This window comes from Streptomyces sp. NPDC047042 (genome assembly GCF_040644035.1).
In the GTDB taxonomy this organism is placed as follows: Bacteria; Actinomycetota; Actinomycetes; order Streptomycetales; family Streptomycetaceae; genus Streptomyces.
Window position 1 is genome coordinate 281,435 of the sequence record NZ_JBEYVP010000002.1, and the last position, 55,702, is coordinate 337,136.

General features: G+C 69.2%; 56 protein-coding genes and 4 tRNA genes (2 of these 60 cut by a window edge). 38 read left to right on the top strand and 22 right to left on the bottom strand.

The genetic code is table 11. The features are described from left to right. The 4 genes from ABZ855_RS03145 to ABZ855_RS03160 all read right to left on the bottom strand — a co-directional run. Positions 1-26, bottom strand: partial view of a 2-oxoacid:acceptor oxidoreductase subunit alpha gene (locus ABZ855_RS03145; RefSeq protein ID WP_360799999.1) — the beginning only. It extends 1,927 nt beyond the left edge of the window; 26 of the gene's 1,953 nt are visible here — the first part of the coding sequence; it begins with the start codon at positions 24-26; the stop codon falls past the left edge of the window. A gap of 184 nt (positions 27-210) precedes the next feature. Next, positions 211-870: a response regulator transcription factor gene (locus ABZ855_RS03150; protein ID WP_360800288.1), complete on the bottom strand. Its 660-nt coding sequence runs from the start codon at positions 868-870 to the stop codon at positions 211-213. 192 nt (positions 871-1,062) lie between these two features. Continuing rightward, positions 1,063-2,436, bottom strand: coding sequence for a sensor domain-containing protein (locus ABZ855_RS03155; RefSeq protein WP_360800002.1), 1,374 nt, complete (start codon positions 2,434-2,436; stop codon positions 1,063-1,065). Positions 2,437-2,599: 163 nt separating this feature from the next. After that, complete coding sequence (locus ABZ855_RS03160; RefSeq protein ID WP_360800005.1) at positions 2,600-3,811, bottom strand: sensor domain-containing protein; 1,212 nt, start codon at positions 3,809-3,811, stop codon at positions 2,600-2,602. Between the two features lie 198 nt (positions 3,812-4,009). Here ABZ855_RS03160 and ABZ855_RS03165 point away from each other — a divergent pair, with 198 nt between their 5' ends. From ABZ855_RS03165 to ABZ855_RS03225, 13 genes are all read left to right on the top strand, one after another. Next, positions 4,010-4,441, top strand: a complete 432-nt coding sequence (locus ABZ855_RS03165) for an NADH-quinone oxidoreductase subunit A (RefSeq protein WP_319206536.1) — start codon at positions 4,010-4,012, stop codon at positions 4,439-4,441. Then, positions 4,432-5,103 (top strand): NADH-quinone oxidoreductase subunit B family protein, encoded by a 672-nt coding sequence (locus ABZ855_RS03170; RefSeq protein ID WP_360800009.1) that lies wholly within the window; start codon positions 4,432-4,434, stop codon positions 5,101-5,103. The genes ABZ855_RS03165 and ABZ855_RS03170 overlap by 10 nt, the downstream gene beginning before the upstream one ends. Further along, the gene (locus tag ABZ855_RS03175; protein ID WP_360800012.1) at positions 5,100-6,164 is read left to right on the top strand and encodes an NADH-quinone oxidoreductase subunit C; all 1,065 of its coding nucleotides are present in this window, start codon (positions 5,100-5,102) and stop codon (positions 6,162-6,164) included. The genes ABZ855_RS03170 and ABZ855_RS03175 overlap by 4 nt, the downstream gene beginning before the upstream one ends. Beyond that, complete coding sequence (locus ABZ855_RS03180; protein ID WP_360800015.1) at positions 6,161-7,129, top strand: complex I subunit 1 family protein; 969 nt, start codon at positions 6,161-6,163, stop codon at positions 7,127-7,129. Before ABZ855_RS03175 ends, ABZ855_RS03180 begins: the two co-directional genes overlap by 4 nt. A gap of 2 nt (positions 7,130-7,131) precedes the next feature. After that, a complete protein-coding gene (locus ABZ855_RS03185; protein WP_360800017.1) occupies positions 7,132-7,746 on the top strand; it encodes an NADH-quinone oxidoreductase subunit I in 615 nt (204 codons plus the stop codon). After that, on the top strand, positions 7,743-8,435 hold the full coding sequence (locus ABZ855_RS03190; protein ID WP_360800020.1) for an NADH-quinone oxidoreductase subunit J: 693 nt from the start codon (positions 7,743-7,745) through the stop codon (positions 8,433-8,435). The genes ABZ855_RS03185 and ABZ855_RS03190 overlap by 4 nt, the downstream gene beginning before the upstream one ends. Continuing rightward, positions 8,435-8,809 (top strand): NADH-quinone oxidoreductase subunit NuoK, encoded by a 375-nt coding sequence (nuoK, locus tag ABZ855_RS03195; RefSeq protein WP_360800023.1) that lies wholly within the window; start codon positions 8,435-8,437, stop codon positions 8,807-8,809. Before ABZ855_RS03190 ends, nuoK begins: the two co-directional genes overlap by 1 nt. Further along, positions 8,806-10,800, top strand: coding sequence for an NADH-quinone oxidoreductase subunit L (locus tag ABZ855_RS03200; protein WP_360800026.1), 1,995 nt, complete (start codon positions 8,806-8,808; stop codon positions 10,798-10,800). Before nuoK ends, ABZ855_RS03200 begins: the two co-directional genes overlap by 4 nt. A 6-nt stretch (positions 10,801-10,806) precedes the next feature. Further along, on the top strand, positions 10,807-12,384 hold the full coding sequence (locus tag ABZ855_RS03205; protein WP_360800029.1) for an NADH-quinone oxidoreductase subunit M: 1,578 nt from the start codon (positions 10,807-10,809) through the stop codon (positions 12,382-12,384). Further along, the gene (locus ABZ855_RS03210; protein WP_360800032.1) at positions 12,381-13,904 is read left to right on the top strand and encodes an NADH-quinone oxidoreductase subunit N; all 1,524 of its coding nucleotides are present in this window, start codon (positions 12,381-12,383) and stop codon (positions 13,902-13,904) included. The genes ABZ855_RS03205 and ABZ855_RS03210 overlap by 4 nt, the downstream gene beginning before the upstream one ends. Before the next feature lie 162 nt (positions 13,905-14,066). Then, positions 14,067-14,930: a zinc metalloprotease HtpX gene (gene htpX / locus ABZ855_RS03215; protein WP_360800035.1), complete on the top strand. Its 864-nt coding sequence runs from the start codon at positions 14,067-14,069 to the stop codon at positions 14,928-14,930. Then, positions 14,927-15,322, top strand: coding sequence for a YccF domain-containing protein (locus tag ABZ855_RS03220; RefSeq protein WP_360800038.1), 396 nt, complete (start codon positions 14,927-14,929; stop codon positions 15,320-15,322). The genes htpX and ABZ855_RS03220 overlap by 4 nt, the downstream gene beginning before the upstream one ends. Positions 15,323-15,451: 129 nt before the next feature. Beyond that, positions 15,452-16,030, top strand: coding sequence for an SMI1/KNR4 family protein (locus ABZ855_RS03225; protein ID WP_360800041.1), 579 nt, complete (start codon positions 15,452-15,454; stop codon positions 16,028-16,030). A gap of 15 nt (positions 16,031-16,045) precedes the next feature. Here the strand turns inward: ABZ855_RS03225 and ABZ855_RS03230 are convergent, their stop codons facing one another. Then, positions 16,046-17,326 carry an APC family permease gene (locus tag ABZ855_RS03230; protein WP_360800044.1) on the bottom strand — a complete coding sequence of 427 codons (1,281 nt, stop codon included), beginning with the start codon at positions 17,324-17,326 and terminating at the stop codon, positions 16,046-16,048. Between the two features lie 155 nt (positions 17,327-17,481). Here ABZ855_RS03230 and ABZ855_RS03235 point away from each other — a divergent pair, with 155 nt between their 5' ends. Beyond that, positions 17,482-17,748 (top strand): GlsB/YeaQ/YmgE family stress response membrane protein, encoded by a 267-nt coding sequence (locus tag ABZ855_RS03235; RefSeq protein ID WP_360800047.1) that lies wholly within the window; start codon positions 17,482-17,484, stop codon positions 17,746-17,748. Positions 17,749-17,838: 90 nt separating this feature from the next. On the opposite strand, the gene ABZ855_RS03240 is transcribed toward ABZ855_RS03235, so the two are convergent. Continuing rightward, on the bottom strand, positions 17,839-18,327 hold the full coding sequence (locus ABZ855_RS03240) for a YajQ family cyclic di-GMP-binding protein (RefSeq protein ID WP_360800050.1): 489 nt from the start codon (positions 18,325-18,327) through the stop codon (positions 17,839-17,841). A gap of 236 nt (positions 18,328-18,563) precedes the next feature. On the opposite strand from ABZ855_RS03240, the gene ABZ855_RS03245 reads away from it, so the two are divergent. Both ABZ855_RS03245 and ABZ855_RS03250 read left to right on the top strand, forming a co-directional pair. Then, positions 18,564-18,645, top strand: a tRNA-Tyr gene (locus ABZ855_RS03245). A gap of 96 nt (positions 18,646-18,741) precedes the next feature. Further along, positions 18,742-18,984 carry a hypothetical protein gene (locus ABZ855_RS03250; protein ID WP_360800053.1) on the top strand — a complete coding sequence of 81 codons (243 nt, stop codon included), beginning with the start codon at positions 18,742-18,744 and terminating at the stop codon, positions 18,982-18,984. 26 nt (positions 18,985-19,010) lie between these two features. On the opposite strand, the gene ABZ855_RS03255 is transcribed toward ABZ855_RS03250, so the two are convergent. Both ABZ855_RS03255 and ABZ855_RS03260 read right to left on the bottom strand, forming a co-directional pair. Next, positions 19,011-19,667: an NAD(P)H-binding protein gene (locus ABZ855_RS03255; RefSeq protein ID WP_360800056.1), complete on the bottom strand. Its 657-nt coding sequence runs from the start codon at positions 19,665-19,667 to the stop codon at positions 19,011-19,013. Positions 19,668-19,756: 89 nt separating this feature from the next. Then, positions 19,757-21,007 carry an amidohydrolase family protein gene (locus ABZ855_RS03260; protein ID WP_360800059.1) on the bottom strand — a complete coding sequence of 417 codons (1,251 nt, stop codon included), beginning with the start codon at positions 21,005-21,007 and terminating at the stop codon, positions 19,757-19,759. Positions 21,008-21,353: 346 nt separating this feature from the next. Here ABZ855_RS03260 and ABZ855_RS03265 point away from each other — a divergent pair. The 8 genes from ABZ855_RS03265 to ABZ855_RS03300 all read left to right on the top strand — a co-directional run bounded on the left by ABZ855_RS03265 (position 21,354) and on the right by ABZ855_RS03300 (position 26,201). Next, positions 21,354-21,426, top strand: a tRNA-Thr gene (locus ABZ855_RS03265). Between the two features lie 46 nt (positions 21,427-21,472). Next, positions 21,473-21,545, top strand: a tRNA-Met gene (locus ABZ855_RS03270). Positions 21,546-21,633: 88 nt separating this feature from the next. Continuing rightward, the gene (gene rpmG / locus ABZ855_RS03275) at positions 21,634-21,798 is read left to right on the top strand and encodes a 50S ribosomal protein L33 (protein WP_003948671.1); all 165 of its coding nucleotides are present in this window, start codon (positions 21,634-21,636) and stop codon (positions 21,796-21,798) included. Between the two features lie 78 nt (positions 21,799-21,876). Next, the gene (locus tag ABZ855_RS03280) at positions 21,877-22,329 is read left to right on the top strand and encodes a MaoC family dehydratase N-terminal domain-containing protein (RefSeq protein ID WP_360800064.1); all 453 of its coding nucleotides are present in this window, start codon (positions 21,877-21,879) and stop codon (positions 22,327-22,329) included. A gap of 3 nt (positions 22,330-22,332) precedes the next feature. Continuing rightward, on the top strand, positions 22,333-22,794 hold the full coding sequence (locus tag ABZ855_RS03285) for a MaoC family dehydratase (RefSeq protein WP_360800067.1): 462 nt from the start codon (positions 22,333-22,335) through the stop codon (positions 22,792-22,794). Positions 22,795-22,917: 123 nt separating this feature from the next. Continuing rightward, complete coding sequence (locus ABZ855_RS03290) at positions 22,918-23,487, top strand: TetR/AcrR family transcriptional regulator (protein ID WP_360800070.1); 570 nt, start codon at positions 22,918-22,920, stop codon at positions 23,485-23,487. Positions 23,488-23,562: 75 nt separating this feature from the next. Beyond that, a complete protein-coding gene (locus ABZ855_RS03295; protein WP_360800073.1) occupies positions 23,563-25,029 on the top strand; it encodes an MFS transporter in 1,467 nt (488 codons plus the stop codon). Positions 25,030-25,145: 116 nt separating this feature from the next. Then, the gene (locus ABZ855_RS03300; RefSeq protein ID WP_360800076.1) at positions 25,146-26,201 is read left to right on the top strand and encodes a UDP-N-acetylmuramate dehydrogenase; all 1,056 of its coding nucleotides are present in this window, start codon (positions 25,146-25,148) and stop codon (positions 26,199-26,201) included. Positions 26,202-26,216: 15 nt separating this feature from the next. On the opposite strand, the gene ABZ855_RS03305 is transcribed toward ABZ855_RS03300, so the two are convergent. Both ABZ855_RS03305 and ABZ855_RS03310 read right to left on the bottom strand, forming a co-directional pair. Next, a complete protein-coding gene (locus tag ABZ855_RS03305; protein WP_360800079.1) occupies positions 26,217-27,248 on the bottom strand; it encodes an adenosine deaminase in 1,032 nt (343 codons plus the stop codon). Between the two features lie 135 nt (positions 27,249-27,383). Then, positions 27,384-28,610, bottom strand: coding sequence for a pyridoxal phosphate-dependent aminotransferase (locus tag ABZ855_RS03310; RefSeq protein ID WP_360800082.1), 1,227 nt, complete (start codon positions 28,608-28,610; stop codon positions 27,384-27,386). A 294-nt stretch (positions 28,611-28,904) separates the two neighbouring features. Here ABZ855_RS03310 and ABZ855_RS03315 point away from each other — a divergent pair. The 11 genes from ABZ855_RS03315 to ABZ855_RS03365 all read left to right on the top strand — a co-directional run bounded on the left by ABZ855_RS03315 (position 28,905) and on the right by ABZ855_RS03365 (position 43,203). After that, positions 28,905-28,977, top strand: a tRNA-Trp gene (locus ABZ855_RS03315). Positions 28,978-29,086: 109 nt separating this feature from the next. Then, entirely contained in the window at positions 29,087-29,374 is a 288-nt protein-coding gene (gene secE, locus ABZ855_RS03320; protein ID WP_006383475.1) for a preprotein translocase subunit SecE, read from the top strand. A gap of 77 nt (positions 29,375-29,451) precedes the next feature. Beyond that, positions 29,452-30,333 carry a transcription termination/antitermination protein NusG gene (gene nusG / locus ABZ855_RS03325; protein WP_360800085.1) on the top strand — a complete coding sequence of 294 codons (882 nt, stop codon included), beginning with the start codon at positions 29,452-29,454 and terminating at the stop codon, positions 30,331-30,333. A gap of 166 nt (positions 30,334-30,499) precedes the next feature. Then, positions 30,500-30,934, top strand: coding sequence for a 50S ribosomal protein L11 (gene rplK, locus ABZ855_RS03330; protein WP_319206586.1), 435 nt, complete (start codon positions 30,500-30,502; stop codon positions 30,932-30,934). Positions 30,935-31,016: 82 nt separating this feature from the next. Continuing rightward, positions 31,017-31,742, top strand: coding sequence for a 50S ribosomal protein L1 (rplA, locus tag ABZ855_RS03335; RefSeq protein WP_360800089.1), 726 nt, complete (start codon positions 31,017-31,019; stop codon positions 31,740-31,742). A gap of 229 nt (positions 31,743-31,971) precedes the next feature. Next, positions 31,972-32,790, top strand: coding sequence for a hypothetical protein (locus ABZ855_RS03340; protein WP_360800291.1), 819 nt, complete (start codon positions 31,972-31,974; stop codon positions 32,788-32,790). 86 nt (positions 32,791-32,876) lie between these two features. Next, on the top strand, positions 32,877-33,707 hold the full coding sequence (locus ABZ855_RS03345; protein WP_360800092.1) for a DUF1396 domain-containing protein: 831 nt from the start codon (positions 32,877-32,879) through the stop codon (positions 33,705-33,707). A 379-nt stretch (positions 33,708-34,086) separates the two neighbouring features. Further along, positions 34,087-34,617 carry a 50S ribosomal protein L10 gene (gene rplJ, locus ABZ855_RS03350; protein ID WP_360800095.1) on the top strand — a complete coding sequence of 177 codons (531 nt, stop codon included), beginning with the start codon at positions 34,087-34,089 and terminating at the stop codon, positions 34,615-34,617. Positions 34,618-34,727: 110 nt separating this feature from the next. Beyond that, positions 34,728-35,114 (top strand): 50S ribosomal protein L7/L12, encoded by a 387-nt coding sequence (gene rplL, locus ABZ855_RS03355; RefSeq protein ID WP_355705248.1) that lies wholly within the window; start codon positions 34,728-34,730, stop codon positions 35,112-35,114. Positions 35,115-35,708: 594 nt separating this feature from the next. Continuing rightward, positions 35,709-39,191 (top strand): DNA-directed RNA polymerase subunit beta, encoded by a 3,483-nt coding sequence (gene rpoB / locus ABZ855_RS03360; RefSeq protein WP_360800098.1) that lies wholly within the window; start codon positions 35,709-35,711, stop codon positions 39,189-39,191. Positions 39,192-39,303: 112 nt separating this feature from the next. Next, entirely contained in the window at positions 39,304-43,203 is a 3,900-nt protein-coding gene (locus ABZ855_RS03365; protein WP_360800102.1) for a DNA-directed RNA polymerase subunit beta', read from the top strand. A gap of 65 nt (positions 43,204-43,268) precedes the next feature. Here the strand turns inward: ABZ855_RS03365 and ABZ855_RS03370 are convergent, their stop codons facing one another. The 6 genes from ABZ855_RS03370 to ABZ855_RS03395 all read right to left on the bottom strand — a co-directional run bounded on the left by ABZ855_RS03370 (position 43,269) and on the right by ABZ855_RS03395 (position 50,114). Then, a complete protein-coding gene (locus tag ABZ855_RS03370) occupies positions 43,269-43,835 on the bottom strand; it encodes a hypothetical protein (RefSeq protein WP_360800105.1) in 567 nt (188 codons plus the stop codon). Further along, entirely contained in the window at positions 43,835-44,941 is a 1,107-nt protein-coding gene (locus tag ABZ855_RS03375) for a hypothetical protein (RefSeq protein WP_360800108.1), read from the bottom strand. The genes ABZ855_RS03370 and ABZ855_RS03375 overlap by 1 nt, the downstream gene beginning before the upstream one ends. A gap of 41 nt (positions 44,942-44,982) precedes the next feature. After that, positions 44,983-46,203 carry a hypothetical protein gene (locus ABZ855_RS03380; RefSeq protein WP_360800111.1) on the bottom strand — a complete coding sequence of 407 codons (1,221 nt, stop codon included), beginning with the start codon at positions 46,201-46,203 and terminating at the stop codon, positions 44,983-44,985. Positions 46,204-46,288: 85 nt separating this feature from the next. Next, positions 46,289-47,239 (bottom strand): phage tail protein, encoded by a 951-nt coding sequence (locus ABZ855_RS03385; RefSeq protein WP_360800114.1) that lies wholly within the window; start codon positions 47,237-47,239, stop codon positions 46,289-46,291. A gap of 425 nt (positions 47,240-47,664) precedes the next feature. Next, entirely contained in the window at positions 47,665-48,951 is a 1,287-nt protein-coding gene (locus ABZ855_RS03390) for a tape-measure protein (RefSeq protein WP_360800117.1), read from the bottom strand. Then, the gene (locus tag ABZ855_RS03395) at positions 48,948-50,114 is read right to left on the bottom strand and encodes a phage tail protein (RefSeq protein ID WP_360800294.1); all 1,167 of its coding nucleotides are present in this window, start codon (positions 50,112-50,114) and stop codon (positions 48,948-48,950) included. Before ABZ855_RS03395 ends, ABZ855_RS03390 begins: the two co-directional genes overlap by 4 nt. 676 nt (positions 50,115-50,790) lie before the next feature. On the opposite strand from ABZ855_RS03395, the gene ABZ855_RS03400 reads away from it, so the two are divergent. Further along, the gene (locus tag ABZ855_RS03400; RefSeq protein WP_360800120.1) at positions 50,791-51,450 is read left to right on the top strand and encodes a hypothetical protein; all 660 of its coding nucleotides are present in this window, start codon (positions 50,791-50,793) and stop codon (positions 51,448-51,450) included. A 57-nt stretch (positions 51,451-51,507) separates the two neighbouring features. On the opposite strand, the gene ABZ855_RS03405 is transcribed toward ABZ855_RS03400, so the two are convergent. From ABZ855_RS03405 to ABZ855_RS03425, 5 genes are all read right to left on the bottom strand, one after another. Then, the gene (locus ABZ855_RS03405) at positions 51,508-51,915 is read right to left on the bottom strand and encodes a hypothetical protein (protein WP_360800298.1); all 408 of its coding nucleotides are present in this window, start codon (positions 51,913-51,915) and stop codon (positions 51,508-51,510) included. Between the two features lie 65 nt (positions 51,916-51,980). Beyond that, positions 51,981-52,271 carry a hypothetical protein gene (locus tag ABZ855_RS03410; RefSeq protein WP_319206612.1) on the bottom strand — a complete coding sequence of 97 codons (291 nt, stop codon included), beginning with the start codon at positions 52,269-52,271 and terminating at the stop codon, positions 51,981-51,983. 207 nt (positions 52,272-52,478) lie between these two features. After that, positions 52,479-53,087: a phage tail protein gene (locus tag ABZ855_RS03415; protein ID WP_360800124.1), complete on the bottom strand. Its 609-nt coding sequence runs from the start codon at positions 53,085-53,087 to the stop codon at positions 52,479-52,481. 55 nt (positions 53,088-53,142) lie between these two features. Next, positions 53,143-53,559: a hypothetical protein gene (locus ABZ855_RS03420; protein ID WP_319206616.1), complete on the bottom strand. Its 417-nt coding sequence runs from the start codon at positions 53,557-53,559 to the stop codon at positions 53,143-53,145. Positions 53,560-53,716: 157 nt separating this feature from the next. Further along, positions 53,717-54,154: a helix-turn-helix transcriptional regulator gene (locus tag ABZ855_RS03425; RefSeq protein ID WP_360800127.1), complete on the bottom strand. Its 438-nt coding sequence runs from the start codon at positions 54,152-54,154 to the stop codon at positions 53,717-53,719. A 216-nt stretch (positions 54,155-54,370) separates the two neighbouring features. Here ABZ855_RS03425 and ABZ855_RS03430 point away from each other — a divergent pair, with 216 nt between their 5' ends. Next, entirely contained in the window at positions 54,371-55,063 is a 693-nt protein-coding gene (locus ABZ855_RS03430; RefSeq protein WP_360800130.1) for a hypothetical protein, read from the top strand. Positions 55,064-55,149: 86 nt separating this feature from the next. Next, a complete protein-coding gene (locus ABZ855_RS03435) occupies positions 55,150-55,335 on the top strand; it encodes a hypothetical protein (protein ID WP_360800301.1) in 186 nt (61 codons plus the stop codon). Between the two features lie 137 nt (positions 55,336-55,472). Here ABZ855_RS03435 and ABZ855_RS03440 read toward each other — a convergent pair whose 3' ends face one another. After that, a protein-coding gene (locus tag ABZ855_RS03440; RefSeq protein WP_360800133.1) for a M48 family metalloprotease crosses the window boundary here: on the bottom strand, positions 55,473-55,702 show its 3' end. It continues 1,321 nt past the right edge of the window; only the last 230 of its 1,551 coding nucleotides appear in the window; its start codon lies beyond the right edge, outside the window; the stop codon is at positions 55,473-55,475.

Genomic DNA, 55,702 nt, shown 5'->3' on the forward strand with positions numbered 1-55,702 from the left:
GCTGGACTGCTGACCTGGCTGGTCACTGAACTGGACCTCCTTCGAGGCGGCGGCCTGGGAGCGGTCCTCCCGCGGACCCTCCCAGGATCAACAGTACGTCGGTAAGGGCGACCTTCCCTTGACGATCGCATGATGGACGCCTGTTTGAGACGGTTGGGCGCCCCGAGTTGTCATGAATTGCCGCCCCGACGCTGACACGGTGTCAGGTGATCACGAGTTGAGGTAGGTCAGAACGGCCAGAACACGCCGGTGATCGCCGTCGCTCGGGGACAGCCCCAGCTTCAGGAAGATGTTGCTGACGTGCTTCTCGACGGCACCGTCACTGACGACGAGCTGCCGTGCGACGGCCGAATTGGTCCGGCCCTCGGCCATGAGCCCCAGCACCTCACGCTCCCGGGGGGTGAGCCCGGCGAGTACGTCCTGCTTACGGCTGCGGCCCAGCAGCTGGGCCACGACCTCCGGATCGAGCGCGGTACCCCCCTGGGCGACCCGCACCACCGCGTCCACGAACTCCCGCACCTCGGCGACCCGGTCCTTCAGCAGATACCCCACGCCCCGGCTGGACCCGGCGAGCAGCTCGGTCGCGTACCGCTCCTCCACGTACTGCGACAGCACGAGCACACCGAGCTCCGGATGCGATTTCCGCAGCTGTACGGCGGCCCGGACCCCTTCGTCCGTATGGGTGGGCGGCATCCGCACATCCGCCACGACCACGTCCGGGAGCTCGTCCTGCGCGGCGAGCTCGGTGATGGTCTTGATCAGCGCGCCCCCGTCACCCACCCCGGCGACGACGTCATGTCCGCGGTCGGTCAACAACCTGGTCAGGCCCTCCCTGAGCAGCACCGAATCCTCGGCGATGACCACCCGCACCCTGTCCTCCACGATCCCGGCCCCCCATGCCCCGTCCGAACACCAGGGACCAGCATCGCACTGCCGACCTGTCCGGCGTCCGGCGTTCGAGAACGAGCGCGTTCAGCGCGAAGGGGCGTCTTGGGGTGATCCCTCAGGAACTGGCTCATCCAGGCACTGGCGCATCCAGGAACTGGCTCATCCAGGAACTGGTCACCCCCTCCACGGCAGCTCCGCCGTAACCCGGGTGGGCCCACCCACCGGCGAATCCACCACCAGAATCCCGTCCACCGCGTCGAGGCGCCCCGCCAGCCCAGCCAACCCGGACCCGCCGGAGGCATCCGCGCCCCCCACCCCGTCATCCACCACCTGCAGCATCAGCCGGTTCTCCACCCGCCACACATCCACCGACGCACCCGACGCCCGCGCGTGCTTGCTCACGTTCTGCAGCAGCTCCGACACCGTGAAGTACGCGATCCCCTCGATCGCCGCCGCCGGCCGCTCCGCCAGATCCACTTCCACCCGCACCGGCACCGCACACCGGGAAGCCACCGCGGACAGCGCCGCATCCAGCCCACGGTCGGTCAGCACCGCCGGATGGATCCCGCGCGCCAGATCCCGCAGCTCCTGCAACGCCGTCTTCACCTCGCCGTGCGCCTCGTCCACCATGCGCGCCGCGGCTCGCGGATCCTCCGTGAGCTTCTCCTTCGCGAGGCCCAGATCCATTGCCAGGGCCACCAGCCGGGCCTGCGCCCCGTCGTGCAGATCCCGCTCGATACGCCGAAGATCAGCGGCGGCGGTGTCGACGACGACCCCCCGGTCGGACTCCAGCTCGACGACCCGCTTCGCCAGCCGCGACGGCCCGAGCAGCCCCTGCACCATCAGCCGGTCCACGAGGGTCAGCGCCCGCACGATCCAGGGCGTGGCCATGGTGAACAGCAGCCCGACCAGCGCGGTCACCGTGATCTCGAACGGGTTGTCGAGGTAGATGTTGTGGGTCTCGTCGCCGTACAGCTGGAGACCGTCCTGTCCGCCGTACATCGGGAACAGCCAGAACCACAGCGGGTAGGTGAGCAGCGCCCAGCCGTACACCCAGAACGTCACCGCGACCATGAACGAGAACATCGCCCACGGCAGATGCAGCACCGAGAACAGCAGATGCCGCCACGAGGTACCGCTCTTCAGCACGGCCCCCATCCAGCCCGTCGCCCCGGACTTGCGCGCACGCACCGGCTCCGGTTCCGGCATCTCGAGCCCGAGCAGCCCGCGCGCCATCTTCCGCTCCAGCACGCCGAATCCCCGGCACCCGGCCAGACCCAGGGCCAGCACCGGAATCCCGAGGAAGGTGATGAGGAGAATCGAACCGGTGAGCGCAAAGGTGAAGGCGTAGGAGAACATCAGCACGCTGACCGGCAGGCTCAGGAGCACATAGCCGAGCTCCCGCCAACTCCGCGCCTCGACGGGCGCCCGCAGGGCGGCCGGCAACCGGGGCCGCCGCCCCTGCCCGGCGCCCCCGTCGGCCGCCCCGTGGAATCCGGCCCCGGGGCCGCCCCGCTGCCCGTACCCCTGCCCGTACTCCATGGTCATGGTCCCCGTCCGTTCCACTGGTCGTCTGGTCGTCTGGTCAGATGTCAGATGTCTGATCGCCTGATCGGCTCGTCTGCCATCAGCCTGCTCGCACCGAGCCCCACGGACCATGGAGCACGTAGGCGTCTTCCCCCGGGGGTTTTCCCTACCTACGCCCGGACACCTACGCCTCGACCCGTTCCCGCCACGGCAGTTCGGCCGTGACCGTCGTGGGCCCGCCCTCGGGCGACTCGATGACGAACAGCCCGTCCACCGCGCCCAGCCGCTCCGCCAGCCCCGCCATCCCCGTACCGCCGTCCAGCCGAGCCCCGCCGCGCCCGTCGTCCCAGACCTGGATCAGCAGCCGGTCGTCGGTACGCCAGACGTCGACAGACGCGTTCCGCGCACCGCTGTGCTTGCTGATGTTCTGGAGCAGCTCGGAGACCGTGAAATAGGCGATCCCCTCGATGGCGGCGGCCGGCCTGGCCGGCAGATCGGCGGTCACCTGCACCGGCACGGTGCACCGCGAGGCCACCGAGGACAGCGCCGCGTCCAGCCCGCGGTCGGTCAGTACGGCCGGATGGATCCCGCGCGCCAGATCCCGCAGCTCCTGCAGCGCGAGCTTCACCTCGCCGTGCGCCTCCTCGACCATCGCGGCCACGTGTTCGTCGGCCTGCCCCTCGAGCAGCTTCTCCTTGGCCAGCCCGAGCCCCATCGCGAGGTTCACGAGCCGGGCCTGCGCCCCGTCGTGCAGATCGCGTTCGATACGCCGAAGATCAGCGGCGGCGGTGTCGACGACGACCCCCCGGTCGGACTCCAGTTCGGCGATACGGCGTTCCAGCTCGTCGGAGGGGGACAACAGCCCGCGCACCATCGCCCGGTCCACGTTCGTGAGCCCCCGGGCCAGGAACGGCAGCACCGGCCACAGCACGAAAAGCGACACGAGCACGAGGGAGAAGGTGAAGACGCCCCACGGCAGCCGGACGAAGTCGTACAGCATGGTGCGCCAGCCGACCGGGTCCTTCAGCGCCAGCATCATCCGCCCGAAGAACCCGAGCTTCCGGCCTCGGCCACCCCGCCCGCCCCCCAGCGGCAGCGGACTCGGCTCGTCCACCTGAACCCCGAGCAACGCCCTGGCCCGCGCCCGCTCGAACCGGCCCAGCACACGTGCGCCCAGCAGCCCGGCGGCGAGCATCGGAAGACCGATCACCGTGAGGGTGAGGAAGGAACCCACACTCACGACGGTCACCACGTACACAAACCCGAACAACGCCATCGGCAGGTTGGCCAGGAGGTGAACGATCTCCTTCCACGTGCGCGGGTCGAGGGCGAAACGGACAGGGGGCAGTCGTTCGCCCTCGGTTTCCGCGCTGGTGGCGGTCATACGTGCGGTCATGCCCGCCAGCCTGCCCGCCGCCGCGTGACGGCGCCATGAGGCGGGCCGCCCCGCGACCCGGGGGAAAACCCCACCTTGTACGCGATCTCGGGCATGGCCATGTGTGACGGGCTGCTTACGGTCTCTTTAGCAGGCCCTAGACTCCCGTCCGTACGGATCTCCGACAGATCTCACGAGGCCAGGGAGCGAGGGACGGACATGCCGGTACCGACCGCCGCAGCCACGACGGGGTACACGGAGTACCCGGAACACATCGCAGCGTCGGAGTACTTCCACTCCTACTCCGTCGTAGGACTGCTCGCCGCCGTCGGCGTGCTCTTCGTCGCGGTCGCCTTCGGGGCGGGCCGACTGCTGCGCCCCGTGGTCCCGACCCCCGAGAAACTCCTCACGTACGAGTGCGGTGTCGACCCCGTCGGCGAGGGCTGGGCCCACACCCAGGTCCGCTACTACGTCTACGCCTTCCTCTACGTCATCTTCGCCGTCGACTCGATCTTCCTGTTCCCCTGGGCGACCGTCTTCGCGGCCCCCGGCTACGGCGCGGCCACCCTCGTCGAGATGTTCGTCTTCCTCGGCTTCCTGGCCGTTGGCCTGCTCTACGCATACAAGAAGGGCGTCCTGACATGGACGTGACGCCAGAAACGAACCCGCTGGAGCCCGCCGCGCCCGCGCCGGTCCCGGCCTCCGAGCCGGCGCCCACGCCTGTGTCCGCGCCCGTGCTGCTGCCGGAGCCGAAGCGCCTGGGCGCCCTGGCCCGCCTGGCCCCCGAGCCCATGAAGGTGGTCCTGAACTGGGGCCGCCGCTATTCGCTCTGGGTCTTCAACTTCGGCCTCGCCTGCTGCGCGATCGAGTTCATCGCCGCGTCCATGGCCCGTCACGACTTCATCCGCCTCGGCGTGATCCCCTTCGCCCCCGGACCGCGCCAGGCCGACCTGATGGTGGTCTCCGGCACGGTCACGGACAAGATGGCCCCAGCGGTACGGCGCCTGTACGAACAGATGCCCGAACCCAAATACGTCATCTCCTTCGGTGCGTGCAGCAACTGCGGCGGCCCGTACTGGGACTCCTACTCCGTGACGAAGGGCGTCGACCAGATCATCCCGGTCGACGTGTACGTCCCCGGCTGCCCGCCCCGCCCCGAGGCGCTGCTCCAGGGCATCCTCAAACTCCAGGAGAAGATCGCCCGCGAGTCCCTGGGTGAGCGGTACGCGTCCGGACAGGCGGCGCGCCCGTCCCCGGCCGCGCTCCAGAGCCCCCTGGTGAAGCCGCCGGCTGCGGGGGAGGCCGGCAGATGACGACCACCGGCTGGCTGCCCGCCCCCACCGAGGAACTCTTCGGTACGGAGTCCACGGCCGAGGAGTCCTACGACGTCCTGACCGTCGACGTCCCCCCGGCATCCTGGACCTCGGCCCTGCTGACAGCACGCGACCTCCTCTCCTGCACCTACTTCGACTGGCTCAGCGCGGTCGACGAACCGGGCACCGGCTTCCGCGTCGCCGCCCACGTCGTCGCCCTCACCCCGGTCCGCCGACTCCTCGTACGGACGACAGTCCCGCACGAGTCCCCTGTGCTCCCCTCCCTCGTGAACGTCTACGCGGGCGCCGCCTGGCACGAACGCGAGACCCACGAGATGTTCGGCGTACGTTTCGAGGGCCACCCCGGCCTGGACCACCTCCTCCTCCCCGAGAACTTCGAGGGCCACCCCCTCCGCAAGGACTTCGTCCTCGCGGCCCGCGTCGCGAAGGCCTGGCCGGGCGCGAAGGAACCGGGGGAGTCGGAACACGGTGGGCCCAAGCGCCGCCAGATGCTCCCGCCCGGCGTCCCCGACCCCAACGAGTGGGGCCCCCTGAAGGGCCAGCTCCCCCCGGCCCCGACCCGCCCGGCCCGCGCCGCCACCGCCCGAGCCACAGGCGACCGCCCGGTACGCCGCACCCGAACAGCCTCGGACGGCTCGGCAAGCCAGACCCCGACAAGCCAGACCCCGACAGCCCAGCCCCAGGAAGCCCGGCCCCCGGCGACCGAGGGTGCACCCGCGGGGGGTGCATCTGAGGAGGGCACGCCCACGACGGGCACGCCCACGACGGGCACGCCCACGACGGGCACGCCCACCGCACCCCGTCGAGCGCGCAGCGCGAGCCAGGGATCGGCTTCCCAGCGCCCACGGCCACCGGCGACCGAGGCTCCCGAGACACCACCCACGGCCGACGCCCCTTGGCACCACGCCCGCCCCGCCTTCGACGAACCCACCCCGAAGGCCACGGACCCGGCCGAACCCCCCGCCCCTGAAGAGGCCACCCCCGAGAACCCCACCCCCGAGAACCCCACCCCCGAGAACCCCTCAGGAGGCTCGCAGTGAACGACGCGCTCGACGTCGCCCTGCGACTCCTGATCGTCTTCGTCGTCTTCCTCACCTTCCCCCTGATCGTCGGTCAGACCGAACACAAGGTGATGGCCCACATGCAGGGCCGCCTCGGCCCGATGTACGCCGGCGGCTTCCACGGCTGGGCCCAACTCGTCGCGGACGGCGTCAAGTTCGCGCAGAAGGAAGATGTCGTCCCGGCCGACGCCGACCGCCGAGTCTTCCAGCTCGCCCCCGCCGTCGCCCTCCTTCCGTACCTTCTCGTCCTCCTCGCCATCCCGATCGGCCCGGGCGACGGCGCCGTGGGCGAGGTCGTCGACGCGGGCATCTTCTTCGTCCTCGCCGTCATGGGCGTCGGCGTCCTCGGCTCGCTCATGGCCGGCTGGGCGTCGGCCAACAAGTTCTCCCTCCTGGGCGGCCTGCGCACCGCCGCCCAACTCCTCGCCTACGAACTCCCGATGCTGCTCACCGCGGCCTCGGTCGCGATGGCCGCCGGAACCGTCTCGATCCCCGGCATCCTCGACGCCTTCCAGTGGTGGTGGCTGCCCTGGCAGATCGTCGGCGCGATCGTCTTCTTCGTGGCCGGCCTCGCCGAACTCCAGCGGCCCCCCTTCGACATGCCGGTGGCCGACTCGGAGATCATCTTCGGCGCCTACACCGAGTACACCGGCCTCCGCTTCGCTCTCTTCCTCCTCGCCGAATACGCCGGAATCGTCGTCCTGTGCGGCCTGACCACCGTCCTCTTCCTGGGCGGCTGGCACGGTCCCTGGGCCGCCGACGGCCTGGGCTGGGTCTGGACCCTCCTGAAGACGGCAGTGCTGGCCTTCGTCGTGATCTGGCTGCGCGTCACCTACCCCCGCCTGCGCGAGGACCAGCTGCAAAAGCTCTCCTGGACCCTCCTCGTCCCCCTCTCCCTAGCCCAGATCGCCCTCACCGGCATCGTGAAGGTGGTGATCTCGTAACCATGGCTGAACCTCTCCCGCCCGCCGGGTCCCGCATCCCCGGCCTCGGCCTGGCCAAGGGCCTGGCCGTCACCCTCCGCACGATGACGAAGAAGACCGTCACCGCGCAGTACCCGGACGCCCAGCCCGACCTCCCGCCCCGCTCACGCGGAGTCATCGGCCTCTTCGAGGAGAACTGCACAGTCTGCATGCTGTGCGCCCGCGAGTGCCCCGACTGGTGCATCTACATCGACTCCCACAAGGAGACGGTCCCGGCCGCCGCCCCCGGTGGCCGCGAGCGCAGCCGTAACGTCCTCGACCGTTTCGCCATCGACTTCTCCCTCTGCATGTACTGCGGTATCTGCATCGAGGTGTGTCCCTTCGACGCCCTCTTCTGGTCCCCGGAGTTCGAGTACGCCGAGACCGACATCCACGAACTCACCCACGAACGCGACAAGCTCCGCGAGTGGATGTGGACGGTCCCGGCCCCACCCGCCCTCGACCCCGCCGCCGAGGAACCGAAGGAGATCGCCGCAGCCCGCAAGACCGCGGAGAAGCTGGCCGCCGCGACGCAGGCCCAGACTGCCGAGCCCACCGAGTCGACCGAGCCCGCCGATCCCCAGGGAGGAGACTCGTGACCCTCACCGCAGCCACCACCGCGGCGCACGCCACGACCGCCACCTCCGAAACCCACGGCTTCCTCTCCCCGACCGGCGTCGAGATCGCCTTCCTCCTCGTCGGCCTCGTCACCTTCGGCGCCGCCCTCGTCACCGTCACCACCCGGCAGCTGGTGCACGCCGCCCTGTGGCTGGTGGTGGCCCTCGGCGGCCTCGCCGTCGAATACCTCCTCCTCACGGCCGAGTTCATCGCCTGGGTACAGGTCCTCATCTACGTCGGATCCATCGTCGTTCTCCTCCTCTTCGGTCTGATGCTCACCAAGGCCCCCATCGGCCGCTCCCCGGACGCCGACTCCGGCAACAGGTGGGCCGCCCTCGCCGTGGCCGTCGCCTCCGCCGCCGCACTGGTCTGGGTGGTCGTCGACGCCTTCCGCACGACGTGGATCGACCTGGACGGCGCCCCCGCCGGCTCCACCGCCGTCACCGGCGCGAGCCTCTTCCAGAACTGGGTCCTCCCCTTCGAGGCCCTCTCCGTCCTTCTCCTCGCGGCCCTGGTCGGGGCGATCGTCCTGTCCCGCAAGTCGAAGGCGGAGTCGAGCTCTCCCCCTGTGAACTCCCGGGCCGCGACCGATGGTTCCCCATCTGTCCCGGATTCCCGGAATCACCCGATCGAGCGAACCGACCCGGCCGAGCAGGAAGGCGCCCGCTGATGCACCTCGCCTATCCCGCCGTACTCTCCGCCCTCCTCTTCTGCACCGGCCTCTACGGCGTTCTGGCCCGCCGCAACGCGATCCTGGTCCTGATGTCCGTCGAGCTGATGCTCAACGCCGTCAACCTCAACCTCGTCGCCTTCGACGTCTGGCTCAGCAGGACCGCCCGGGAGACCCTGCACTCCGGGCAGGCCCTCACCCTGTTCACCATCGCCATCGCCGCCGCCGAGATCGGCATCGGCCTGGCGATCGTCCTCGCCGTCCACCGGGGCCGCGGCACCGCGGACATCGACAAGCTCCGCGACACCGCCGAGCCGCACGGCCCCGACGAAGCCGCCCTCACGGAAGACGAGAAGGCTGAGGCCACCGCGTGACCACGACCACCCTCGCCGTCCTCGTCCCCCTCCTCCCGTTCCTGGGCGCCGCGGCCGGCCTGCTCCTGGGCCGCACCGCCCCCGGCTTCGTACGCCCCCTCGCCGTACTGCCGCCCCTCACGGCACTCGCCTTCGCCGTGATCGTCGCCGCACGCCAGGGCGGCGACCGGGCCGTCGACGCCACCACCGAACTCACCCCCACCGGCTCGGTCCCCGTCGAACTCGCCCTGCACATCGACGGCTTCGCCGCCCTCGTCGCCGTCCTGGTCGCCCTCGTCGCGACCTGCGTGCAGATCTACTCGACGGGCTACCTGCGCGACGACCCGCGCTACCCCTCGTACGCCGCTCTCGTCTCCCTCTTCACCTCCGCGATGCTGCTCGTCGTCTACTCCGGCGACCTGATGGTGCTGCTGGTCGGCTGGGAGATCATGGGCATCTGCTCCTACTTCCTGGTCGGCCACTACTGGGAGACGCCGGAAGCCCGCGCCGCCTCCCTCAAAGCCTTCCTCGTCACCAAACTCGGTGATGTCCCCTTCCTGATCGGCCTGTTCGCGCTGGCCACCGACGCCGGGTCCTTCCGGATCACGAAGATCCTCGCCACCGTCGCGACCGGTGGACTCGACCACCCGACGCTGGTCGCCCTGCTGCTCCTGGCCGGCGTGGCGGGCAAGTCGGCGCAGTTCCCGCTGCACACCTGGCTCCCCGACGCGATGGCGGGCCCCACTCCCGTCTCCGCGCTGATCCACGCCGCGACGATGGTCGCCGCCGGTGTCTACTTCATCGCCCGCCTCCTCCCGGTCTTCGCGGCCTCCGCGGCCGCACTGGTCGTCCTCGCCGTCATGGCCGCCGTCACGATGGCCGGCTCCGCCCTCGCCGCCCTCGCCCAGGACGACATCAAGCGCGTCCTCGCCTACTCGACGATCGGCCAGCTCGGCTACATGACCGGCGCCCTCGCCGTCGGCGACCGCGGTGCCGCCGTCTTCCACCTCCTCACCCACGGCGCCTTCAAGGCGCTGCTCTTCCTCGCCGCCGGCGTGATCATCCACGCCGCCGGCACCAACTCGCTGGCCGCCATGTCCCGCATGGGCCACCTGCGCGACCGCGTCCCCGACGCCTACTGGACGATGACCGTGGCGCTCCTGGCCCTCGCCGCGATCCCGCCCTTCAGCGGCTTCTTCTCCAAGGAGTCCGTCCTCGGCGCCGCCGAACACGTCACCGCCGGCCAGGGCGAGGGCATCCCCGAGGCCGCCGGCTGGATCGTCCTCATCTCCGGCCTGGTCTCGGCCCTGCTCACCGCGGCCTACGCCACCCGCCTGTGGCTGCTCGCCTTCCGTGGCCGCGGCCCCGACGCCCCCGACCACGGCAGGCAGCCCGTCGCGATGACCGCGGTGCTCTGGGTGCTCGCGGTCCCGTCCCTCGCCCTGGGCGGGTTCGCCTACGGCAGGCTGCCCGACTGGTTCGACGGCCACGACCTGAACCCGACCCTCACCACTTCCGTCCTCGGCACGGGAGTGGCCCTGGTCGGCGGCATCGTCACCTACGGAGCCTGGCGCCACACCACCGCGACGGCGGCCCGAGTCCCCCTGGGCGCGGTCGCCGCCCACCCGGACGCCGACGGCGGCCTGGTCGAGGCCGAGGCCATCGCCACCCACACCCCCGCCTACGGAGACATGGCCGGCGCACCCGACCCGGCGGACCCCGGCCGCCTCCTGCTCGGCCCGTTGCACCGCCACGCGGCCGTCGGCTTCCACCTGGACGCGCTGTACACGGCGCTGTTCGTCCGCCCGGTCCAGGCCGGCGCGACCCTCGTCCGGTTCCTCGACCGTGAGGTCGTCGACACCTACGTACGCGGTGCCAGTGCCGTGCCCCGCCTGCTGGGTACCGCCGTACGGCGCGCCCAGACCGGCAACGTCCAGACCTATGTGAGCGCGCTGCTCGCCGGCACCGTCGTCCTGGTGGTCGCCGTCCTCCTCGTCGCCACGGGAGCGTGAGCAGGCGTGATCGATATCAACGAGTCAGTGATGCAGTTCCTTCTGGCATTCCTCGTCGTGGGCCCGCTGATCGGAGCCGTCGCCGCTCTCCTGCCGGCCCCGCCCGGGCTGAAGGGGAAGTCGCCGGAACAGGCCGTGCTGCGGCACGGCGTGACCGTCACCGGCGTGGTGCTCGTCGCCGCGATCGCCCTGGCGCTCGGCTTCAACCACGACCACCCGTCGAAGATGCAGGCCACGACCGACATCAGCTGGATCCCCGCACTCGACGTGCGGATCCACCTCGGCGTCGACGGCATTTCCCTCCCCCTTCTTGTCCTGAGCGCGCTCCTCACCTTCCTCTGCGCGCTCTACTCCTACTTCAAGCTGCCCTCCGGCCCCTCCCCGAAGGCCTTCGTCGCACTCCTCCTCGTCCTGGAGTCCGGCACCCTCGCCACCTTCGCCGTCCTCGACCTGCTGCTGTTCTTCCTTGCCTTCGAGATGGTGCTCATCCCGATGTACTTCCTGATCGCCCGCTGGGGCGGTGAGCAACGGACCCGGGCGGCCTGGAAGTTCATCCTCTACACCCTGCTCGGATCCGTGGTCATGCTGTTGGGCCTGCTCCTGATCGGGACCAGAGCGGGCACGTTCGACATCATGGCACTCGCCACTGACAACGGCTCGGGCCTGAGTACAACAGTGCAGGTCACCGCCGTTTTGGCGATCGGGATCGGGCTCGCGGTCAAGACCCCGATGTGGCCGCTGCACAGCTGGCTGCCGGACGCCCACACCGCCGCCCCGACCGTCGGCTCGGTCCTGCTGGCGGGAGTCCTGCTGAAGATGGGCACGTACGGGTTCGTGCGCATCCTGCTGCCGGTCGCGCCCGACGGATTCCGGACCTTCGCGCCCTACCTCGCCGCCTTCGCTGTCGTCGGGATCATCTACGGTTCCCTGGCCTGCCTGGCCCTCGCCCGAAGGGGTGCGAAGGGCGACCTCAAACGGCTCATCGCCTACTCCTCCGTCGGCCACATGGGCTTCGTCCTGCTCGGCATCGCCACCATGACCCCGACCGGCGTGAACGGCGCGCTCTTCGCCAACATCGCCCACGGCCTCATCACCGGCCTCCTCTTCTTCCTGGTCGGCGCGCTGAAGGACCGCACGGGCACCACCGACCTCGACACCCTCGCCGACCGCACCGGCGCCGCCCTCTACGGCCGTGCCCCGCGCCTCGGCGGCCTTCTGGCCTTCGCCGCCGTCGCCTCGCTCGGACTGCCCGGCCTCGCCGGGTTCTGGGGCGAGATGCTCGCCCTGTTCGGCGCCTTCAACCCCGCCGACGACCTCAGCCGCCCCGCCTTTCTCACCTTCACGGCGATCGCCGCGTTCGGGACCCTCCTCACCGCCGCGTACATGCTCGTCGTCGTACGCCGCGTCTGCATGGGCGCGGCCCCGGAGCCGGACGCCCCCCGGCTCGCCGACGTGCAGACGTACGAATTCGCAGCCTGGACCCCGCTCGTCGCCCTCACCGTCGTCGCCGGACTGTGGCCGAAGGCCCTCCTCGGCCTGACCGACCCGGCCGTCCAGCAGCTCCTCTCAGGAGGCCCCCGATGAGCTCCCTGGCCCAGTCCGCGGCTCAGTCCGTCGTCCAGTCCGTCGACTGGCTCGCCATCGCACCGCCCACCGTCGCCGCCCTCGTGGGACTCGCCGTGCTGGTCATGGACCTGTTCCTCGGCGACAGCAGAAAGGCACTCCTCGGGTGGACCTCGGTCGCCGGCCTGGCTGCCTCCGCCCTCCTGCTGCTGCCGCTGCTGGACGGCGACCGCTCCACCTTCTGCCTCACCGGCGGCACGGACGTGTGCAGCTACACGGCCGACCGCTTCACCCTCGTCATCCAGTTCCTGGTGCTCGGCGGCGCACTGCTCGCCGCGCTCCTCTCGGTCACCGCCCTCAAGGACGCCGACCGAGTACTCCCCGAAGGGGAGTTCTGGTTCCTGCTGCTGTCCTCCGCGGCCGGAGCGGCCCTGCTGCCCGCCTCGCGCGACCTCGCGACGCTGATCGTCGCCCTGGAGGTCGCCTCCCTGCCCGCCTTCGCCCTCGTCGGCATCCGGCACGGCGACCGGAAGTCCTCCGAAGCGGCCCTGAAGTTCTTCCTGTCGTCCGTGACGGCGACCGCGGTCAGCCTCCTGGGCATCAGCTTCGTGTACGCGTCCACCGGCACCCTCTACCTCACCGAGATCGCCGACCGGATCCAGCACGTCGACCCGCAGCTTCACACCCTCGCCCAGGCAGGCGTCGTCCTCACCCTCATCGGCTTCGCCTTCAAAACGGCCGCCGTGCCCTTCCACTTCTGGGTCCCCGACACGTACGTGGGGGCGCCCCTGCCGATCGCCGCCTATCTGTCCGTCGTCGGCAAGGCCGTCGGCTTCTCCGGCCTGATCCTCGTCACCGTCGTCGCCTTTCCGTCGTACGCCGATGTCTGGGGCCCGGCACTGGCAGCCCTCGCCGCGCTCACCATGACCGTCGGCAACGTCGGCGCGCTGCGCCAGCAGTCCACGCGCGCGTACAGCGCCGTACGCCTGCTCGCCTGGTCCTCCGTAGGCCAGGCCGGCTACCTCCTGGTCCCGATCGCCGCCGCCGCGTACTCCGACGACGCCCAGAAGTCGATCGGCTCCACCGTCGCGTACGCCCTCATGTACGCCGCCGTGAACCTCGGCGCCTTCGCGGTGGCGGCCCTGGTGGCCCGTACGAAGCCCCTGAACCGCGTCAACGACTACCGAGGCCTGTACGCCACCCGCCCCCTGCCGGCGCTCGTCCTGGGGTTCTTCCTGCTGTGCCTCGCCGGACTGCCGCCGGGCATCATCGGCCTCTTCGCGAAGGTCACCGTCTTCTCCGCGGCCGTCGACGCCGGACTCGGCTGGCTGGCCGTCATCATGGCCGTCAACGTGGTGATCGCCCTCTTCTACTACCTCCAGTGGACGGCCCTGCTCTTCCGCGCCCCCGAAGGAGACGAGGAACACCACCGCGCCCCGGCTCCCCTCACAGCGGCGATCGCCCTGACCGCCGTTCTCGGCATCGCCCTCTCCGGCGCCCCCCAACTGGTACTGCGGTTCGCCGATACCGGCCTCTTCTGACCCCCGCGGCCCGCACGCGCGCGTGGACCTCACCCGAACGGGCCACGCGCGCCCGGGCGCGCGCAAGGGAACTGCGCATCCCCGCCTGGCGTTGACCAGTACAGAAGGGTCCACTGGACCTGACACCAGGGTTCCCCTGCCGCACTACTTGGAGGGCGTACCGTGCACCGCCGGCACAACGGGCTCAGGACAGCCCTTCTCCTCGGGGGACTGTCCGCACTCATCATCGTCATCGGCAGCTTCTTCGGCCGTACAGGCCTGGTGATCGCACTCTTCGTCGCGATCGGCACGAACGCGTACGCGTACTGGAACAGCGACAAACTGGCTCTACGCGCGATGCGCGCCCGCCCGGTGAGCGAATTCGAGGCCCCGGCCCTGTACCGCATGGTCCGGGACCTCTCCACGCAGGCCCGCCAGCCCATGCCGCGCCTGTACATCTCACCGACCGAAGCACCCAACGCGTTCGCGACGGGACGCAATCCGCGCAACGCGGCCGTCTGCTGCACCGACGGCATCCTGCACATCCTGGACGAGCGCGAGCTGCGCGGCGTCATCGGCCACGAGCTGAGCCATGTCTACAACCGCGACATCCTCATCTCGTCGGTCGCCGGCGCACTGGCCTCCGTGATCATGTTCCTGGTCAACTTCGCCTGGCTGATCCCGATCGGCCGCTCGAACGACGAGGACGGTCCCGGCATCCTCGGCATGCTGATGATCATGATCCTGGGCCCACTCGCGGCCAGCCTCATCCAACTGGCCATCAGCCGCTCCAGGGAGTACGAGGCCGACGCGTCGGGCGCCCAGCTCACCGGCGACCCCCTGGCCCTCGCCAGCGCCCTGCGCAAGCTGGAAGCGGGCACGAAGCAACTCCCGCTGCCGCCCGAGCCGCGCCTCGAGACCGCGAGCCACATGATGATCGCGAACCCCTTCCGCCCGGGCCAGGGACTCTCCAAGATGTTCTCTACGCACCCGCCGATGGCGGAGCGCATCGCCCGGCTCGAAAAGATGGCAGGTCGCCACCAGTGAAGACAATCCTCAACGTCATTTGGCTCGTCCTGAGCGGCTTCTGGCTGTTCCTCGCCTATCTCGGCGCCGGCGTGCTGCTGTGCATCACCGTGATCGGCATTCCGTTCGGCATCGCCTCTTTCCGTATCGGTGCGTACGCCCTGTGGCCCTTCGGCCGTACGACGGTCGAGCGCCGTGACGCGGGCGCCCCCTCCTGCGTCGGCAACGTCCTGTGGCTGGTCCTCGCCGGCTGGTGGCTGGCCCTGGCCCACGTCGTCACCGGCGTTCTCCTGTGCGTCACGATCATCGGCATCCCGTTCGGCATCGCCAACTTCAAGCTCATCCCCGTCTCACTGCTGCCGCTGGGCCGCGAAATCGTGCCGACGGACCAGCCGTTCAGCTCCCGCTGGTAGCACGGCCGGGCGGGGCGCCACTGTCCCCGCCCGACCACTTGTCCACAGCCGGGCGAGGGGATCGCATCCCCGCCCGCGGGTTATCCACAGGCCGGCTCGATTGTCAGTGGCGGCCTGCATGATGAATCCATGACCGAGATCGAGCAGTTGCTGACACGGGTGGCGGCCGAGGCCCGCAACACCCGTCCGTGGGGGTGGCCTTCACTCCCCGCCCCCGTGGACCCGGCCACGCTCGACCGTGCCGAGGCCGCCCTCGGCTTCTCCCTGCCGCCGCTCCTCGCCGCGCTCTACCTCCGGATAGGAGACGGCGGATTCGGCCCGTCCTACGGTCTGTTGCCCCTGCTGGACAGCCCGCCCGCGGGTGAGCCGCCTGCCGTCGCCCAGTACCTCGCCAACCGCCAGGAGGCCCGCAAGGACCCGGAGTGGCCCTGGCCCGAGGGCATCCTGCCGATATCCCACTGGGGCTGCGGGATGTACGCCTGCGTGGACTGCAGCACTCCACAGGGCACGGTCCTGCTCTTCGAGCCGAACGCCGACGACGCCGACCACGCCTGGTACACCGACGCCCCGGGCCTCGCGGAATGGCTGCACACCTGGCTCGACGGCACCGGCTGGTACGAGGAGTCCAACGACGACACGGACCTGGAGCCCTGGCCCGAATTCCGCATACGTACGGCTACCGCGACGCCGCCGTCCGAGTCGCAGTAGCCGACGCAAGTTCCGTCAGCGCCGAGGGCCGGCCGACGACCGCGACGCCGACCACCACCGTCGTACGCCGTACGCGGCAGCCCCCAGCCCCAGCACGCCCGCGCCCACGACCACCGAGACCCACGGAAGCGCGAAAGCCAGCGTCACACAGCCGACGAGCCCCACCGCCGGCACCACCCGGGACATCGCAGCCGAACTCAGCGTCCAGGCGGAGGCGTTGGCCACCGCGTAGTACGCCAGAACCCCGAAGGAGGAGAAGCCGATAGCACCCCGGACATCCACCGTCGCGGCCAGCACCGCGACCACCGCGCCCACGGCCAGTTCGGCCCGGTGCGGCACCTGGAAGCGCGGATGCACGGCGGCCAGGACACCGGGCAGATGACGGTCACGTGCCATGGCCAGCGTCGTTCGTGAGACGCCCAGGATCAGGGCGAGCAGCGAGCCGAGCGCGGCGACGGCCGCACCGACCCGGACGACCGGCACCAGCCCGGGCACGCCCGCAGCCCGGACCGCGTCGACCAGCGGGGCGGTCGCGTGCCCGAGCCCGTCCGACCCCAGCACGGAGAGGACGGCCACGGCCACCGCCGCGTACACCCCCAGAGCGATGCCCAGGGCTGAGGGGATCGCGCGCGGAATGGTGCGCGCGGGATCCCGTACCTCTTCACCGAGGGTCGCGATCCGGGCGTACCCGGCGAAGGCGAAGAACAGCAGACCGGCCGCCTGAAGGACACCGCCGACACCCTCGGAGGCGCCGATCTCCAGCCGTCCGGCGTCAGCGGCGTCGGAGCCCAGGGACACCACCACCACGGAAGCGAGGACAGCCAGGACCACTGCCACGATCGCCCGCGTCAGCCAGGCGGACTTCTGGACACCGCCGTAGTTCACCGCGGTCAGCGCCACCACGGCCGCGACCGCCACCGCGTGCGCCTGCCCAGGCCAGAGGTAGGTGCCGACGGTGAGCGCCATCGCCGCACAGGAGGCCGTTTTCCCGACGACGAACGACCAGCCCGCCAGATATCCCCAGAAGTCGCCGAGGCGCTCACGCCCGTACACGTAGGTGCCGCCGGAAGCGGGATAGAGGGCGGCCAGCCGGGCGGACGACATGGCGTTGCAGTAGGCGACCACGGCCGCCACACCGAGCCCGAGCAGCAGCCCGGACCCGGCCACGCGTGCCGCGGGTCCCAGGGCTGCGAAGACGCCGGCGCCGACCATCGAACCGAGTCCGATGACCACGGCGTCCCCAACGCCAAGGGTGCGTCGCAGTTCAGCGGAGGAATCCACTCCGGGCTGTGTCATGCGCCGCACCCTACTGACCGTTGCAACCGCCGGGTGCAGCGCAGACGTCGTACACGGCAACACAACGGGAACAACGCACCAACCAGAACGGACCGACGCCGCACGTCACAGGGCCGGGACTGTTCGAGCACAGCACAGAGGGGCAGGTTCAGGGCATGAGCATCATCGGCTGGATCATCCTGGGGCTGTTGGCCGGAGCCATCGCCAAGTTCCTGCTGCCGGGACGCGACCCGGGCGGCTTCATCGGCACGACGGTCATCGGCGTCGCGGGGGCGTTCATCGGCGGCTGGATCTCGGCGCGTTTCTTCGACCACCCCGTCAGCAAACAGTTCTACGACGGCACCACCTGGGCGGCGGCGATCGGCGGCTCGCTGGTGTTGCTGATCGCGTACCGCATTCTCTTCGGCAACTCGCGCGACTGAGCCCGCACCTGCTCCGCACCGACGGAAGGCCGTGGGGTGGGCACCGCAGGGTGCCCACCCATCTCCGGCCACGCCTGAACCGCTCTTGGACTACCGGTAGTTCACGAACTGCAGTGCGAAGTCGAAGTCCTTGCCCTTGAGGAGGGCGATGACGGCCTGAAGGTCGTCCCGGTTCTTCGAGCTGACACGCAGCTCCTCGCCCTGGACCTGGGCCTTCACGCCCTTCGGGCCCTCGTCACGGATGATCTTCGCGACCTTCTTCGCGTTCTCCTGGGAGATGCCCTCCTCGATCGAGGCGAAGAGCTTGTACTCCTTGCCGGAGAGCTGGGGCTCACCGGCGTCCAGGGACTTCAGCGAGATACCGCGCTTGATCAACTTGGTCTCGAACACATCGAGGACCGCCTTGACGCGTTCCTCGGAGTTCGCCTCCATGAGGATCTTCTCGCCGGACCACGAGATCGAGGCACCCACGCCCTTGAAGTCGTAGCGCTGGGAGATCTCCTTGGCGGTCTGGTTGAGGGCGTTGTCGACCTCCTGCCGCTCGACCTTCGAGACGATGTCGAAACTGGAGTCGGCCATGTCCTGTGGCTCCTTGTATCGGGTGCTTATCGGGGTCTGCGGGGTGCGTACCGGCATGCGTGGCGGCAGCAGCCGAGCCCGGCGTACGTCCGGGGCCGCATCCGCATAAGCCTAGCCACCCCCTTCCCTCCGAGCGCCGCTCAATCGGGTGGCGAAGCACCCCTGTGCATCGGGTATCGTTTACGTCGTTGCCAAGGAGCACCGCCGAAAAGCGGTTCGAAAGGGCAGCAAACCCTGGCGGTGTGCCCGAGCGGCCAAAGGGAGCAGACTGTAAATCTGCCGGCTTCGCCTTCCGTGGTTCGAATCCACGCGCCGCCACATTGGGGAGACCCTCCTTGTCTCTGCGAGTACGCAGAGACAAGGAGGGTCTTTTCGTTGTGGGCGCCTGCTGACGTCATGAGGGAGAGTGACCCCATGTCATCGATCTCACGACCGTCGTTCGCGTCGTCGGCCCGTCGCCGGAGCTGTCCCGAGTGCCGGCGGGAGATCGCTGTCGTCGCCGGGAGGTTCGCGCGGCACGATCCGGCGGGGGCCCGGGGGAGTGGTGAGCTCGTATCTTGTCCGGGGTCTCGGCGGCAGGCGGAACTCGGGGCGGCCCAGCCTTCGTTGGACGGGTACGTCCAACCTGAATTCCCTGGCCAGCTGCCCCTCTTCTAGCTCCGGCCCGGGACGGCCGCCCGTCCTCAGTTCCCCGCCACCGACTTCACCGCCACCGAGATCGGTGTCGATCCGCCGATCAGCTCCAGCGTCAGGCCCGCCGTCGCCGGAGTGTCCAGCAGTTCCGTGATGACGGCGGCCACGTCGTCGCGCGGGACCGCGCCGCGCCCCGTGTGGGCCTCCAGGCGGACTCGGCCCGTGCCCGCGTCGTTCGTCAGGGCGCCGGGGCGCAGGATCGTCCAGTCGAGCGCGTCCAGGCCGCTGACGTACGCGTCCGCCTCGCCCTTCGCGCGCTGGTAGACGTCGAAGACGTCGTCGCCCCGGTGGGCCGGATCCGCGCCCATCGAGGACACGACCAGGTGCCTGCGCACCCCCGCCAGGACCGCCGCGTCAGCGAACAGGACCGCCGCGCCCCGGTCCACGGTGTCCTTGCGGGCCGTCCCGCTGCCCGGGCCCGCGCCCGCCGCGAAGACCGCCGCGTCGGCGCCCCGCAGCAGCGCCGCGACATCCTCGACCGAAGCCGATTCCAGGTCGCACACAACCGGTTCCGCGCCGGCGGCCCGCAGATCGTCGCCCTGTTCGGGGCGGCGGATGATGCCCGCTGCCTCGTCACCGCGCGCGGCGAGCAGACGCTCCAGCCGCAGCGCGATCTGACCATGTCCTCCAGCGATGACAATGCGCATGCCTTCGACCGTACGCCCCGACGAACCCGTCCGCCGCACGGCCCTTACGACATCCGCCCACCCTGCCGAAGCCTCACACTCTCCTCACCTCACGACGGCTCCGTACGCCCCTGCCGCGGCAGGTCCAGCGCCGCCACCACAGGTGTGTTGCAGTACTCCCGTACCGCGCTCGTGCGTGCCACAACGCGCCCCCGGTGCACCACGATCCGGCTGTAGGCGAGGGACAGCGCGCCGGCCAGGCGGTCGCCGCGTACCGCCAGCAGTTCCGCCGGGAATCCCGCCTCCACGCGCACGTCGGGCAGACCGAGCGCGGCCCGCGCCGACGCGCTCACGGCGTCGTACGCCTCCTCCGGGCGCAGGCCGTGCCGGGAGGCGAGCAGATAAGCCGCCTCCAGGGGGTCTCCGCGGCCCACTGGGTTCGACACGTCGCGCAGCGCGCCGCTGCCCGCCGCCACCCGCACCCCGGCCGCCCGCAACAGCCGTACCGGAGCCGTGGCGCGGCGTTCCGCGCCTCCGCAGCCGCCCTGCGGGAGGCACACCACCGTCACGCCCGCCGCGGCGAGTTGGTCCGCGGCCCGCGAGGCCGCCTCGGCGGGCAGCCGGCCCAGGCCGCCGCAGGGGCCGATGGTCACACCGGGGCGCAGGCCGCCCGCCATCGCCGCGAGGCGGGCCAGCCGGGCCGGATCGTCGCCGTCCGTGTGCAGGTCGACCGGGCAGCCGTGCTCCGAGGCTAGCTCCAGGACCGCCTCCACATAGCCCGTCGGATCGGGGTCGCGGTCGGGGCAGCCGCCCACCACCGACGCGCCCATCTTCACCGCGTCCCGCAGCATCGCCAGACCGTCCGCGCCGGCGGCGCCGGTCAGCACGCGCGGCATCGCCACCGCCGTCAGCTCTGTGAGGCCGCTCAGTGCCCGCCGCGCCCGCAGTACGGCGGCCAGGGCCCCCAGCCCCGATACGTCGCCGATACGGACGTGTGAGCGCAACGCGGTCGCCCCGTGGCCGAGTTGGAGCAGAGCGGCCTCCGTGGCCCGGCGCTGGACGTCCTGCGGGTCGTAGGAGACCGGGCCGTCGGCGTCGGCGGACAGGGCCGTGTCGCCATGGGCGTGCGGTTCGGCGGGGGCCGGCAGGAGGAGGTAGCCGCTGAGGTCCACGCGCGTGGCGTACGCCCGGAGGCTTCCGACCGTGCCGACCGCCTCGATGCGACCGCCACCCAGCCGTACGTCCACGGTCCGGCCGTCGGTGAGCCGCGCCCCGCACAGCAGGAGGGCGGCCGGGTCCCCGGAGGGGGCGGGGGACGAGGAGGACGAGGAGTGGTGCGGCTGCGGCTGGCTGTCGGGCATCGCGCTCCTGTGCTCGGGGGGCGGCTGCGCAACCTGGGACACAAGATCACGCAGAGTGAGTCGAGCCTAGGGCGGGCATCCGCCCCTGTTGCGGAGGAGCGCAATAGTCGTACCGGTGTGGTCCGAAGGACGGGAGAGATACCTGGCGAGGGGGTGTGGGACGGGGTTGCGGGAGGGGGCTCCGGGGCTGTTGGGGGAGGGGGTTTTCGGGTCAGCGGAGAAGTGCCCGAGGAGCGCGGAAGGAGGGGGCGGCGGAGCGCGGAACCGGGGCCTGAACAGGGCAGGGCGGGTGCCGCGAAACGGATTTGGGTGAACGGCAGCCGAGCGTGTAATGTCTTCATCGCTCGCCCCAATAGCTCAGTCGGTAGAGCGTCTCCATGGTAAGGAGAAGGTCTGCGGTTCGATTCCGCATTGGGGCTCTGGTGTGAAAGGTCCCCGTCGCAAGACGGGGTCCGATCGCATCACAGCGGTGTAGCTCAGTCGGTAGAGCAAGCGGCTCATAATCGCTGTGTCACCGGTTCAAGTCCGGTCACCGCTACTGACAGTAGCCGATTGCGGGGTCGGTCCTTCGATCGGCTACTCTTTTATGCGTTCATCGTCCCATCCGTTCGTCAAGGAGCACTCCTGTGGCTGCCACCGACGTCCGCCCGAAGATCACGCTGGCCTGCGTGGAGTGCAAGGAGCGGAACTACATCACCAAGAAGAACCGGCGTAACAACCCGGACCGACTGGAGATGAAGAAGCACTGCCCGCGTTGCAACGCGCACACCGCGCACCGCGAAACGCGATAAATCAGGCTCGTACGTCGAGGCCGTCCCCTGTTCGTTGGGGGGCGGCCTCGCGTCGTTACATCAGGAGGTGCCGAGTCCATGGCGCTCGACCAGTCCTTCGTGGGGCGGTCCTATCCGCCCACCGAGCCCTATGAGGTCGGCCGGGAGAAGATCCGCGAGTTCGCCGAGGCCGTGGGGGACAGCAATCCCGCGTACACGGACCCCGAGGCCGCCAAGGCCCTCGGTCACGCCGATGTGATCGCCCCGCCGACGTTTGTGTTCGCGATCACATTCAAGGCGGCGGGAGACGTCGTGGCGGACCCGCGGCTCGGCCTGGACTACAGCCGGGTGGTGCACGGCGACCAGAAGTTCGCGTACGTCCGTCCCGTCCGCGCGGGCGACCGGCTCACGGTCACCTCGACCATCGAGACCATCAAGTCCATGGCGGGCAACGAGATCATCGACATCCGCGGCGAGGTCCACGACGAGGCGGGCGAGCATGTCGTGACCGCCTGGACCAAGCTCGTCGCCCGCGCGGCCGAGAAGGGCTGACCCATGACGGCCAATTCCGCGCACGGCTTCGCGCACGACTCCGCGAGGGTCTCCTACGCCGACGTAGAGGTCGGCACCGAGCTGCCCGCCCAGACGTTTCCCGTGACCCGCGCCACCCTCGTCCAGTACGCGGGCGCCTCCGGGGACTTCAACCCCATCCACTGGAACGAGAAGTTCGCGGTCGAGGTCGGTCTGCCCGACGTCATCGCGCACGGCATGTTCACGATGGCCGAGGCGATCCGCGTCGTCACCGACTGGGTCGGTGACCCGGGAGCGGTCGTCGAGTACGGCGTCCGCTTCACCAAGCCGGTCGTCGTCCCCAACGACGACCAGGGCGCCACCATCGAGGTCAGCGCCAAGGTCGGCGCCAAGCTCGACGACAACAAGGTCCGCGTCGACCTCGTCGCCATGTGCGCCGGCCAGAAGGTGCTGGGCATGTCGCGGGCCGTCGTACGGCTGGGCTGAGTACGGCGGTTCGAGGGTTCCGGGCTTCGGTAAGGGGCGTTCGCCATTGGCGGGCGCCCCTTACTCGTTCGTCTCGCCGCATCGCCCTTGACGTAGTTAGTGATTGAGTACTAACTTACTCGCATGGTCAGGATGAGCGCGGAAGAGCGACGTGAGAGCGTCATTCGCGCGGCGATCGCCGAGTTCGCCCAGAAGGGCTTCTACGGCACCTCCACCGAAGTGATCGCCAAGCGGGTGGGTGTCTCACAGCCGTATCTCTTCCGGCTCTTCCCGGACAAGAAAGCCATCTTCGCCGCCGCCTCACGGCAGTGTCTGAACGATGTGTGCCGGGTGTTCGCGGAGGCCGCCGAGGGGCTGGAGGGCGAAGAGGCCCTGCACTCCATGGCGAACGCGTACACGCGCATGATCACTGAACACCCCGAGCGGCTGCAGATGCAGATGCAGGTACACGTCACCGTCGCCGCCGCCGAGGCCGAGGGTGACCATGAGTTCGGCGAGGCCGTGCGGGACGGCTGGATGAAGCTCTGGGACATCGTCCAGGTACCCCTCGGGGACGAGACGACGACGTTCATGGCGTACGGAATGCTCGTGAACACCCTCGCGGCCATGAGGTTTCCGCCCGGACACCGGGTCTGGCAGGACATGTATCCCTCGGCGCGGATCAAGGGGCAGGTTGGCCAGGTCGAAAGCTGAACGGCGTGTGCACGGGCGCGGTGTGTTTTTTTGCCCGCCGAAGTTAGTGATCAATAACTACTCACAGGGGGAACGATGTCACCACAGGAGAGCAAGCAACGCGAACAGAGCAGGACCGACGCACCACGCGGCGGGGTCGTCTGGGCCCTCGTCATCACCTCCGTCGCCGGGTTCATGGCGGCCCTCGACAACCTCGTCGTCACCACCGCACTTCCCTCCATCCGCAAGGACCTCGGGGGAGCGCTGGACGACCTGGAATGGACCGTGAGCGCCTACACGCTCACCTTCGCCGTGCTGCTGATGTTCGGCGCCGCCCTCGGCGACCGCTTCGGCCGACGCCGGCTCTTCCTCGCCGGGATCACCGTCTTCACCGGCGCCTCCGCCGCAGCGGCCATGGCACCCGGTATCGACTCGCTGATCGCCGCCCGCGCCGTCCAGGGCGTCGGAGCGGCCGTCATGATGCCGTTGACGCTGACCCTGCTCACCGCGGCCGTGCCGGCCGCCAAACGCGGGATGGCGTTCGGCATCTGGGGTGCCGTGAACGGGCTCGCGGTGGCCTCCGGGCCCCTCATCGGAGGCAGCCTCACCGAGCACATCTCCTGGCACTGGATCTTCTGGTTGAACGTTCCGCTGGGCCTCGCCCTGCTGCCGCTCGCCCGGCTGCGGCTCACCGAGTCGCACGGCACCGGCGCCCCGCTCGACGTCATCGGCACCCTGCTCGCCAGCGGCGGCCTCTTCGGCATCGTCTACGGCCTGGTACGCGGCCCGGCCGACGGCTGGACCAGCTCCTACGTCCTGACCGGACTGGTCGCCGGCGGCGCGCTCCTGGTCGTCTTCGTCGTCCACGGCGTCCGCGCGAAGAACCCGATGCTGCCCATGCGGCTCTTCCGCTCCCGCGCCTTCGCCGGAATCAACGCGGCCTCCCTGCTGATGTTCCTCGGCATGTTCGGGTCGATCTTCCTGCTCAGCCAGTACATGCAGGGCGTGCTCGGCTACTCGCCCACCGAGGCGGGCCTGCGGATGCTGCCCTGGACCGGCATGCCGATGCTCGTCGCCCCGATCGCCGGCATCCTCTCCGACCGGATAGGCGGCCGACCGGTCGTCGCCACCGGCCTCTTCCTCCAGGCCGTCGGCCTCGGATACATGGCCACGGTGGTCACCGCGGACGCCTCCTACGCCATCCAACTGCCCGGCCTGATCATCAGCGGTGTCGGCATGGCCCTGTTCTTCGCCCCGGCCGCCAACCTGGTGATGTCCAGCGTCCGACCGAGCGAGCAGGGCATCGCCTCCGGGGCCAACAACGCCCTGCGGGAGGTGGGCGGCGCCCTCGGCATCGCCGTCATGGGCTCGATCTTCGCGGCCCAGGGCGGCTACGAGACCGGCCAGACCTTCGTCGACGGACTCCGGCCCGCCCTGGTGGTCGGGTCGGCGGTGGTCGCCCTCGCGGGTGTCGCGGCCCTGCTCATCCCGGCCGCCCGCCGCGCCGCACCGGCGAAGGACTCCGCCGAACCGGCTCCGGTGCTGGAGACCACCGCCCACTGAACGAACGCAGGACCGCGGCACGCGCGCGTACGGCCCCGAAGCTCATCGGCGGGGCCGTACGCGCGCGTGGGTGCTTGTCGGCCGGGGCTGTCAGTGCTGTCTCGTAGTCTTGGCGGGTGCAGGAAATCCACGACGCGCCCCTCGCCCCGCTGACCACCTTCCGGCTCGGCGGTCCCGCGGACCGGCTGATCACGGCGACGACCGACGCCGAGGTGATCGCCGCCGTCCGCGCGGCCGACGACGCCGGGACCCCGCTGCTGGTCATCGGCGGCGGCTCGAACCTGGTCATCGGCGACAAGGGCTTCGCGGGGACGGCTCTGCGGATCGCCACGACCGGCGTCGACCTCGACGGCACCCGCCTGGAACTGGCCGCGGGCGAGGTGTGGACCGACGCCGTCGCACGCACCGTCGAGGCCGGCCTCGCCGGGATCGAGTGCCTCGCCGGGATCCCTGGTTCCGCCGGCGCGACGCCCATCCAGAACGTGGGTGCGTACGGGCAGGAGGTGTCCTCGACGATCACCGAGGTCGTCGCCTACGACCGGGTCACCCGCGAGACCGTCACCCTCTCGGGCGCCGACTGCGACTTCTCGTACCGCCACAGCCGCTTCAAGGCCGACCCCGAGCGCCATGTCGTGCTGCGCGTCCGCCTCGCCCTGGAGGACGCGGACGGGCTGTCGGCGCCCCTGAGGTACGCCGAGACGGCCCGCGCCCTCGGCGTCGAGCCCGGCGAGCGGGTGCCGCTGGAGGCGGCCCGCGAGACGGTCCTCAAGCTGCGCGCGGGCAAGGGCATGGTGCTTGACCCCGAGGACCACGACACCTGGTCCGCCGGGTCCTTCTTCACCAACCCGATCCTTGCCGACGCCGAGTTCGCCGCGTTCCACGCGCGCGTGGCGGAGCGGCTCGGCCCCGACGCCGTACCGCCCGCCTACCCGGCCGGGGAGGGCCGCACCAAGACTTCGGCGGCCTGGCTGATCGACAAGGCCGGCTTCACCAAGGGATACGGCACAGGGCCGGCCCGTATCTCCACCAAGCACACCCTGGCCCTCACCAACCGCGGCCGGGCCACCACGGAGGACCTGCTCGCCCTCGCCCGCGAGGTCGTCGCCGGTGTCCAGGACGCCTTCGGGGTCACCCTCGTCAACGAACCGGTGACGGTGGGCGTCAGCCTCTAGGGGCTCCGAGGGGGGCTATGAGACCAGCCAGTTGTCGATTCCCGCCAGCAGCTTCGCCCGTACGTCCTCCGGAGCGGCCGAACCCCGTACCGACTGGCGGGCCAGTTCGGCCAGTTCCGCGTCCGTGAAGGCGTGGTACTGGCGGGCGATCTCGTACTGGGCGGCCAGCCGGGAACCGAAGAGGAGCGGGTCGTCGGCGCCCAGCGCCAGCGGGACGCCCGCTTCGAAGAGCTTGCGCAACGGCACGTCCTCGGGCTTCTCGTACACCCCCAGGGCGACGTTCGACGCCGGGCACACCTCGCAGGTGATCTGCCGGTCCGCGAGGCGCTTCAGCAGGCGTGGGTCCTCCGCCGCCCGCACACCGTGGCCGATCCGGGACGCGTGCAGATCGTCCAGGCAGTCGCGGACCGACGACGGGCCCGTCAGCTCGCCGCCGTGCGGGGCCGACAGCAGACCGCCCTCACGCGCGATGGCGAACGCCCGGTCGAAGTCCCGGGCCATGCCCCGCCGCTCGTCGTTCGAGAGCCCGAAGCCCACGACACCCCGGTCCGCGTACCGCACGGCGAGGCGGGCCAGCGTGCGCGCGTCCAGGGGGTGCTTCATCCGGTTGGCGGCCACCAGGACGCGCATCCCGATCCCGGTCTCGCGGCCAGCCGTCTCCACCGCGTCCAGGATGATCTCCAGCGCCGGGATGAGACCGCCCAGACGAGGGGCGTACGACGTCGGGTCGACCTGGATCTCCAGCCAGCCCGAGCCGTCCCGCGCGTCCTCCTCGGCCGCCTCGCGCACCAGCCGCTGGATGTCCTCCGGCTCGCGCAGACAGGACCGGGCCGCGTCGTACAGGCGCTGGAAGCGGAACCAGCCCCGCTCGTCGGTCGCCCGCAGCCTCGGCGGCTCGCCGCTGACGAGGGCCTCGGTCAGCGCCTCGGGCAGCCGCACACCGTACTTGTCGGCCAGTTCCAGCAGGGTCGCCGACCGCATCGACCCCGTGAAATGCAGGTGCAGATGGGCTTTCGGCAGTTCAGCGACATCACGTACGTGCTCCATTCTCGGATCCTGCCGTACGTCCGGCTCGTATCGGTAGCGCTTTCCCTGAACGTGGTCTTGCTCGCACTGAGAGACGAAAGAGGGCCGCTTCCCCAAGGAAGCGGCCCTCTCGCGTCACGGCATGCGAAACGGGGTTCAGTCCGTCGCCTCGGCCAGCAGCTTCTGTACGCGGCTGATGCCCTCGACGAGGTCCTCGTCACCCAGCGCGTACGACAGACGCAGGTAGCCGGGTGTGCCGAACGCCTCACCGGGTACGACGGCCACCTCGACCTCGTCCAGGATCAGCGCGGCCAGCTCCACCGAGTCCTGCGGGCGCTTGCCGCGGATCTCCTTGCCCAGGAGGGCCTTGACCGACGGGTAGACGTAAAAGGCGCCCTCGGGCTCCGGGCAGACCACGCCGTTGATCTCGTTGAGCATGCGCACGATGGTCTGGCGCCGGCGGTCGAAGGCCACGCGCATCTCCGCGACGGCGTCCAGGTTCCCGGAGACGGCGGCGAGGGCGGCGACCTGGGCCACGTTGGACACGTTGGACGTGGCGTGCGACTGCAGGTTCGTGGCGGCCTTGACGACGTCCTTCGGGCCGATGATCCAGCCGACCCGCCAGCCCGTCATGGCATACGTCTTGGCGACGCCGTTGACCACGATGCACTTGTCGCGCAGTTCGGGGAGGATCGCGGGGAGCGAGGTGAACGTCGCGTCGCCGTAGACGAGGTGCTCGTAGATCTCGTCCGTCAGCACCCACAGACCGTGCTCCACGGCCCAGCGGCCGATCGCCTCGGTGTCCTCGGCGCTGTAGACCGCGCCGGTCGGGTTGGAGGGCGAGACGAACAGGACGACCTTCGTCCGCTCGGTGCGGGCCGCCTCCAGCTGCTCCACGCTGACCCGGTAGCCGGTGGTCTCGTCCGCGACGACCTCGACCGGGACACCGCCCGCGAGACGGATCGACTCCGGGTACGTCGTCCAGTACGGGGCCGGGACGATGACCTCGTCGCCCGGGTCGAGGATCGCGGCGAACGCCTCGTAGATGGCCTGCTTGCCGCCGTTGGTCACCAGGACCTGGGAGGCGTCCACCTCGTAGTTCGAGTCGTGCAGCGTCTTGGCGACGATCGCGGCCTTCAGCTCGGGCAGACCGCCGGCCGGCGTGTAGCGGTGGTACTTCGGGTTCGAGCAGGCCTCGACGGCGGCCTGGACGATGTAGTCCGGGGTCGGGAAGTCCGGCTCACCGGCGCCGAAGCCGATCACCGGGCGCCCGGCGGCCTTCAGGGCCTTGGCCTTGGCGTCCACGGCGAGGGTGGCGGACTCGGAGATCGCGCCGACTCGGGCGGAGACCCGGCGCTCGGTGGGAGGGGTTGCAGCGCTCATAGTGCCCATCGTTTCAGACCGGAAACCTCCCCGGCACACGGGTTTCACCTATTGGTCAGCCCGGACGCCGACGGCCCGTCCGACGCGCGCGGCGCCGGGCGGACGGCTGAACAAGCGTCCGGATCCGGGGCCTGGACTGGGCGATCTTCCGCTCACGACCGCCCAGCGGGCGCTTTCTGTTCGACGACCGGCTCCGAAGCACGTACACTCTCACCTCGTTGGCCTTCAGCGGTCCGCGCTTGTTCGGTGCACACCGAGCATCCGGATGAGTACGGTACGTTGGAGTAACCACAAAGGGTCGTAGCTCAATTGGTAGAGCACTGGTCTCCAAAACCAGCGGTTGGGGGTTCAAGTCCCTCCGGCCCTGCTACACACGCCTGTCACCAGGCTGTGTGCGGATGTACGTACTGCAATGCATCGCCGTGCGGCTCAGACCGGGCGCGGCACGGCCACGACCCGGGAACAGGTGAGGACGAATGGCGGACGCCGTGGGCTCCATCGATATGCCTGATGCCCAGGATGAGGCGCCCGAGTCGGACAAGAAGACTCGTAAGGGCGGTAAGCGCGCCAAGAAGGGCCCGCTGAAGCGTCTCGCGGTTTTCTACCGTCAGATCGTCGCGGAGCTCCGCAAGGTCGTCTGGCCGACGCGTAACCAGCTGACGACGTACACGACCGTGGTGATCGTCTTTGTGATCGTCATGATCGGCCTGGTGACTGTGATTGACTTTGGACTCAACAAAGCCGCCAAGTACGTCTTCGGCTGAGCCAAGAGCGAAGGGCGCCGGGTGCGGCGCCCCTTTCGCATGTTCCACCCACATGTATCCAGGAAGAAGCAGCCACCGTGTCTGACCCGAACCTGAACGACGCCATCGTGCCGGACGAGTCCGTGGATGACGAGCTCGACATCGTCGAGGGCGTTGACGAGTTCGAGGACGAGGTCGACGCTGCGGACGACGCCGTGGGGGAGCCTGCCGAGGAAGACGCCGTCCACATCGAGGACGACGAGGACGAGGACGTAGAGGCCCTCGAGGCCGACGACGAGGACGAGACCGACGAGTCCGAGGACGACGCCGCGGCTGAGGAAGCCGAAGAAGAGGCCGAGCCCGTCGACCCCGTCGAGGCCCTCCGCGAGGAACTGCGCACGCTCCCCGGCGAGTGGTACGTCATCCACACGTACGCCGGTTACGAGAACCGTGTGAAGACCAACCTCGAACAGCGTGCCGTCTCGCTCAACGTCGAGGACTTCATCTTCCAGGCCGAGGTGCCGCAGGAAGAAGTCGCGCAGATCAAGAACGGTGAGCGCAAGACGGTCCGCCAGAACAAGCTTCCCGGATACGTTCTCGTCCGCATGGACCTGACGAACGAGTCCTGGGGCGTCGTCCGCAACACCCCTGGTGTCACCGGCTTCGTGGGCAACGCGTACGACCCGTACCCGCTGACGCTGGACGAGATCGTCAAGATGCTCGCTCCGGAGGCCGAGGAGAAGGCCGCCCGTGAGGCCGCCGAGGCCGAGGGCAGGCCGGCTCCGGCCCGCAAGCTCGAGGTCCAGGTGCTGGACTTCGAGGTCGGCGACTCGGTCACCGTCACCGACGGTCCGTTCGCGACGCTGCAGGCCACGATCAACGAGATCAACGCCGACTCGAAGAAGGTCAAGGGCCTCGTCGAGATCTTCGGCCGCGAGACCCCGGTCGAGCTTTCGTTCGACCAGATCCAGAAGAACTAGCCTTCTGGAACACATGCCTCCGACCAGGTCAGACAGGCTCTCGCAGCCGGTCTGACCTGCTCGGTTTTTGGCCGCGCAAGGATACCCGTTATCGTTGTGCGGTATGCCTCCATCCGGATGATCCGGAAAGGGGGCTGGAAACTCTCACTAGGACCCGGAGAGAGCAATGCCTCCCAAGAAGAAGAAGGTCACGGGGCTTATCAAGCTCCAGATCAACGCCGGTGCGGCCAACCCGGCCCCGCCGGTCGGCCCCGCGCTCGGTCAGCACGGCGTCAACATCATGGAATTCTGCAAGGCGTACAACGCCGCGACCGAGTCGCAGCGTGGCTGGGTGATCCCGGTGGAGATCACGGTCTACGAGGACCGTTCCTTCACCTTCATCACCAAGACGCCGCCGGCCGCGAAGATGATCCTCAAGGCCGCGGGTGTCGAGAAGGGCTCCGGCGTACCGCACAAGACCAAGGTCGCCAAGATCACCGAGGCGCAGGTCCGCGAGATCGCCACGACCAAGCTCCCCGACCTGAACGCCAACGACCTGGACGCCGCCGCGAAGATCATCGCCGGCACCGCCCGTTCGATGGGCATCACGGTCGAGGGCTGAGCCCCAGCTTTGTAAGTCTTGTAGTACGTGGCAGGGCCTGCTCGGCCCGTACCACGACTCCTCAGAACACACAGGAGAAGTAGTGAGCAAGCGCAGCAAGTCTCTCCGCGCTGCGGACGCCAAGGTCGACCGGGACAAGCTCTACGCCCCGCTCGAGGCCGTCCGTCTCGCCAAGGAGACCTCCACGAGCAAGTTCGACGGCACCGTCGAGGTCGCCTTCCGCCTGGGTGTCGACCCGCGCAAGGCCGACCAGATGGTCCGTGGCACCGTGAACCTCCCGCACGGCACCGGTAAGACCGCCCGGGTCCTGGTCTTCGCGACCGGTGACCGTGCCGAGGCCGCGACCGCCGCGGGCGCCGACATCGTCGGCTCCGACGAACTGATCGACGAGGTGGCGAAGGGCCGTCTGGACTTCGACGCCGTCGTCGCCACCCCGGACCTCATGGGCAAGGTCGGCCGCCTCGGCCGCGTCCTCGGCCCGCGTGGTCTGATGCCGAACCCGAAGACGGGCACCGTGACCCCGGACGTGGCCAAGGCCGTGACCGAGATCAAGGGCGGCAAGATCGAGTTCCGCGTCGACAAGCACTCGAACCTGCACTTCATCATCGGCAAGACGTCCTTCGACGACGCCAAGCTGGTGGAGAACTACGGCGCCGCGCTCGAGGAGATCACCCGCCTCAAGCCGTCCGCCGCCAAGGGCCGCTACATCAAGAAGGCCGCCATCAGCACCACGATCGGCCCCGGCATCCCGGTCGACCCCAACCGCACCCGCAACCTCCTCGTCGAGGAGGACCCGGCCGCCGTCTGAGCCTCCCGCTCACCCCGGTAGCCGCGCGTTCGCGTTCTACGACGGGCCCCGCAACCTTTCGAGGTGCGGGGCCCGTTGTCGTACCGAGGGGTTAGCGTGAAGATCACGGGGTGAACGAGGGGGTGGGGACCGGATGAGGGACAGCGGCGTACGGGGTGTACGGGGCGGCCTTCGGCGAGGGGCCCGGCCGGTCGCGGTGACCGCCGCGCTTGTGGCGGCGGGCGTGGTGATGTCGGCGTGCAGCTTCTCCGGCGGAGCCGATGACGAGAGCGCGGAGCCGACCCGAGGCGCGGATCGCGGCGACGCCCGTACGGCCGCCGCGCTGCGCGCCGTGGAGAAGGCCACCGACGAGGCCGGTTCCGCGCGGGTCAGCTCCTCGTCCGTCATGGGGGACCTGCTCTCCCTGCGTACGGCCGGCGTCCTCGGCTGGGCCGGCGAGCCGGTCGGCAAGCTCAGCATCACCTACACCGGCGGTGAGCTGGCCCAGTCCATGCGGGCGCTCAACAGCTCCTCCATGGAGGCCAGGCTGCTGCCCGACGCCTACTACGCCAAGGTCGGTGACAAGTTCGCCGCCCAGATGCACGGCAAGCACTGGATCAGGTACGACTACGACGACCTGGCGGACCTGCCGGGCGGCTCGGGGACGTATCTCAAGGACCAGCTGCACAACACCGCCCCCGTCCAGCCGGTCAAGCTGCTGCTGGCCTCCGGTGACGTCCGCCGGACCGGAACGGAGACGGTCCGCGGGGAACGTACGACGCACTACTCGGGCACGGTGGCGGTGGCGGCCCTCGCCGACTCCGCGCTCAAGGAGCAGCTCGTCCAGGCCGGCGTCACCACCGAGACCGTCGACATCTGGGTCAACGACCGGAATCTGCTGGTCAAGAAGGTCGAGCGGGGCGAACTGACGAGCGGGCCGATGTCGTCGACGGCGTACTACAGCGCGTACGGCGTGAAGGCGGCGGTGGCGGCGCCGGAGGGCGGGGACACCGCCGATTTCAAGGAGCTGCTGGGGAATTCGGGAGCCTCGTCGGTCCCGCCGGGTTAGGCTCACGGTCGTTTCTGTGAATCGACCGTGTGTTCACAGCGTTCTTTGTTCTTCGTTCCTTGGGGGGAATCATGGGTGCTTCTTCTGTGCGTGCAGGACGTGTGGGCCTCGCTGTGCTGCTTCTCGGTACGGGCGCTGTCGCCTGTTCGAATGGCGGCTCGGAGGAGTCGCCGAAGATGACGCCGGCGGCGGCCGTCGCCACGGCGGCCAAGAAGGTGGAGTCCATCACCTCCTTCAGCTACCGGATGACCGGCAAGGTGCCCGAGGAGGGCCGCGTCAAGGCCGAGGCCAAGATGCGTCTCAAGCCCGACCTGGCGATGAGCATGAAGATCACGGCTCTCGACAAGGGCGCCGACGGCACCGCCGAGATCCGTCTCGTCGACAAGGCGATGTTCATAGGCGGCGGCGCGGCGGCGGCCAAGGAGATGGACGGCAAGAGCTGGATCAAGTTCGACATGGCCGCACTGGGCGGCGCGGCCGGCGCGGGCGGCCTCGGGGCGGCCGGGCAGGCCGACAAGAACCCCGCCCAGGAGTCCACCTTCCTCACGGGTTCCAAGGACGTGAAGGAGGTCGGCACCGAGACGGTCGACGGGGTGGAGACCACCCACTACCAGGGCACGGTCACCCTCGACCAGTTCCGCGAGCACCTCAAGTCCCAGAGCAAGGCGACCCGCGAGCAGCGCGAGAAGAGCCTCGAGCAGTACGAGAAGCTCGGGATCGACAAGTTCACGATGGACATGTGGATCGGCAAGGACCAGCGGCCCAAGCAGTTCCGGATGCGGGGCGCCGCCGACAAGGGGCCCCTCGACATGATGGTCACCTTCGACGGTTTCAACGTGCCGGTGAACATTGCCGCGCCGCCCGCCAAGGATGTCGCGGACCTGGCCGAGATGATGAAGGGTGCGCAGGAGGGCTGAGCGGCTTTTGGTAGGTCGTTCGCTGCGGGTGGTGGGGGCTGGTCGCGCCCACGCGGCGGAGCCGCACATCGATACAGCCCCGCGCCCCTAAAAGCGCCCCTTGCGGGGCGCGATTTGCCTGGCGGGGACGGCCTCGCGTATTCTCGTGCAGAAGCCAAAGACCGCTGGTCGTTGCCCTGTGCTCGTAAGAGGACTTGGTGGCCGAAGGATCCGCTGAACTGCGGACGACCCGCGCAGGTGACTGTGGAAGTGCTCCCGGACGGACTCCGCTCACGGAATTCGTTTGGTCGAGCTCACGCCCCGTGCGCCTGCGCCGGGGCGTTTCGTTTTCCCAGTCTCCTTCCGAGCGGTCCTCATCACCCGGAAGGAGGCCACGCTTATGGCAAGGCCCGACAAGGCTGCCGCGGTAGCCGAGCTCGCGGACCAGTTCCGCAGCTCGAACGCCGCTGTGCTGACCGAGTACCGGGGTCTCACCGTGGCGCAGCTCAAGACGCTGCGTCGTTCGCTCGGTGAAGACGCCCAGTACGCCGTGGTGAAGAACACGCTGACCAAGATCGCGGCCAACGAGGCCGGGATCTCCACGCTCGACGACCTGTTCAACGGTCCGACGGCGGTTGCCTTCATCTCCGGTGACCCGGTGGTGTCGGCGAAGGGTCTTCGTGACTTCGCCAAGGACAACCCGAACCTCGTCATCAAGGGCGGTGTCCTTGACGGCAAGGCGCTGTCCGCCGACGAGATCAAGAAGCTTGCGGACCTCGAGTCCCGCGAGGTTCTGCTCAGCAAGCTGGCCGGTGCTTTCAAGGGCAAGCAGTCCCAGGCTGCCTCGCTCTTCCAGGCGCTGCCGTCGAAGTTCGTCCGCACCGCGGAGGCGCTTCGCGTCAAGCTCGCCGAGCAGGGCGGTGCCGAGTAATTCGGCTCGCACTCTGACCGCCGCCTGACGCGGTGGTCGACGCGGGCCGAACGTACGCCCGCCGACACTTACCTCGGCACCTGCCGAATTGACTGGAAGGATCGCCCAACATGGCGACGAAGCTGTCCCAGGAAGAGCTGCTTGAGCAGTTCGAGTCCCTCACCCTCATCGAGCTCTCCGAGTTCGTGAAGGCGTTCGAGGAGAAGTTCGACGTCACCGCCGCCGCGGCCGTCGCCGTTGCGGGCCCGGCCGGCCCGGCCGCCGCCGCTGAGGCCGTCGAGGAGCAGGACGAGTTCGACGTCGTCCTCACCGGCGCCGGCGAGAAGAAGATCCAGGTCATCAAGGTCGTGCGTGAGCTGACCTCCCTGGGTCTGAAGGAGGCCAAGGACCTCGTGGACGGCGCCCCGAAGCCCGTTCTCGAGAAGGTCGCCAAGGAGGCCGCCGAGAAGGCTGCCGAGTCCCTCAAGGCCGCCGGCGCCTCGGTCGAGGTCAAGTAACTCGATTGCGGCTGACGCAGGGCTGTCCGTAGCCCTGTAACGCTGACGCAGTGAAGAGCGATCATCCATCTGGGTGGTCGCTCTTCGGCGTTCGAGGGGTCGGGTCGTGGCTGCCTTGCAGGCTCGTTGACGGCGAGTAGGGTGATCTTCGTCCTGCCTCCGAACGCCCCTGATGACCTGCCGTACGTGACGATGGCAGCACCGGGTTTGGGGCATGGAGGCCTTGACGAACCGCACGTAGCGCGCAATTCTCAGGACGCGTCGTCACATCGATCCGAATCCGAGGCATGGATCGGTGGCGAAGAGGGCAGTATCGATGTGCATCGAGGGCGTGGCTTGCAGCAGGGGTTGAGAGCGACGAGGGTCTTCAAAAACCCGCACTGGACATCAGTGGGCCAAGTGGCTACACTGACCCTTTGCGCTGCCTGTTAGCTGCCTCCTGCCCGTCACCAGGGGCATGCCCTCGCTTGAGCACCGACGATCGGACCTTCTCCGACCTGGCCTTTACCGGCTGGTCGTGGAGCGCCCGTCTCTGTGCCCCGGGGAGGGGCCGGTACGCGCGTAGTGAGTCCGAGCCCTCGGAAGGACCCCCTCTTGGCCGCCTCGCGCACTGCCTCCGCGAATACGAACAACGGCGCCAGCACTGCCCCGCTGCGCATCTCTTTTGCAAAGATCAAGGAGCCCCTCGAGGTTCCGAACCTCCTTGCGCTGCAAACCGAGAGCTTCGACTGGCTGCTCGGTAACGCCGCGTGGAAGGCTCGTGTCGAGGCGGCTCTGGACAGCGGACAGGACGTCCCCACCAAGTCCGGTCTGGAGGAGATCTTCGAGGAGATCTCCCCGATCGAGGACTTCTCCGGGTCGATGTCCCTGACGTTCCGCGACCACCGTTTCGAGCCTCCCAAGAACTCGATCGACGAGTGCAAGGAGCGCGACTTCACGTACTCCGCGCCCCTCTTCGTCACGGCCGAGTTCACCAACAACGAGACCGGCGAGATCAAGTCCCAGACGGTCTTCATGGGCGACTTCCCGCTCATGACCAACAAGGGCACCTTCGTCATCAACGGCACCGAGCGTGTCGTGGTGTCGCAGCTGGTCCGTTCGCCGGGTGTCTACTTCGACTCCTCCATCGACAAGACGTCCGACAAGGACATCTTCTCCTCCAAGGTGATCCCCTCCCGGGGTGCCTGGCTGGAGATGGAGATCGACAAGCGCGACATGGTCGGTGTCCGCATCGACCGCAAGCGCAAGCAGTCCGTCACCGTTCTCCTGAAGGCTCTCGGCTGGACCACCGAGCAGATCCTCGAGGAGTTCGGCGAGTACGAGTCCATGCGCGCCACCCTGGAGAAGGACCACACCCAGGGCCAGGACGACGCGCTGCTCGACATCTACCGCAAGCTCCGTCCGGGCGAGCCGCCGACCCGTGAGGCCGCGCAGACGCTTCTGGAGAACCTGTACTTCAACCCGAAGCGCTACGACCTCGCCAAGGTCGGCCGTTACAAGGTCAACAAGAAGCTGGGCGGCGAGGCCCCGCTGGACGCCGGTGTGCTGACCGTCGAGGACATCATCTCGACGATCAAGTACCTGGTGAAGCTGCACGCCGGTGAGACCGAGACCGTTGGCGACAACGGCACGACGATCGTCGTCGAGACCGACGACATCGACCACTTCGGCAACCGTCGTCTGCGCAACGTCGGCGAGCTCATCCAGAACCAGGTCCGTACGGGTCTGGCGCGTATGGAGCGAGTCGTCCGCGAGCGCATGACGACCCAGGACGTCGAGGCGATCACACCGCAGACCCTGATCAACATCCGGCCGGTCGTCGCCTCCATCAAGGAGTTCTTCGGCACCAGCCAGCTGTCGCAGTTCATGGACCAGAACAACCCGCTGTCGGGTCTCACCCACAAGCGCCGTCTGTCGGCTCTTGGCCCGGGTGGTCTCTCCCGTGAGCGGGCCGGCTTCGAGGTCCGTGACGTGCACCCCTCGCACTACGGCCGCATGTGTCCGATCGAGACCCCTGAAGGCCCGAACATCGGTCTGATCGGCTCGCTCGCCTCCTACGGCCGGGTCAACGCGTTCGGCTTCGTCGAGACCCCGTACCGCAAGGTCGTCGAGGGTGTCGTCACCGACGAGGTCGACTACCTGACCGCCGACGAGGAAGACCGCTTCGTCATCGCCCAGGCGAACGCGACCCTCTCCGAGGACATGCGCTTCGAGGAGTCCCGCGTGCTCGTCCGCCGCCGTGGCGGCGAGATCGACTACATCCCCGGCGACGACGTCGACTACATGGACGTCTCCCCGCGCCAGATGGTGTCCGTCGCGACCGCGATGATCCCCTTCCTGGAGCACGACGACGCCAACCGTGCCCTCATGGGCGCGAACATGATGCGCCAGGCCGTGCCGCTGATCACCGCCGAGGCCCCCCTCGTCGGTACGGGCATGGAGTACCGCTGCGCCGTCGACGCCGGCGACGTCATCAAGGCCGAGAAGGCGGGTGTGGTCCAGGAGGTCTCCGCGGACTACGTCACCGTCGCCAACGACGACGGCACGTACACCACGTACCGCGTCGCGAAGTTCTCGCGTTCCAACCAGGGCACCTCGGTCAACCAGAAGGTCGTCGTCAACGAGGGCGACCGGGTCGTCGAGAACCAGGTTCTCGCCGACGGGCCGGCCACCCAGGAAGGCGAGATGGCGCTGGGCAAGAACCTGCTCGTCGCCTTCATGCCCTGGGAGGGTCACAACTACGAGGACGCGATCATCCTGTCGCAGCGCCTCGTGCAGGACGACGTCCTCTCCTCGATCCACATCGAGGAGCACGAGGTCGACGCCCGTGACACCAAGCTCGGCCCCGAGGAGATCACCCGGGACATCCCGAACGTCTCCGAGGAGGTCCTCGCCGACCTCGACGAGCGCGGCATCATCCGCATCGGTGCCGAGGTCGTCGCCGGTGACATCCTCGTCGGCAAGGTCACGCCCAAGGGTGAGACCGAGCTGACCCCCGAGGAGCGCCTGCTCCGCGCGATCTTCGGTGAGAAGGCGCGCGAGGTCCGCGACACCTCGCTGAAGGTGCCGCACGGCGAGATCGGCAAGGTCATCGGCGTCCGCGTCTTCGACCGTGAGGAGGGCGACGAGCTGCCGCCGGGCGTGAACCAGCTGGTTCGTGTCTACGTGGCGCAGAAGCGCAAGATCACGGACGGTGACAAGCTCGCCGGCCGCCACGGCAACAAGGGTGTCATCTCGAAGATCCTGCCGATCGAGGACATGCCGTTCCTCGAGGACGGAACTCCGGTCGACATCATCCTCAACCCGCTGGGTGTGCCGTCCCGAATGAACCCGGGGCAGGTACTGGAGATCCACCTCGGCTGGCTCGCCAGTCGCGGCTGGGACGTCTCCGGCCTCGCGGACGACTGGGCGCAGCGCCTCCAGGCCATCGAGGCCGACGTGGTCGCTCCCGGTACCAACGTCGCCACCCCCGTCTTCGACGGTGCGCGTGAGGACGAGCTGGCGGGTCTGCTGAACCACACCATCCCGAACCGCGACGGTTCGCGCATGGTGCTCCCGACAGGTAAGGCGCCCCTGTTCGACGGCCGCTCCGGCGAGCCGTTCCCGGAGCCGGTCTCGGTCGGCTACATGTACATCCTCAAGCTCCACCACCTGGTCGACGACAAGCTGCACGCCCGTTCGACCGGTCCGTACTCGATGATCACCCAGCAGCCGCTGGGTGGTAAGGCCCAGTTCGGTGGCCAGCGATTCGGTGAGATGGAGGTGTGGGCGCTGGAGGCATACGGCGCCGCGTACGCCCTCCAGGAGCTGCTGACCATCAAGTCCGACGACGTGACCGGCCGCGTGAAGGTCTACGAGGCCATCGTCAAGGGCGAGAACATCCCCGAGCCCGGCATCCCCGAGTCCTTCAAGGTGCTCATCAAGGAGATGCAGTCTCTCTGCCTCAACGTGGAGGTGCTGTCCAGTGACGGTATGTCCATCGAAATGCGTGACACCGACGAGGACGTCTTCCGCGCGGCGGAGGAGCTCGGCATCGACCTGTCCAGGCGTGAGCCGAGCAGCGTCGAAGAGGTCTGACGGGAGTTCGGCGGGCCTTGAGCACCTTTGGAAAGGTGCAACAAGGCCTGCCGGCCCCAGGACCCCCGTATCAGACCCCATGACTTACAACCCTGAGAGGGATTGACGCATAGTGCTCGACGTCAACTTCTTCGACGAGCTCCGGATCGGCCTGGCTACGGCGGACGACATCCGTCAGTGGAGCCACGGCGAGGTCAAGAAGCCCGAGACGATCAACTACCGCACGCTCAAGCCCGAAAAGGACGGACTCTTCTGCGAGAAGATCTTCGGTCCGACCCGGGACTGGGAGTGCTACTGCGGCAAGTACAAGCGCGTCCGCTTCAAGGGCATCATCTGTGAGCGCTGTGGCGTCGAGGTCACTCGCGCCAAGGTGCGCCGTGAGCGGATGGGTCACATCGAGCTGGCCGCTCCCGTCACCCACATCTGGTACTTCAAGGGCGTTCCGTCGCGTCTTGGCTACCTGCTCGACCTCGCCCCGAAGGACCTCGAGAAGGTCATCTACTTCGCGGCGTACATGATCACGTACGTCGACGACGAGCGTCGTACGCGTGACCTGCCCTCCCTGGAGGCGCATGTCTCCGTCGAGCGGCAGCAGATCGAGAACCGGCGTGACGCCGACCTCGAGGCCCGCGCCAAGAAGCTCGAGAGCGACCTGGCCGAGCTGGAGGCCGAGGGCGCCAAGGCCGACGTACGCCGCAAGGTGCGCGAAGGTGCCGAGCGGGAGATGAAGCAGCTGCGCGACCGTTCGCAGCGCGAGATCGACCGTCTCGACGAGGTGTGGACCCGGTTCAAGAACCTCAAGGTCCAGGACCTGGAGGGCGACGAGCTGCTCTACCGCGAGCTGCGCGACCGCTTCGGGACCTACTTCGACGGTTCGATGGGTGCCGCGGCGCTGCAGAAGCGCCTGGAGTCCTTCGACCTCGAGGAGGAGGCCGAGCGCCTCCGCGAGATCATCCGTACCGGCAAGGGCCAGAAGAAGACCCGCGCCCTGAAGCGGCTGAAGGTCGTGTCTGCCTTCCTGCAGACCTCCAACAGCCCCAAGGGCATGGTTCTCGACTGCGTCCCGGTCATCCCGCCGGACCTTCGCCCGATGGTGCAGCTGGACGGTGGCCGCTTCGCGACCTCCGACCTGAACGACCTGTACCGCCGTGTGATCAACCGGAACAACCGTCTGAAGCGGCTTCTCGACCTCGGCGCGCCCGAGATCATCGTCAACAACGAGAAGCGCATGCTTCAGGAGGCCGTCGACGCGCTGTTCGACAACGGTCGTCGTGGTCGTCCGGTCACCGGTCCCGGTAACCGCCCGCTGAAGTCCCTCAGCGACATGCTGAAGGGCAAGCAGGGTCGATTCCGTCAGAACCTGCTCGGCAAGCGTGTGGACTACTCCGCGCGTTCCGTGATCGTCGTCGGTCCGCAGCTGAAGCTGCACCAGTGCGGTCTGCCGAAGGCGATGGCGCTGGAGCTCTTCAAGCCGTTCGTGATGAAGCGCCTGGTCGACCTGAACCACGCGCAGAACATCAAGAGCGCCAAGCGCATGGTCGAGCGCGGCCGGACCGTCGTGTACGACGTTCTGGAAGAGGTCATCGCGGAGCACCCGGTTCTCCTGAACCGTGCGCCCACGCTGCACCGCCTCGGCATCCAGGCCTTCGAGCCGCAGCTCGTCGAGGGCAAGGCCATCCAGATCCACCCGCTCGTCTGCACCGCGTTCAACGCGGACTTCGACGGTGACCAGATGGCCGTCCACCTGCCGCTCTCCGCGGAGGCGCAGGCCGAGGCCCGCATCCTGATGCTGTCCTCGAACAACATCCTCAAGCCCGCCGACGGCCGTCCGGTGACGATGCCGACCCAGGACATGGTCCTCGGTCTGTTCTTCCTCACCACCGACGGTGAACTGCGTGACGTCAAGGGCGAGGGCCGCGCGTTCGGCTCCACGGCCGAGGCGATCATGGCGTTCGACGCCGGTGAGCTCGCGCTGCAGTCGGCGATCGACATCCGCTTCCCGGTGGGCACCATCCCGCCGCGCGGCTGGACCCCGCCGGCCCGCGAGGAGAACGAGCCCGAGTGGCAGCAGGGGGACACCTTCCGCCTGCGCACCACGCTGGGCCGCGCGCTCTTCAACGAGCTGCTGCCCGAGGACTACCCGTTCGTCGACTACTCGGTGGGCAAGAAGCAGCTGGGTGAGATCGTCAACGACCTCGCCGAGCGCTACCCCAAGGTCATCGTGGCGGCGACGCTCGACAACCTGAAGTCGGCCGGCTTCTACTGGGGTACTCGCTCCGGTGTCACCGTGGCCATCTCCGACGTCGTCGTGCCCGAGGCCAAGAAGGCCATCGTCGCGGGCTACGAGGCGCAGGACGAGAAGGTCCAGAAGCAGTACGAGCGCGGTCTGATCACCAAGGACGAGCGCACGCAGGAACTCATCGCGATCTGGACCAAGGCGACCAACGAGGTCGCCGAGGCGATGAACGCGAACTTCCCCAAGACGAACCCCATCTTCATGATGGTTGACTCGGGTGCCCGAGGAAACATGATGCAGATGCGGCAGATCGCCGGTATGCGTGGTCTGGTGTCGAACGCCAAGAACGAGACGATTCCGCGTCCCATCAAGGCGTCGTTCCGCGAGGGCCTGTCCGTGCTGGAGTACTTCATCTCCACCCACGGTGCCCGTAAGGGTCTCGCCGACACCGCCCTGCGTACCGCCGACTCGGGTTACCTCACCCGTCGTCTGGTGGACGTCTCGCAGGACGTCATCATCCGCGAGGAGGACTGCGGCACCGACCGCGGCCTCAAGCTGGCCATCGCCGAGCGCGGCGAGGACGGTGTGCTGCGCAAGACCGAGAACGTCGAGACGTCGGTGTACGCACGTGCGCTGGCCGAGGACATCACCCTCGACGGACGGGTGCTGGCCCCGGCCAACACCGACCTCGGTGACGTCCTCATCGACGAGCTCGTCCGGCACGGCGTCGAGGAGGTCAAGACCCGCTCGGTCCTGACCTGCGAGTCCGCCGTCGGCACCTGCGCCATGTGCTACGGCCGTTCGCTGGCCACCGGCAAGCTGGTCGACATCGGTGAGGCGGTCGGCATCATCGCCGCCCAGTCCATCGGTGAGCCCGGTACCCAGCTGACGATGCGTACCTTCCACACCGGTGGTGTGGCCGGTGACGACATCACCCAGGGTCTGCCCCGTGTCGTCGAGCTCTTCGAGGCTCGTACGCCCAAGGGTGTCGCCCCGATCTCGGAGGCGGCCGGCCGCGTCCGTATCGAGGAGACCGAGAAGACCAAGAAGATCGTCATCACCCCGGACGACGGCAGCGACGAGACGGCGTTCCCGATCTCGAAGCGCGCCAAGGTCATGGTGCGTGAGGGTGACCACGTCGAGGTGGGCCAGAAGCTCACCTTCGGTGCCACCAACCCGCACGACGTGCTGCGGATCCTCGGTCAGCGCGCGGTCCAGGTCCACCTGGTCGGCGAGGTCCAGAAGGTCTACAACTCGCAGGGTGTGTCGATCCACGACAAGCACATCGAGATCATCATCCGGCAGATGCTCCGCCGTGTGACGATCATCGAGTCCGGCGACGCCGAGCTGCTGCCCGGTGAGCTGGTCGAGCGTGGCAAGTTCGAGACCGAGAACCGTCGTGTGGTCCAGGAAGGCGGCCACCCGGCCTCCGGCCGTCCGCAGCTGATGGGTATCACCAAGGCCTCGCTGGCGACGGAGTCCTGGCTGTCGGCCGCCTCCTTCCAGGAGACGACCCGAGTTCTGACGGACGCGGCGATCAACGCCAAGTCCGACAGCCTCATCGGCCTCAAGGAGAACGTCATCATCGGTAAGCTCATCCCGGCCGGTACGGGTCTGTCCCGCTACCGCAACATCCGGGTGGAGCCGACCGAGGAGGCCAAGGCCGCGATGTACTCGGCCGTCGGCTACGACGACATCGACTACTCGCCGTTCGGCACGGGCTCCGGCCAGGCCGTTCCGCTGGAGGACTACGACTACGGTCCGTACAACCAGTAAGGCGTACGTCTGAAGCACTGAAGGGCGGCCACTCCGTTTCGTACGGGGTGGCCGCCCTTCGGCGTTCAGGCCCCGCAGCCGTACATCAGCTGCGGCTGGGCGTAGACCGTGCCGGAGGCGCTGGTGACCAGCGCCTGGATCTCGACCCGGAGGAGGTTTTCGAGGTCCGCGCCGAGGTCGTCGGTCACGGGGGCGGTGTAGTCGAAGTCCACGCCCGCGGCGACCGGTTCGCCCCACTGGGCGCCGTCCACGAGCACCCGGACCGAGCCGGTGGCGCCCGAGCTGACCCTGGTCTGCACGCGCAGACGCATACGCGGCTGCCACAACGGGTTCTGCGACACCGCGATCGTCGTCCAGGCGGTCGTGGTGGTCTGCGGCCAGCGGGTCAACGCGGTGTCCTGCGGGGGCAGCATCGCCAGCCAGGGCCGGGCCAGCCCCCCGGCGCCGACGGAGAAGACGGCCGCGTCGCCCGACGCCGGCCGTACGTGGAGCCAGCCCCCGTCGGTGATCTCCACGCCGCCGCCGGCCACCCTGTTGAGCGCGGGCCGTGAGTTGACGGCCGTGGACAGCTGCTGGATACGGCGTTCCATGGCGGTGAGCCGGTCGATGATGTCCTCGGGCAGCTGGGGCATCAGGGCTCCTCCAGATAGAGCTCGGCGGTGTCGGGGCGGCCGCGCTGCGCCGGGCTGACCTTGACGCCGATGATCCGGTAGCGGACGTCCAGGCCCTCGGGCCACCACTCGTCGGTGATGCGGATACGGACCGTCCGGCCGAGCAGCGCGGGCGGCACCATGTCGTCGAGGCGGACGCTGATCTCGGGGACCACCACAGCTCCGGCGGCCGAGGCCAGTTCGGCGGTGGCCAGGGAGCGGAGCGTGTCGGTGTCGGTGACCGTGTTGTGGTCCGAGGTCAGGTCGATGAGCGGGTAGCCGGCGTTGATCAGGGCGGTGGCCGGCGGGGCGTCGGCGTACAGCGGACGGGATTCCTCGGCCTGGTTGTCGTTGACCGAGGCGCCGCGAGCGCGCGCGGTGGTGCCGCCGCGGGTGGCGTCGCGCGGGAAGGAGTACGACAGGATCGTGCCCGGACGGTCCATCACCAGGTCGGTCGTCCCGGTGCGGATCCGGGGACTGCCCAGACGCAGTCTGCGGATACGGGCGCCGGTGGCCGGGTCGCGGTACACGGCGATGTGGTGCTCGAAGCCGTTGTCCAGGGCGGCCAGCGCGTCGAGTGCCTCGGAGTAGACGATCTCGTCGCCGTCGCGGTACGAGACGGTCCGGGTCGCCGAGGAAGTCTCGGTGCCGTAGGTGACGAGGATGTCGCCGCCCGGGAGCGAGGTCTGCATGTGCCGCCACAGTCTCCGTGCCAGGTCCAGCTGCTCGGTGTCCGTGTAGCTGAGGTCGGCGCGGATACGGCGGCGGCCCGCGTACGAGTCGAAGGTCGCCGCCTGGATGCCGAGGGTGAGCACCCCGCGTTCGTCGCTCTGCAGGGTGCTGGTCCAGATGATGCCGCCCCACCACAGGTCGCTGCCGCGCTCCAGATAGACCGCCGTGCGGCCCTCCTCGATACGGCGGACCCGGGCGGCGAGGGCCGCGGTGGGGACGGGGATGGTGCCGGAGAACGATCCGGCCCTGCCGATGTAGTCGTCCACGGTGACGTCCCGTACGGGCAGGATGTCGATGGTGCGGTCGGTGCGCAGGTCGCAGAAGATCGCGCGGTACGGGGTGGTGACGGTTGCCATACGGCGGTCAACTCCTGTGTCGCGTCAACGGAAAACGGGGCTCAGGACGCGGACTGGTAGGTGCCGGAGATCGACAGGACGGAGCCGGAGACCCAGGTGAAGGGGTTGGCCTTGTTCCACGCGGCGGCGGCGGTGCCCAGCGTGGTGGTGAACCGGGTCGCCACGCCGACCCCGTCGGCGGTGGTGGCCAGCTGGCAGGTGCCCTGGAAGAACTTGAAGCCGTCGGAGTTGAAACCGACCACGTTCAGCACGATGTCGGTCATCCAGCCGAGGGCCGGGGGAGCGGGCAGGGAGAAGGACCACAGGGCGGCGGCGTCCTGGGCCGCGATGTTGGTCGTCGTCCCGATCGCCAGGCGGAGCCGGAGATGGACGACCGTGCCGATCTTGGCGTAGTTGGCGTTCAGGGCGCCGTTGCCGACGACCGGGGCGACGCCGGAGCTGGCCGACCAGACGGGCGTGTAGTTCTGCCAGGTGGGGACCTGCTGGTAGGAGACCCAGGTGCTGCCGTTCCAGCGCTGGAGCAGGCCGTTCGGGCCGTCACGGTGCTGGCCGGTGTAGCCGCCGTTGCCGATGGCGCCGTTGGGGGCGATGCCGCCGATGTCCTTCGGGTAGGCGACCCAGGCGGTGCCGTTCCAGCGCTGCAGCGCGTTGTTGGTGTCGCGGTACTGGCCGGGGTAGGCGCCGGTGCGGGAGTCGTTGTCCGTCGGGAGGATGCCGCCGACGGCCACGACACTGGCGCGCAGGTCGGTGACGGTGGAGGCGGAGGCCCAGGTGATGCCTCCGTTGCCGGCGCTGGAGTTCGCCGGGACGGTGACGGTGTACAGGGGCAGCGCGGCGGCCGGAGTCGCGGGCGGGGCCGGGTCGGTGGGGGAGACGGTGCCCTTGACGATCTCGACCACGGCTTCGGTGCGGCCCGAGGAGTCGTACTGGTCGTCGTAGATGCGTAGGACTACGAGGTCCTTGCGGGCGTACTCCTGACCGTCGCCGAACGTGAGTCTGATCGGCTCGGTGACGGCGACCGGGTAGGCGCCCCGGTCGTCCTCGGCCTGTACGACGGCCCGGCCGACGCCCACGGTGGCGGTCATGCCGCCGGAGGTGCCGGTCAGCGCGAAGCCCGTGATCCGGAAGTCCCCGTCGGGGGAGCCCGGGAAGATGCCGGAGCGGCCGCGGATGCCGGTGGCGGGGGTGACGCCGGTCTGGGCGACGCGGGTGTCCTCGCGGGTCTGGCCGTTCGGGGACAGCCAGGCGGAGCGTGCGTTCATGCCGAGCCCTTCTGTGGAGAGGGAGAGTCCCGGAGAGGGAAGGTTCTGGAGAGGGAGAGTTCCGGGAACCGGGGAGTGCGTGCCGTCACCACTCCGCGCTGCGCCAGCGCACCGACATCTGCGCGCCCGAGCCGAAGTCGTCGGGGCGGAAGGCCAGTTGGGCGCGGCCCGGGGCGAGCGCGAACAGTTCCTCCGGGCCGCTGTCCGGGGCGGCGGTGTACCGGCGGGATGCGGTGCCGTTGAGGGTGACCGTCCCGGCGCCGGTGTCCACGGCGAGCTGGTCGCCGGCGGCGAGCCGGATCGTGTAGCGCAGCCGGCGTCCGGTGGTGCGGTCGGTCACCGTGGGGTTGACGCAGGGCCCGCTGAAGGTGATCACCGGGTGCGTGGGCGCGGAGCCGTCGTTCTCGGCGACGACATCGCCGGTGGAGACGGTCTGGCCCCAGTACAGCGGCCAGGTCAGCGGCCAGCTCAGTCCGCTCTCCGGCTGCGGGGGCCCGGTGACCGCACTCTGTTCGGCGACCAGGTAGCGGCGCGGATCGGTGGCGTACCACTGGACGGCCGCCTTGGAGACGCCCTGGGTCGCGTACACGCGGTCGGCGGCCAGGACGCGCTGGCTGACCCTGGCCCGTACGGCCAGGGTCTCGCCGTGCAGCCGTACCGCCAGCCAGCGTTCCTCGTCGCCGAGCAGCAGGGCCCGGCGCAGGACGCGGGTCGCGGTCAGCGCGGACCGGGGGCTGCTCGTCGTCTCCGGGAGGGTCCATACGGTGGCGCCGATCCTGCGGGGCTTGGCGTAGCGGGCGCCTGCCCAGGCGCCGTGGGCGGTGGGGTGGTCGGCGTCGCCGGTGTCGAAGTCCGGCAGGTCCTCCCAGCCGGTGAGTCCGCCGCGATCGATCTCGTACGCCGTGCCGGGGCCCAGCAGCAGCCCGGCCCACTGGATCTGCCCTTCGCGGGTGATGAGCGAGCCCGGGGGCGGGTCCGGATCCGGGTCCGGGGCGGAGTCGGGGTACGCGGTCGTCGCGGCAAGTGCCTCGGCCATGGGGCCGTCACCTCACTGTCATGGGCCTTGTCAGGGATCTGGGGCATCTGCGGGTTCTGCGGGTTCTGCGGGGCTTGCGGGTTCTAGGGGTTCTGGGGGATCTGGGAATCTGCGGGGCCTGGGGGTTCTGCGGGTTCTGGGGGATCTGCGGGGCCTGTGGGTTCTGGGGGATTTGCAGGGCCTGCGGGGCCTGCAGGATCTGCGGGTTCTGCGGGGCCTGCGGGATCTGAGGGTTCTGCGGGTTCTGCGGGGCCTGCGGGATCTAGGGGATCTGCGGGGCCTGCGGGTCTGCGGGTTCTGCGGGTTCTGCGGGGCCTGCGGGATCTAGGGGATCTGCGGGGCCTGCGGGTTCTGCGGGTTCTGCGGGGCCTGCAGGATCTAGGGGATCTGCGGGGCCTGCGGGGTCTGCGGACTTGCAGCGGCCTTCAGGGATGCGCGTGGGCCGAGGCGAGGAAGAGCAGGTCCTCGGCGGTGGCCCGGGATCCGGCGCCCTCCGCCTCGCGGAACTCGGCCAGCCGGTACGGCGAGGACGACGGGGCCCGCCTCCTGCTTGCGAGGGCCCGCTGCTGTTCCAGGGCCGTGAGCGGCAGCACCTTGCCCGCGCGGCGGGCGATTCCGGGTACCGCGACACCGCCCTCGGCGAGCATCGGGATCTTGGGAATGTTGACGCCGAACGTCTTGCCGAGGATGTTGACGCTCAGCGAGTTGAGGCCGTCGATGATCCAGTTGGCGAAGGCGATCAGGCCGTTGATCGGGGCCTTGACCAGGCCGGCGACCATCTCGACCCCCGTACCGAGGAACCTCCCGATACCGCCGAGCGTGCTCGACATGGCGTTCTTGATCCGCTGGAACATGTCCGGGATGGAATGGGTGATCCAGTTGACGGCGGACTCCAGGACGCCCTGGAAGCCACGCCACACGGAGTCGACCTTCTCGCGCAGCGCCTGCGTGTTCCCGGTGGTGAGCGCCTGCAGAACGGCGAAGCCGGTGCCGACGACCGCGCCGACGACGGACAGGACGGTCGAGACGATGGTGAGGAGCGCGCCGAAGTACGTGCTCACCAGGTTTCCGATGATGTTCAGGACCGGGGTGATGACGGCGAGGTACCCCTCGACGTACTTCAGCACGATCGTCGCGAGCTGCTCGATGATCCGTTGTCCGGCCTCGGAGCTCACGGCGAGGTCGATGAGCCAGCCGGCGACGGGCAGGAGCAGGCCTGCGACGAAGCCGATGGGGTTGGCGCGGGTGAGGAGGTTGATGACCATCATCACCCCGCCGCCGATGGTCATGGCGAGGCCGAAGGCACCCATCAGGTCGCCCACGACGCCCATGGTGCCGGCCAACCCGGCGAGGAGCGTGGTCACCGTGGCGAGCCCTGCCCTGAGCAGGCCGACGGAACGGGCGGCGCTCCTGGCCCGGTCGCCGAACGACTTCATGCCCGTGCCGGCCCGCGCGGCCGACTGACCGAGCCTGGTCACCGAACGGGCGGCGGCGTCGGCCCCGGACTTGACCCGGCTCACCGCCTGTCCGCTCTGGGAGACGGAGGCGCGGATGCCGCCGGTGGCCGTGGCCGCACTCCGGATCCGGCCGGTGAGCCCGCCCAGGGCGCTCGCGCTCCGCGCCGCCTGTGTCCGGAAGGCGTTCAGTACGGGCAGGACGGGGGCGAGCGGGTCGGCGCCTGCCGGGCCCGCTGCCGCCGCTGTGGCACTCATCCCCGCCACCCTCGTGCCTTGGCCAGGAACATCAGCGCGTCGGCGGTGCGCTGCGGGTCACTGGAGGTGGCCGAGTAGTAGTTCTCGATGTGCAGGGCACCGCCCGCGCCGGTGGCTCCGTCGGTGCCGATGCGGCCCTGCGCCGCCGCGTTCCTGAGCATCCGGTCCAGCTTGCTCAGCGGCAGCACGGCCTCCGCCTCTCCGGCCTCGGCGAGAATCGCCGGTACGCCGCCGGAGCGGGGCAGGACGACACCGCCGGTCGCGAGGGTGGGGATCCTCGGCAGGTTCAGCCCGAACGTCTTGCCGCCGACGAACGGCACCCAGCCCGGGATCGACACCCTGATGCTGTTGAGCTTGCCGATCGCGGAGTTGATGAGCCCGATGACCGCGTTGATCGGTGTTCTCACGGCGTTCTTGATGCCGTCGAAGGCACGGCCCGCGATGTCCTTGAGCCCGTTCCAGGCGCTGGTGAGTTTGTCCTTGACGGCCTGGAAAGCGTTCGGGATGGCGGACTTGACCCAGTTGATCACGGGGGTGATCACGGCCTTGATGCCGTTCCACACGCCGCTGACGACACTCTTGATCGCGTTGAGGACGGTGGTGATGATGGTCTTCCAGATGTTGAAGTACGTCCGGATGACCGTGGCCACGGCCTGCACGACGGCGGAGATCGCCGTTTTTATCCCTTCCCAGATCTTCTTGATCAGGTCGGCCGCGGTTTTCATGATCGGCCCGATGGCCTTCATGACGTTGCCGATGACGGACCTGATGACCTCGAACGCGGTCTTCAGGATCTTCTGCATGGTCTTCGACTGGGTGGCCATGTCGATGACCTTCGCGATGAGCGGAGCCAGCAGAGCCGCGAGCAGGCCGAAGAGGTTCCCCTTCATCGACTTGTTCATTTTTTCCTGGCCCTTGGCGGCCTTGTTCGACCCGGCCTCGACTTTCGAGATGCCGGTGCCGGCGGTCTGGCCTGTTTTGCCGAATTTGGCCAGAGACTTCTCGGCCTGGTCGTTGGCGCTCCGTACGGAGTTCGCGGCGGTCACCGCGCCCTGGGTCGCCGCCGTGTTTGCTTTGATCTGGCCCGCGGTCTTCTGCTCAGCGGTGCCGAGCTTGCTCGTGGCCGTCGCGGCGCTGTTCGTGTTCGCGGTGGTCTTGCCCAAGAAATCGTTGGCGCCGGTCAGTGGGGCGACGAGTGTGGTGATGGTGCGGGCAAGGCCTGCGAAGGCGTTCTTCAGCGTGTTGACCGCGCCGGTGGTTTTCGCCAGATCCGCCGGCTTGGGGGAGCTCAGGGCGGGGCCGGTGGGTTTTGGCGTGCCCGACTTGGCGGAACCCGGTTTTTCGGGTGTCGTGGGCGTCTCGGGCTTCGGGGGTTCCTTTCCTTTTTTGAACCATTCCTTGATGATCTTCTTGGTGTCGTCGAACAGGACAAGCAGGGTGGCGGCTGACAAGATCAGGGAGACGATCAGAACCGATACGGCGCCGAAGTTCGCGGCTTTGATGGCCTGGATGATTTCCTTGACGACGGGAATGTTGGAGCCGGCGGCCGCAACGTCCGTTTTTTTGTCCGAAGGCCCGTCTGCGATGGCCTTCTTGAGATCGGCTATTTTCTCGTCGAGCAGCTTCGTACTGACCAGCTGATTGCGCAGGTCATTGATGCTCGTCTCGATCGAGGTTGTTTTGTCGTATACCTCATCAGTTGTGTGGTTGGCCACTTTCGACGACCTTCCTTGCCCGTTGTGGTGGCGCGGTGAAAGAACCGCCGGGATTTCGTGTCACGATCCTGCTGCGATCCGCCGCAGCCGAGTGGTCGGTGAACTACCTTGTGACTGACGGGACTTGACGCACGAGAGCAAGGCCGATGCGGTGGACGGGGAAGCGAGCAGGTTTCGGCACGACCATGTGATCGACTGGCTCGACCAGTCCAAGGATCTGGCCCATTTGATCGCCCGGGTGTCCGAACTGGTCCTCCGGCAGGGCTACGAACCCGAAGACCTCGTCGTCATGCCCCGGGGCGAGCTCGACCGGCGTGAACTCACCGCCTACAGCGCGGGCTGGGCCGACGTCGTCTCCGAGCAGCTGCCCGGGATACGGCACGAATACGAGGTCCGGATCACCGCCGCCTACCTCCAGGGCCAGGAGGACGCGCGGATCGGGCGCCGGCCCCGCCGGACGGGACCCTCGAAGAGACCCGAGGGTGAGCGCGAGGGTGAGGTCATTCCGCTGCCGTACGTCCAGCTGCTCGAACCCCCGCCCGCCGTGACCGGAGTGGAGCGGCGAGGGGAACGGGAGCGGGCCGTGGCCGACCGTGATCCCGGGGCAGCGGTGGGGTCCGGGCCGGCTTCCGGGACGGAGGCCACCCTCGACCCCCAGCCCGACCTCCTGCTCTCGGCCCGTGAGGTACGGGAGCGGCGCGCGGCCGGGGCGTCGCGCGGACAGGAGCAGGAGGCGCCCCCGGCGGAGCCCGCGGAGCCCCCGGACCCGCCCGAGCCTGCCTGACGGCGACCCGGATCGCCGGAATCGCAGGAATCGCCGGAATCGCCGGCCGCACCGGCATCACCCGAAGAAGCGAGCCACCTGGGACGGAGTCGCTGTCGTCGATGTCGGCGACGCAGGCGGCGGTGTCGTTTCCGTGCCGTCGGTATCGTCCCCGTAGTACGGGAACGCGTCCTCGGATCCGTACCGGTCCTCGCCCGCTCCCCCCGCCTTCCCGTCCTCCGGCCGCCGTACCGGCGTCGGCAGCTCCGGTGGGTCCGCGTCCTCGTCCCTGTTGACGGACGCGAACATCCAGTTGGCGGCGGCCAGATGGTCCACGGTCGCGGCCAGCAGATGCTCGGCGATCGACCACTCCGCGGCCTCGCCGTGCAGTTCCCGGTTCAGGGCGCAGTCGCGCGGCAGATGCTTGACCAGCACCGTGAGCCGTCGGGAGGAGAGCCGGCCGCGGTGCCAGTCGAGCAGGTCGATGCCGTAGAAGCGGAGCAGGTCCGCCTCCAGTGCCTCGGCGTGTTCGTCGACGAACACGCCGAGGCTCAGCCTTCCCCCAGGCCGAGCCCCGTCTCCTTGCCGTATGCCTCGAGGATCGCGGCGATGTCCTGCATGGTGACCTCGTGCCGTTCGAAGCGAGCGAACTGCTCCTCGCCCATGAGCAGCTCGAGCAGCCCGTCCACGTCGTTGTCGTCGAGCTTGCGCAGGGCCTTGGCGGTGGCGCGGGACAGCTCGGTCGGCAGGGTGAAGGTGTCGCCGTCCAGGTTGAACGACCAGGTGCGCCCAAGGGCTTCGAGGCGCTGGGCGCGGGCGGCGTTGACGTCGAAAGAGGACATCTCGGTCGTACTCCTTGTCAGAGGCAGTGGAGTGGGCGGTGGGGGCGGTGGGGGTGGTGAGGGCGGTTCGGGGCGGTTGGGGGCGGTTGGGGCCGGACACCGGCCGCGGAGAGGCCGCCTCCGTTGGCCGCCTCCGTTGGCCCTCCCGGCAGCCTCCCGCCGGTGGCCCTTTCGGTGGTCGCCCCCGGTGTCCGGCGGGTGAGCGGGTCAGACCGCGTACGCCGCGTCCTTCATGACGAAGCCGCCCAGGGCATCGCCGTCGGCGGAGGCGAGAGCCTGGAAGGTGATGCCGAGCTGGGCCGGGGCCTTGCGGCCCAGCTTGATGTCGTCGGACGCCGTGACCTGGCCGCGCGGGATGCCGAAGCGGTACGTCACGACCGACCCGTCGCTCGCCCGCACGTCCGTGAACTCCAGACCGAGTGCGCGGACGTCGGCGTACGCCCGGTCGGCGATCTCGTACTCGAAGACACCCGAGCCGCCCGCGGAGCCCTCGACGGGTTTGACCGAGCCGCCGCCCATGAAGAACGGCAGCGTGTCCTCGTTGAACTGGAGCAGCGAGAACTTCAGCGTCAGGTCCCGGTCGGAGTAGACGAAGTGCACCGGGCTGATGGTCTGCCAGCTGTCGACGGCCTCCAGCTTGTCCTTCTTGCTGAAGGTGACCCCCTCGCCGGAGGTGTAGCCCAGGTTCTTCCAGGCGGTGCCCCAGTCGGCGGCCGGGGTGTCGGAGAAGGCTGTCGGTACGGCCGTGCCGGCGACGGCGACGTAGAGGCGGCCGCTTCCCGCGATGCGGATCTCTGAGGTGTTGCTACCTGCCATTGCTGGTTCTCCTCAACTCGTGGACAGAACTAAGGGGGGCAACAGGACGAAGGGGTCAATAGACGTTGACGGACACCTTGAGGACGCACACGTAACGGTTGGCCGCCCGGTAGAGGTAGTCGGGCAGCCAGCGGGGGCCGTCCTCCTCCACGACGTCGGTGATCAGATTCGTGCCGTACGTATGTCCGGCCGCGGCGAGTACGGCGCGACGGCCCGCGTTGGCCAGGGTGTGGGCGGCGGCCTTGGTCGGCCCGTACACCTCCAGCTCGATGAGCGGTTCGTCGACGTGCAGATCGCCGATCCAGGCGCCACCGCGCCGGTTGACGAGGACGGCGGATTCGGTGCCGTCGAAGTCGCTGGGCGGCTCGACCGCGACGAGCGCGGTGGAGAGGGCCGGGTCGGCTTCGAGGATGTCCACGATCAGGGCTTCGACTTCGAGGAAGGTCTCGGGGGGAGGTATGGGTGAGGTCATGCCGGATCACCTCGGGCGGCTGGGCGGCAGGGCGGCTGGGGCGAGCAGGGCGGGCGCACGAAAAAGGGGTTCCTGGAAGTCAGGAACCCCTGATGAGCGGACACAGCTCTGCTGCTGGCGCCAACTGTGACAGATTGCGCGCTCGCGCGCAACTTGCTCAGTGTGAGGCGAGTGGCGTCCCCGCGTCGGCCACCGGCAGGAACGGCTCCACGGCTCTGGCGAACCGCTCGCGCCGGTCCACAGGCACCCCGAGAAGCTCCGCCGCCTCGTCGACCGTGAGCCGGCGCGTCGGGGTGGAGGCCGGCGGGGCGGGCAGGTGCGCGCGGGGTTCGGTCAGTTCCTCGGCGGTCAGCCGGCCGGAGCGGATGAGCATCTCGCGGACCGACACGTCCAGCACACGGGCGAGCCGACGGGTGGTCTCCAGGTCCGGCATGCTCTGCCGGTGCAGCAGCCGCGTCACGGCGGCCCGGTGTACGCCCGCCTCGTCCGCGATGCGTGACTTTCCGCCGCCGCGTGGGCTGTCGATGTCGTAGCCGCGCCCGCGCAGCAACCCTTCGACCCATGCCGCGAACACGTCAAGCTCGGGGGTGGTCATTGGCGCTACTCGCTTTCTTCGGGGGTGCCGAGAGTTTAGCTTGCGTGCGCGCGCGGAATTACGAGCGTGCGGCCACTGTGGCGCAAGGGCACGGGGGGAAGGTCCGGGGCATGTGGGGTTCGTTGGACGGACGGCGCGAGAGCGCCATTCATAGCTTGGGCGCTCAGAAGTTCTCGGTGTCGGGGATCGCGGCCGACCCCGGCCTCGGGGGTTCCGATGGCTGACTGCCCGACCGCGCACGCCGCGCTGTGGATCGGCGTCCTGGTGCAGCAGTTCCCCGAACTCGCCGAGGAGCTGGCTCCCGGCCGGGGCCGCGCGCCCGGTCGCCGGGGCCGTACGGCACCCGAGCCCTCGGCGGAGCTCGGCGCCCGCCTCCGCCGGGAACGCGAGGAGGCCCTGTTGCTCCAGCAGCACCACGGTCTGGCGGCCCCCGGGCCCGGAACAGCTCCGCTGCGCCTGCACATATCCGACGCCATCCGTGACATCGCGGACGGCGTGGTCGAACTGGAGGAGGCCGTACGCGACCGGCTCGGGCTGCCCAGGTCGGACCGTGCTCCCGTGCCGGAACGGTTGCGTCGTATCGGTGCTCTGCTCGACGAGATCGCCACGGACCCCGAGCTGGCCGCGCACGTGCGCGACGAGACCCGCCGGTTGGCCCGCCGCTGCGCCCGGGCGTTGGGCGACACCGAGATCGTCGTACGGGTGTCCGGTCGCTGCCCCTGGTGCGACTCGGTCTCCCTGCGGGCCTTCCCCGACCGGCGGGCGGTTCTCTGCATCAACCCCGCGTGCCGCTGCACCGACACCGACTGCGGCTGCCACCACGATCCCGGCCATCGGCACCGGTGGCCGGAAGGGGAGTGGGAGGAGCGGATCGCCACCGCGGGCTCGTTCGTGGGGAGCAGCCGATGAACCCGCCGATGAACCCGCCGGCGAACACGCGGACGAACGCGCGGACGAGCGCTCGGACGAGTGCTTCGTGGGACGGTTCGGCGACCCTGATCACCGGTGAACTGGCCGCCCGGGAGATCGGCGTGGCACCTGCCACCATTCGCAAATGGGTTCAGCTGGGTCGCCTCACCGCTGCGGGCCGGGCCGGGCGTGCCCTGCTCTTCCGCCTGGAGGACGTGTTCGCCGCGGAACGCGCGACGCGTGCGGCGGCCAGACGATCACGGGAGCGCTGAAGTCGCCGGACGCCGAGGACGCCGAGGACGCCGAGGACGCCGAGGACGCCGAGAACGCCGAGAACGCCGAGAACGCCGAAGGGCGGCCACCCGGACGCGGGGTGACCGCCCTTCGAGGGGGCCGGTGACGCTTCGGCTCAGCGCTGTTGCTGCTGCAGGTAGGGCTGCAGGTGGTGCAGCCGGGTGTAGTAGTCCGGGTGCGAGGAGAGCAGCTTGCTCAGCGGGCTCTCCTCCGGGGCGACGCCGTTGTTGAGGGCGGCGAGCGCGGCCGTCTGCCGCTGCTCCTCCTGGTGGAGCTTGCCGAGTACGGAGGCCAGCATCGGGGCGAAGCCGAGGGCGGCGGCGTGCTCGTCGGCGCGGAGTTCGG

Excerpts from the sequence above, each read along its gene's own strand:
- ABZ855_RS03155 (WP_360800002.1), bottom strand. The coding sequence starts at position 2,436 with ATGACCATGGAGTACGGGCAGGGGTACGGGCAGCGGGGCGGCCCCGGG.
- ABZ855_RS03160 (WP_360800005.1), bottom strand. The coding sequence starts at position 3,811 with ATGACCGCACGTATGACCGCCACCAGCGCGGAAACCGAGGGCGAACGA.
- ABZ855_RS03165 (WP_319206536.1), top strand. The coding sequence starts at position 4,010 with ATGCCGGTACCGACCGCCGCAGCCACGACGGGGTACACGGAGTACCCG.
- ABZ855_RS03170 (WP_360800009.1), top strand. The coding sequence starts at position 4,432 with ATGGACGTGACGCCAGAAACGAACCCGCTGGAGCCCGCCGCGCCCGCG.
- ABZ855_RS03175 (WP_360800012.1), top strand. The coding sequence starts at position 5,100 with ATGACGACCACCGGCTGGCTGCCCGCCCCCACCGAGGAACTCTTCGGT.
- ABZ855_RS03185 (WP_360800017.1), top strand. The coding sequence starts at position 7,132 with ATGGCTGAACCTCTCCCGCCCGCCGGGTCCCGCATCCCCGGCCTCGGC.
- nuoK (WP_360800023.1), top strand. The coding sequence starts at position 8,435 with ATGCACCTCGCCTATCCCGCCGTACTCTCCGCCCTCCTCTTCTGCACC.
- ABZ855_RS03210 (WP_360800032.1), top strand. The coding sequence starts at position 12,381 with ATGAGCTCCCTGGCCCAGTCCGCGGCTCAGTCCGTCGTCCAGTCCGTC.
- ABZ855_RS03225 (WP_360800041.1), top strand. The coding sequence starts at position 15,452 with ATGACCGAGATCGAGCAGTTGCTGACACGGGTGGCGGCCGAGGCCCGC.
- ABZ855_RS03230 (WP_360800044.1), bottom strand. The coding sequence starts at position 17,326 with ATGACACAGCCCGGAGTGGATTCCTCCGCTGAACTGCGACGCACCCTT.
- ABZ855_RS03235 (WP_360800047.1), top strand. The coding sequence starts at position 17,482 with ATGAGCATCATCGGCTGGATCATCCTGGGGCTGTTGGCCGGAGCCATC.
- ABZ855_RS03240 (WP_360800050.1), bottom strand. The coding sequence starts at position 18,327 with ATGGCCGACTCCAGTTTCGACATCGTCTCGAAGGTCGAGCGGCAGGAG.
- ABZ855_RS03250 (WP_360800053.1), top strand. The coding sequence starts at position 18,742 with ATGTCATCGATCTCACGACCGTCGTTCGCGTCGTCGGCCCGTCGCCGG.
- ABZ855_RS03255 (WP_360800056.1), bottom strand. The coding sequence starts at position 19,667 with ATGCGCATTGTCATCGCTGGAGGACATGGTCAGATCGCGCTGCGGCTG.
- ABZ855_RS03260 (WP_360800059.1), bottom strand. The coding sequence starts at position 21,007 with ATGCCCGACAGCCAGCCGCAGCCGCACCACTCCTCGTCCTCCTCGTCC.
- ABZ855_RS03280 (WP_360800064.1), top strand. The coding sequence starts at position 21,877 with ATGGCGCTCGACCAGTCCTTCGTGGGGCGGTCCTATCCGCCCACCGAG.
- ABZ855_RS03285 (WP_360800067.1), top strand. The coding sequence starts at position 22,333 with ATGACGGCCAATTCCGCGCACGGCTTCGCGCACGACTCCGCGAGGGTC.
- ABZ855_RS03290 (WP_360800070.1), top strand. The coding sequence starts at position 22,918 with ATGGTCAGGATGAGCGCGGAAGAGCGACGTGAGAGCGTCATTCGCGCG.
- ABZ855_RS03295 (WP_360800073.1), top strand. The coding sequence starts at position 23,563 with ATGTCACCACAGGAGAGCAAGCAACGCGAACAGAGCAGGACCGACGCA.
- ABZ855_RS03305 (WP_360800079.1), bottom strand. The coding sequence starts at position 27,248 with ATGGAGCACGTACGTGATGTCGCTGAACTGCCGAAAGCCCATCTGCAC.
- ABZ855_RS03310 (WP_360800082.1), bottom strand. The coding sequence starts at position 28,610 with ATGAGCGCTGCAACCCCTCCCACCGAGCGCCGGGTCTCCGCCCGAGTC.
- secE (WP_006383475.1), top strand. The coding sequence starts at position 29,087 with ATGGCGGACGCCGTGGGCTCCATCGATATGCCTGATGCCCAGGATGAG.
- rplK (WP_319206586.1), top strand. The coding sequence starts at position 30,500 with ATGCCTCCCAAGAAGAAGAAGGTCACGGGGCTTATCAAGCTCCAGATC.
- ABZ855_RS03340 (WP_360800291.1), top strand. The coding sequence starts at position 31,972 with ATGTCGGCGTGCAGCTTCTCCGGCGGAGCCGATGACGAGAGCGCGGAG.
- rplJ (WP_360800095.1), top strand. The coding sequence starts at position 34,087 with ATGGCAAGGCCCGACAAGGCTGCCGCGGTAGCCGAGCTCGCGGACCAG.
- rplL (WP_355705248.1), top strand. The coding sequence starts at position 34,728 with ATGGCGACGAAGCTGTCCCAGGAAGAGCTGCTTGAGCAGTTCGAGTCC.
- ABZ855_RS03370 (WP_360800105.1), bottom strand. The coding sequence starts at position 43,835 with ATGCCCCAGCTGCCCGAGGACATCATCGACCGGCTCACCGCCATGGAA.
- ABZ855_RS03375 (WP_360800108.1), bottom strand. The coding sequence starts at position 44,941 with ATGGCAACCGTCACCACCCCGTACCGCGCGATCTTCTGCGACCTGCGC.
- ABZ855_RS03380 (WP_360800111.1), bottom strand. The coding sequence starts at position 46,203 with ATGAACGCACGCTCCGCCTGGCTGTCCCCGAACGGCCAGACCCGCGAG.
- ABZ855_RS03385 (WP_360800114.1), bottom strand. The coding sequence starts at position 47,239 with ATGGCCGAGGCACTTGCCGCGACGACCGCGTACCCCGACTCCGCCCCG.
- ABZ855_RS03390 (WP_360800117.1), bottom strand. The coding sequence starts at position 48,951 with ATGAGTGCCACAGCGGCGGCAGCGGGCCCGGCAGGCGCCGACCCGCTC.
- ABZ855_RS03410 (WP_319206612.1), bottom strand. The coding sequence starts at position 52,271 with ATGTCCTCTTTCGACGTCAACGCCGCCCGCGCCCAGCGCCTCGAAGCC.
- ABZ855_RS03415 (WP_360800124.1), bottom strand. The coding sequence starts at position 53,087 with ATGGCAGGTAGCAACACCTCAGAGATCCGCATCGCGGGAAGCGGCCGC.
- ABZ855_RS03420 (WP_319206616.1), bottom strand. The coding sequence starts at position 53,559 with ATGACCTCACCCATACCTCCCCCCGAGACCTTCCTCGAAGTCGAAGCC.
- ABZ855_RS03425 (WP_360800127.1), bottom strand. The coding sequence starts at position 54,154 with ATGACCACCCCCGAGCTTGACGTGTTCGCGGCATGGGTCGAAGGGTTG.
- ABZ855_RS03430 (WP_360800130.1), top strand. The coding sequence starts at position 54,371 with ATGGCTGACTGCCCGACCGCGCACGCCGCGCTGTGGATCGGCGTCCTG.